At 47.6% G+C, this 57671-nt stretch carries 49 protein-coding genes, 1 pseudogene, 1 CRISPR repeat array and 1 riboswitch (1 of these 52 running past the window's edge); of the genes and pseudogenes, 34 read left to right on the top strand and 16 right to left on the bottom strand.

Going from position 1 to position 57671, the window contains the following annotated elements; genetic code table 11:
- Together EKO24_RS17235 and hemC are read right to left on the bottom strand one after the other, a co-directional pair.
- Positions 1 to 744, bottom strand: the 5' portion of a protein-coding gene (locus tag EKO24_RS17235) for a uroporphyrinogen-III synthase (protein ID WP_127027931.1). The gene continues 30 nt to the left of window position 1, outside the view; 744 of the gene's 774 nt are visible here — the first part of the coding sequence; the start codon lies at positions 742 to 744; the stop codon falls past the left edge of the window.
- 24 nt (positions 745 to 768) lie between these two features.
- Positions 769 to 1710 carry a hydroxymethylbilane synthase gene (hemC, locus tag EKO24_RS17230; protein WP_196240035.1) on the bottom strand — a complete coding sequence of 314 codons (942 nt, stop codon included), beginning with the start codon at positions 1708 to 1710 and terminating at the stop codon, positions 769 to 771.
- Between the two features lie 207 nt (positions 1711 to 1917).
- Here hemC and argH point away from each other — a divergent pair, with 207 nt between their 5' ends.
- From argH to pyk, 5 genes and pseudogenes are all read left to right on the top strand, one after another.
- The gene (argH, locus tag EKO24_RS17225) at positions 1918 to 3312 is read left to right on the top strand and encodes an argininosuccinate lyase (protein WP_127027930.1); all 1395 of its coding nucleotides are present in this window, start codon (positions 1918 to 1920) and stop codon (positions 3310 to 3312) included.
- A 20-nt stretch (positions 3313 to 3332) separates the two neighbouring features.
- Positions 3333 to 3974, top strand: a pseudogene (locus tag EKO24_RS23485) (class I adenylate cyclase); the annotation flags it as partial.
- 93 nt (positions 3975 to 4067) lie between these two features.
- Complete coding sequence (locus tag EKO24_RS17220; RefSeq protein WP_338324018.1) at positions 4068 to 6137, top strand: class I adenylate cyclase; 2070 nt, start codon at positions 4068 to 4070, stop codon at positions 6135 to 6137.
- 190 nt (positions 6138 to 6327) lie between these two features.
- A complete protein-coding gene (gene gap, locus EKO24_RS17215; RefSeq protein ID WP_127027928.1) occupies positions 6328 to 7341 on the top strand; it encodes a type I glyceraldehyde-3-phosphate dehydrogenase in 1014 nt (337 codons plus the stop codon).
- A gap of 17 nt (positions 7342 to 7358) precedes the next feature.
- A complete protein-coding gene (gene pyk / locus EKO24_RS17210) occupies positions 7359 to 8783 on the top strand; it encodes a pyruvate kinase (RefSeq protein WP_127027927.1) in 1425 nt (474 codons plus the stop codon).
- 358 nt (positions 8784 to 9141) lie between these two features.
- On the opposite strand, the gene fliW is transcribed toward pyk, so the two are convergent.
- The 3 genes from fliW to EKO24_RS17195 all read right to left on the bottom strand — a co-directional run bounded on the left by fliW (position 9142) and on the right by EKO24_RS17195 (position 11669).
- Positions 9142 to 9597, bottom strand: a complete 456-nt coding sequence (gene fliW / locus EKO24_RS17205; protein WP_127027926.1) for a flagellar assembly protein FliW — start codon at positions 9595 to 9597, stop codon at positions 9142 to 9144.
- Between the two features lie 84 nt (positions 9598 to 9681).
- A complete protein-coding gene (locus EKO24_RS17200; RefSeq protein ID WP_127027925.1) occupies positions 9682 to 10902 on the bottom strand; it encodes a flagellar assembly protein T N-terminal domain-containing protein in 1221 nt (406 codons plus the stop codon).
- 137 nt (positions 10903 to 11039) lie between these two features.
- The gene (locus EKO24_RS17195) at positions 11040 to 11669 is read right to left on the bottom strand and encodes an LPP20 family lipoprotein (RefSeq protein WP_241674606.1); all 630 of its coding nucleotides are present in this window, start codon (positions 11667 to 11669) and stop codon (positions 11040 to 11042) included.
- Positions 11670 to 11811: 142 nt separating this feature from the next.
- On the opposite strand from EKO24_RS17195, the gene rlmH reads away from it, so the two are divergent.
- From rlmH to pmbA, 8 genes are all read left to right on the top strand, one after another.
- Positions 11812 to 12279 carry a 23S rRNA (pseudouridine(1915)-N(3))-methyltransferase RlmH gene (rlmH, locus tag EKO24_RS17190; RefSeq protein ID WP_127027923.1) on the top strand — a complete coding sequence of 156 codons (468 nt, stop codon included), beginning with the start codon at positions 11812 to 11814 and terminating at the stop codon, positions 12277 to 12279.
- Entirely contained in the window at positions 12279 to 12854 is a 576-nt protein-coding gene (locus EKO24_RS17185; RefSeq protein WP_127027922.1) for a Maf family protein, read from the top strand. The genes rlmH and EKO24_RS17185 overlap by 1 nt, the downstream gene beginning before the upstream one ends.
- On the top strand, positions 12851 to 14305 hold the full coding sequence (gene rng / locus EKO24_RS17180; RefSeq protein ID WP_127027921.1) for a ribonuclease G: 1455 nt from the start codon (positions 12851 to 12853) through the stop codon (positions 14303 to 14305). Before EKO24_RS17185 ends, rng begins: the two co-directional genes overlap by 4 nt.
- Positions 14306 to 14646: 341 nt before the next feature.
- Positions 14647 to 18528, top strand: coding sequence for a YhdP family protein (locus EKO24_RS17175; RefSeq protein ID WP_127027920.1), 3882 nt, complete (start codon positions 14647 to 14649; stop codon positions 18526 to 18528).
- 55 nt (positions 18529 to 18583) lie between these two features.
- A complete protein-coding gene (locus EKO24_RS17170; RefSeq protein ID WP_127027919.1) occupies positions 18584 to 19393 on the top strand; it encodes a carbon-nitrogen hydrolase family protein in 810 nt (269 codons plus the stop codon).
- A gap of 1 nt (position 19394) precedes the next feature.
- On the top strand, positions 19395 to 19973 hold the full coding sequence (gene bamC, locus EKO24_RS17165; RefSeq protein WP_127027918.1) for an outer membrane protein assembly factor BamC: 579 nt from the start codon (positions 19395 to 19397) through the stop codon (positions 19971 to 19973).
- Positions 19974 to 20034: 61 nt separating this feature from the next.
- Entirely contained in the window at positions 20035 to 21486 is a 1452-nt protein-coding gene (gene tldD / locus EKO24_RS17160; RefSeq protein WP_127027917.1) for a metalloprotease TldD, read from the top strand.
- Positions 21487 to 21578: 92 nt separating this feature from the next.
- Complete coding sequence (gene pmbA / locus EKO24_RS17155; RefSeq protein ID WP_127027916.1) at positions 21579 to 22910, top strand: metalloprotease PmbA; 1332 nt, start codon at positions 21579 to 21581, stop codon at positions 22908 to 22910.
- 68 nt (positions 22911 to 22978) lie between these two features.
- Here the strand turns inward: pmbA and EKO24_RS17150 are convergent, their stop codons facing one another.
- Positions 22979 to 23992 (bottom strand): quinone-dependent dihydroorotate dehydrogenase, encoded by a 1014-nt coding sequence (locus EKO24_RS17150; RefSeq protein WP_127027915.1) that lies wholly within the window; start codon positions 23990 to 23992, stop codon positions 22979 to 22981.
- Positions 23993 to 24045: 53 nt separating this feature from the next.
- Positions 24046 to 25146 carry a glycine oxidase ThiO gene (gene thiO / locus EKO24_RS17145; RefSeq protein WP_127027914.1) on the bottom strand — a complete coding sequence of 367 codons (1101 nt, stop codon included), beginning with the start codon at positions 25144 to 25146 and terminating at the stop codon, positions 24046 to 24048.
- Positions 25147 to 25661: 515 nt separating this feature from the next.
- Between thiO and EKO24_RS17140 the strand changes: the two genes are divergently transcribed.
- The 10 genes from EKO24_RS17140 to rapZ all read left to right on the top strand — a co-directional run bounded on the left by EKO24_RS17140 (position 25662) and on the right by rapZ (position 34068).
- Positions 25662 to 26621 (top strand): porin family protein, encoded by a 960-nt coding sequence (locus tag EKO24_RS17140; RefSeq protein WP_127027913.1) that lies wholly within the window; start codon positions 25662 to 25664, stop codon positions 26619 to 26621.
- A gap of 155 nt (positions 26622 to 26776) precedes the next feature.
- Entirely contained in the window at positions 26777 to 27721 is a 945-nt protein-coding gene (gene pip / locus EKO24_RS17135; RefSeq protein ID WP_127027912.1) for a prolyl aminopeptidase, read from the top strand.
- A gap of 91 nt (positions 27722 to 27812) precedes the next feature.
- Positions 27813 to 28790, top strand: a complete 978-nt coding sequence (locus tag EKO24_RS17130) for a KpsF/GutQ family sugar-phosphate isomerase (protein ID WP_143733245.1) — start codon at positions 27813 to 27815, stop codon at positions 28788 to 28790.
- Positions 28790 to 29335 carry a 3-deoxy-manno-octulosonate-8-phosphatase KdsC gene (kdsC, locus tag EKO24_RS17125; protein ID WP_127027960.1) on the top strand — a complete coding sequence of 182 codons (546 nt, stop codon included), beginning with the start codon at positions 28790 to 28792 and terminating at the stop codon, positions 29333 to 29335. Before EKO24_RS17130 ends, kdsC begins: the two co-directional genes overlap by 1 nt.
- Before the next feature lie 67 nt (positions 29336 to 29402).
- Positions 29403 to 29918 (top strand): LPS export ABC transporter periplasmic protein LptC, encoded by a 516-nt coding sequence (gene lptC, locus EKO24_RS17120; RefSeq protein ID WP_338324016.1) that lies wholly within the window; start codon positions 29403 to 29405, stop codon positions 29916 to 29918.
- Complete coding sequence (lptA, locus tag EKO24_RS17115; RefSeq protein WP_127027909.1) at positions 29905 to 30480, top strand: lipopolysaccharide transport periplasmic protein LptA; 576 nt, start codon at positions 29905 to 29907, stop codon at positions 30478 to 30480. Before lptC ends, lptA begins: the two co-directional genes overlap by 14 nt.
- Positions 30481 to 30565: 85 nt before the next feature.
- Entirely contained in the window at positions 30566 to 31291 is a 726-nt protein-coding gene (lptB, locus tag EKO24_RS17110; protein WP_127027908.1) for an LPS export ABC transporter ATP-binding protein, read from the top strand.
- 79 nt (positions 31292 to 31370) lie between these two features.
- Positions 31371 to 32816 carry an RNA polymerase factor sigma-54 gene (locus EKO24_RS17105; protein ID WP_127027907.1) on the top strand — a complete coding sequence of 482 codons (1446 nt, stop codon included), beginning with the start codon at positions 31371 to 31373 and terminating at the stop codon, positions 32814 to 32816.
- A 46-nt stretch (positions 32817 to 32862) separates the two neighbouring features.
- Positions 32863 to 33153 carry a ribosome hibernation-promoting factor, HPF/YfiA family gene (hpf, locus tag EKO24_RS17100; protein ID WP_127027906.1) on the top strand — a complete coding sequence of 97 codons (291 nt, stop codon included), beginning with the start codon at positions 32863 to 32865 and terminating at the stop codon, positions 33151 to 33153.
- Positions 33154 to 33210: 57 nt separating this feature from the next.
- On the top strand, positions 33211 to 34068 hold the full coding sequence (rapZ, locus tag EKO24_RS17095; RefSeq protein ID WP_127027905.1) for an RNase adapter RapZ: 858 nt from the start codon (positions 33211 to 33213) through the stop codon (positions 34066 to 34068).
- A 137-nt stretch (positions 34069 to 34205) separates the two neighbouring features.
- Here rapZ and EKO24_RS17090 read toward each other — a convergent pair whose 3' ends face one another.
- Genes EKO24_RS17090 through minC form a run of 4 tightly spaced genes read right to left on the bottom strand, consistent with a single transcriptional unit; the run spans position 34206 to position 36283 of the window.
- The gene (locus EKO24_RS17090) at positions 34206 to 34403 is read right to left on the bottom strand and encodes a winged helix-turn-helix domain-containing protein (RefSeq protein WP_127027904.1); all 198 of its coding nucleotides are present in this window, start codon (positions 34401 to 34403) and stop codon (positions 34206 to 34208) included.
- Between the two features lie 29 nt (positions 34404 to 34432).
- Positions 34433 to 34699, bottom strand: a complete 267-nt coding sequence (minE, locus tag EKO24_RS17085; RefSeq protein ID WP_127027903.1) for a cell division topological specificity factor MinE — start codon at positions 34697 to 34699, stop codon at positions 34433 to 34435.
- Positions 34699 to 35508, bottom strand: a complete 810-nt coding sequence (gene minD, locus EKO24_RS17080) for a septum site-determining protein MinD (protein ID WP_127027902.1) — start codon at positions 35506 to 35508, stop codon at positions 34699 to 34701. The genes minE and minD overlap by 1 nt, the downstream gene beginning before the upstream one ends.
- 28 nt (positions 35509 to 35536) lie before the next feature.
- Positions 35537 to 36283: a septum site-determining protein MinC gene (gene minC, locus EKO24_RS17075; protein WP_127027901.1), complete on the bottom strand. Its 747-nt coding sequence runs from the start codon at positions 36281 to 36283 to the stop codon at positions 35537 to 35539.
- Positions 36284 to 36532: 249 nt separating this feature from the next.
- Positions 36533 to 36647: riboswitch (TPP riboswitch) on the top strand.
- 28 nt (positions 36648 to 36675) lie between these two features.
- On the opposite strand from minC, the gene thiC reads away from it, so the two are divergent.
- The 3 genes from thiC (at position 36676) to EKO24_RS23425 (ending at position 42046) form a co-directional block, all read left to right on the top strand.
- A complete protein-coding gene (gene thiC / locus EKO24_RS17070; protein ID WP_127027900.1) occupies positions 36676 to 38544 on the top strand; it encodes a phosphomethylpyrimidine synthase ThiC in 1869 nt (622 codons plus the stop codon).
- 184 nt (positions 38545 to 38728) lie between these two features.
- The gene (locus tag EKO24_RS17065) at positions 38729 to 39181 is read left to right on the top strand and encodes a universal stress protein (RefSeq protein ID WP_127027899.1); all 453 of its coding nucleotides are present in this window, start codon (positions 38729 to 38731) and stop codon (positions 39179 to 39181) included.
- Positions 39182 to 39307: 126 nt separating this feature from the next.
- Positions 39308 to 42046 (top strand): methyl-accepting chemotaxis protein, encoded by a 2739-nt coding sequence (locus EKO24_RS23425; RefSeq protein WP_277752513.1) that lies wholly within the window; start codon positions 39308 to 39310, stop codon positions 42044 to 42046.
- 148 nt (positions 42047 to 42194) lie between these two features.
- On the opposite strand, the gene mazG is transcribed toward EKO24_RS23425, so the two are convergent.
- From mazG to gcvH, 4 genes are all read right to left on the bottom strand, one after another.
- Positions 42195 to 42995, bottom strand: coding sequence for a nucleoside triphosphate pyrophosphohydrolase (mazG, locus tag EKO24_RS17055; RefSeq protein WP_127027898.1), 801 nt, complete (start codon positions 42993 to 42995; stop codon positions 42195 to 42197).
- 179 nt (positions 42996 to 43174) lie between these two features.
- Entirely contained in the window at positions 43175 to 44110 is a 936-nt protein-coding gene (locus EKO24_RS17050) for a carbohydrate kinase family protein (RefSeq protein WP_127027897.1), read from the bottom strand.
- A gap of 168 nt (positions 44111 to 44278) precedes the next feature.
- Positions 44279 to 44638 carry a diacylglycerol kinase gene (locus EKO24_RS17045; RefSeq protein ID WP_127027896.1) on the bottom strand — a complete coding sequence of 120 codons (360 nt, stop codon included), beginning with the start codon at positions 44636 to 44638 and terminating at the stop codon, positions 44279 to 44281.
- A gap of 137 nt (positions 44639 to 44775) precedes the next feature.
- Complete coding sequence (gene gcvH, locus EKO24_RS17040; protein WP_127027895.1) at positions 44776 to 45159, bottom strand: glycine cleavage system protein GcvH; 384 nt, start codon at positions 45157 to 45159, stop codon at positions 44776 to 44778.
- A 131-nt stretch (positions 45160 to 45290) separates the two neighbouring features.
- On the opposite strand from gcvH, the gene EKO24_RS17035 reads away from it, so the two are divergent.
- Positions 45291 to 46292, top strand: a complete 1002-nt coding sequence (locus EKO24_RS17035; RefSeq protein WP_127027894.1) for an efflux RND transporter periplasmic adaptor subunit — start codon at positions 45291 to 45293, stop codon at positions 46290 to 46292.
- Positions 46293 to 46338: 46 nt separating this feature from the next.
- Here EKO24_RS17035 and EKO24_RS17030 read toward each other — a convergent pair whose 3' ends face one another.
- Positions 46339 to 46620 carry a DUF5710 domain-containing protein gene (locus EKO24_RS17030; protein WP_127027893.1) on the bottom strand — a complete coding sequence of 94 codons (282 nt, stop codon included), beginning with the start codon at positions 46618 to 46620 and terminating at the stop codon, positions 46339 to 46341.
- A gap of 143 nt (positions 46621 to 46763) precedes the next feature.
- On the opposite strand from EKO24_RS17030, the gene cas3 reads away from it, so the two are divergent.
- From cas3 to cas2, 7 genes are all read left to right on the top strand, one after another.
- Entirely contained in the window at positions 46764 to 49244 is a 2481-nt protein-coding gene (gene cas3 / locus EKO24_RS17025; RefSeq protein WP_241674604.1) for a CRISPR-associated helicase Cas3', read from the top strand.
- Between the two features lie 626 nt (positions 49245 to 49870).
- The gene (cas5c, locus tag EKO24_RS17020) at positions 49871 to 50575 is read left to right on the top strand and encodes a type I-C CRISPR-associated protein Cas5c (protein ID WP_127027892.1); all 705 of its coding nucleotides are present in this window, start codon (positions 49871 to 49873) and stop codon (positions 50573 to 50575) included.
- The gene (gene cas8c / locus EKO24_RS17015) at positions 50572 to 52596 is read left to right on the top strand and encodes a type I-C CRISPR-associated protein Cas8c/Csd1 (RefSeq protein ID WP_127027891.1); all 2025 of its coding nucleotides are present in this window, start codon (positions 50572 to 50574) and stop codon (positions 52594 to 52596) included. Before cas5c ends, cas8c begins: the two co-directional genes overlap by 4 nt.
- The gene (cas7c, locus tag EKO24_RS17010; protein WP_127027890.1) at positions 52593 to 53441 is read left to right on the top strand and encodes a type I-C CRISPR-associated protein Cas7/Csd2; all 849 of its coding nucleotides are present in this window, start codon (positions 52593 to 52595) and stop codon (positions 53439 to 53441) included. Before cas8c ends, cas7c begins: the two co-directional genes overlap by 4 nt.
- Before the next feature lie 183 nt (positions 53442 to 53624).
- The gene (gene cas4 / locus EKO24_RS17005) at positions 53625 to 54251 is read left to right on the top strand and encodes a CRISPR-associated protein Cas4 (protein ID WP_127027889.1); all 627 of its coding nucleotides are present in this window, start codon (positions 53625 to 53627) and stop codon (positions 54249 to 54251) included.
- Between the two features lie 2 nt (positions 54252 to 54253).
- Entirely contained in the window at positions 54254 to 55288 is a 1035-nt protein-coding gene (gene cas1c, locus EKO24_RS17000; protein ID WP_127027888.1) for a type I-C CRISPR-associated endonuclease Cas1c, read from the top strand.
- Positions 55289 to 55301: 13 nt separating this feature from the next.
- Positions 55302 to 55592 carry a CRISPR-associated endonuclease Cas2 gene (gene cas2 / locus EKO24_RS16995; RefSeq protein WP_127027887.1) on the top strand — a complete coding sequence of 97 codons (291 nt, stop codon included), beginning with the start codon at positions 55302 to 55304 and terminating at the stop codon, positions 55590 to 55592.
- A 175-nt stretch (positions 55593 to 55767) separates the two neighbouring features.
- Positions 55768 to 57545: a CRISPR direct-repeat array (repeat unit 32 nt; unit sequence GTCGCGCCTCGCGTAGGCGCGTGGATTGAAAC).
- Between the last annotated feature and the right edge of the window lie 126 nt (positions 57546 to 57671).

Raw genomic sequence — 57671 nt, 5'->3', positions numbered from 1 at the left:
CTCAAGAATTGCTGTATCGATAGGACTATTCGTTACAATAATTCGATTAAATCCCATATCGGCCGCTATGCACCTGATTCTATTGCTAACTACTACCAGGGTTATTAATGACAATAGCTTATTATTTTTTTCATCCAGCATTAATTTTAAGTTTTGCAATGCTTCGGCACTGGTCACGGTAACGATGTCCAGGCTGTGTTGCGCAAGCAATTCGACCACTGGCGAGCTGTCAATACGGGGGATTACTCTTCTATATACTTCCAGATAATTAACTTCCGCGCCTCTACTGCGTAATGCTGTCGCTAGCTGTTCACGCCCGCCTTCACCGCGAACGATTAAAAAACGCTGCCCCTCAACTTGCTGTAGCTCGGGCATTGCCAACAGCGCTTCACTGTTGTAACCACTCTCAGGCACTAAGTCGACATTTAATCCTGCCATTCGCATCGCCTGCGCGGTTGACTGTCCCACTGCGGCAAAACGCACGGATTTCGTGCAGGCTATTTTGCCATCATTCGCCTTTAGAGCAAAATTTACTGCATTGGCGCTAATAAAAATAAGCCATTGGAAAAGGTCCGGATTCGCCAACATCTGCTTTATTTCTAAGGCATTATCCTTTGCAATAATTTCCAGTGTGGGAAACCTGACGGCTATTCCGCCTTGCTCTTCAATTAAACGGCTCAGGTTGTCCGCCTGATGTTCAGGCCGCGTCACTAAAATGCGTACACCGCTTAATAATTTATTCAAAGCTTCCGGCCCTACGTTTTTATTTTAATGAAACAGCGCTTGCAGAATTTTATCCGCGCCTTGGGCTAATAACTCTTCAGCAACCATTTTGCCGATAGACTCGGCCTCATCCGGACCGCCTGTCCGTTCAGCCCGATATATGACGTTGCCGTCGGGGCTGCCAACCAAGCCGCGCATGAACAGTTGTCCGTCTTGCAATTGCGCAAAACCGGCAATCGGTACTTGGCAACCGCCATTCAATCGCGTGTTCATCGCTCTTTCCGCTGTCACGCACAGTCCGGTTTCATCGTCATGTAGCAAGCCCAGCATTTCATTGATTTGCCGATCGTTGCTTCGGCATTCTATGCCGATGGCGCCTTGGCCGATGGCGGGCAGGCTGATGGAAGTGTCCAGGCATTGGGTGATGCGTTTGGCCATGCCCAGTCTTTTTAATCCGGCTGAAGCCAGAATGATAGCATCGTATTCGCCGGCATCCAGTTTGGATAGGCGCGTGTTGACATTGCCTCTTAACGACAATATCTCAGCATCGGGGTAAAGTTGTTTAATCTGACATTGTCTGCGTAGGCTGGAAGTGCCGATTCTGGCGTCGGCCGGCAAATCATGTAGCGTCGAATAACGGTTAGAGACAAAGGCATCGGTCGGATCTTCGCGCGTTAAAATGGCAGCCAGATGCAAACCATCAGGAAACTCGACCGGCACATCTTTCATAGAATGCACGGCAATATCGGCTAAGCCTTCCAGCATGCCTTGCTCCAGTTCTTTGACAAACAAGCCCTTGCCGCCGATTTTGGCTAAAGGCGCGTCAAGAATCTTGTCACCCTGAGTGGACATTTTAACCAGTTCGGTCCGGCATCCCGGAAATGTCCGTTCCAACCGTTCTGCCACATGTTCTGCCTGCCATAATGCTAAAGGACTTTTACGCGTTGCAATGCGAATAATTTTTTCAGTCAAAAGGGCACCATTCATTTTTTACGATAAATTGTTCTATTGTACCTCGTGTAAGTTAATCAGAGTCAATCGAACTTGAATTCTTTGTGAAAGTAATGTGAGCAAAAGGCAACAGCCGGAAGAGGAAATTTTGCTTAGTCGTTGCCGGGAGAAGTTAAGCAGCGTTAGCAGGCGCGTAAGCTTTAGCTGTATAATTAGACAATTTAAGTAATCCGCAAAGCTACTATGTCCAACGTTAATTCCGATAAACTTTCCAGCGCCCGTTTTGCCCAAGCAACCGATGCTTTTGTCGAGGTGTTTACCGCTTCCGTCGATTTTGACCAGCGCATGGCGCAACAGGATATTGAAGGCTCAATTGCCCATGCCAGAATGCTTTGTTCCTGCGGTATTTTGAGCGAGCAGGAACGCGACGCTATTATTGACGGTCTTGGCCAAATTGCCCAGGAAATCATTAACGGCGAGTTCGTCTGGTCGATCAAGCAGGAAGACGTTCATATGAATATTGAAGCACGTTTGACTGATCTGATCGGCATTGCCGGGAAAAAACTGCATACCGGCCGTTCCCGTAATGATCAGGTGGCGACTGATATTCGTCTTTACCTGCGTAGTGAAATCAAGCAGATTTTAAGCCAGCTTACGCGGCTGCAAACAGCGATCCTGGATTTGGCTGAGCGGCATGCCGACACGATCATGCCGGGCTTTACGCATTTACAAGTTGCCCAGCCGATTACTTTCGGACATCACCTGATGGCCTGGTTTGAGATGCTTAGCCGCGATCGGGAAAGATTGTTGGATTGCCATAAACGTATCAATGTCATGCCGTTGGGAGCTGCCGCGTTAGCCGGAACCAGTTACCCGATAGACCGTCAGATGACGGCTGAATTGCTTGGCTTTAGCCGCCCTTCAGCCAACTCGCTGGACTCTGTTAGCGACCGCGATTTTGCAATTGAATTCGCGGCGGCCGCCAGCTTGATCATGATGCATTTATCGCGTTTTTCCGAAGAGTTGATTTTGTGGTCCAGCGCCCAGTTTGACTTTATTGAAATGCCCGACGCTTTTTGCACCGGCTCTTCGATTATGCCGCAAAAGAAAAACCCCGACGTACCCGAGCTGGTACGCGGCAAATCAGGCCGGGTAACCGGTCACTTGGTTTCGTTGCTGATGCTGATGAAGAGCCAGCCGTTGGCTTATAACAAGGACAATCAGGAAGATAAGGAGCCGCTGTTCGATACCGCCGATACCTTGATCAACTGTTTGCGGGCTTATGCGGACATGGTTCCGCATATCGAGGCCAAAAAAGCCAATATGTATAACTCAGCCAAGCGTGGTTTTGCTACCGCGACCGATCTTGCCGATTATCTGGTGCGCAAAGGCATGGCTTTTCGCGATGCCCATGAAGTCGTCGGCATGGCAGTACGTTTGGGATTAGAAAGCCAGCGTGACTTGTCGGAATTGTCTTTGCCGGAACTGCAGCATTTTTCAAGTCTGATTGCCGACGATGTTTTTGATTATCTAACGCTGGAAGGTTCGGTCGCGGCCCGGAAACATATCGGCGGCACGGCTCCCGATACGGTTAGACTTGCGATTAGGACGGCGCGGCAAAGCATCTCTTCAGTATAATAAAATTAAGCTTTTTCACGATGATTAGACCACACCAAGAGCGGCCTATTTATCTAGGGTCGCCCGGCGAAGAAATTAGCATACAAGATCTCCAGACGATCAAGCACCGTTTTAAAAGCTTAAATCAACTTCGGCAACAACGCGTTCAAGACTTCCTACAGCCTCGGCAGCAAGCATTTTTAGACTTGCTGCCTTTGCTTTTTCATTGCAATTTTCCGATGTTGCCGGGCTTTATTTCCTCGTCTACACCGGCCGGAATACCTGAATACCATCCAGGCGTTCAGGCCATCAATGCGGCCAAACAGCTTGCAAAAAATTTCAGCTATACCCGCGTAGCTTCACATGTCTATCCGATTGAAGGGATATTTTTGATGGGAAGCGTCGGTAGTATTGCCTTTTCCAAAACCAGCGATATGGATATTTGGTTATGTCATCAATCCAATCTGTCGTCTGACGCTATTGAGGAACTGCAAAAAAAAGCGACTGCAATAGAGAATTGGGCCGCATCGCTAGCGCTCGAAGTGCATTTTTTCTTAATGGACAGCAGACAATTCGTACTCGGTCAAAATACTCCAATTTCTTCGGAAAGCAGCGGCCAAACGCAGCATTACCTATTGCTTGAAGAATTTTACCGGACAGCTATTTACATTGCCGGAAAAAGCCCCGCTTGGTGGGTGGTCCCTCCTCATGAAGAAGGTAATTACACGCGTTATATAAAGCACTTAATCGATAATCTGTTCATTCCCGAACATGAGTTGATCGATTTTGGCGGCTTCGATGCGGTACCGGCTGAAGAGTTCACGAGCGCAACGCTTTGGCATCTTTATAAAGCACTGCATTCGCCGCACAAGTCGCTATTAAAATTATTATTGATGGAGTGCTATGCCAGTGAATACCCTCAAACTGAATGGCTCTGTCAGGACATAAAAAAGGCCGTCTATCAGGGGGGGTATATGATGGTCGATCTCGATCCTTATTTGCTGATCTATCAAAAAGTCGAAAAATATCTGCAAAACGCCCATAGTCACGGAAGATTGGCTTTAGCGCGTCAATGCTTTTATTTGAAGGTAATGGGCGCGTCGGATAATACCATGGACTCTCAGACCAGGGGCGTCAGGGAGAAGTATATGCAATCGATTGCTAAAATCTGGAATTGGCCTATATCCGCTATTGATAACCTTAAATATCAACGGCTCTGGAATATAAAAAAAGCAACAGCAGAGCATGCCGTCATCGTGCAGCAGTTGACCCATTGTTATCGTATGATCATGGGGTTTGCCAAAGATCATGTGGCTCAAAATCAGGAAAATACGGATGACTTGAAATTAATCGGCAGAAAGCTTCACTCTTTTTTGGAAAAAAGGCCAGGTAAGATTGAGATCATTACCACGCGTTCGGAAGTTCATTCAAAAGAAAACATATTATCTATTGTGGAAAATCATCTTCCCGGCGGCGATGGTTGGGGGGTGTATCTGGGCAATGTGTTGATGGCCAATGCTACCGATTTTGAACCGATACAGAAGTGCCGGTTTTTAATTGAAATTCTTTGCTGGCTGGTCGTTAACAGGCTCTATTATAAACAGCTGCAGCTTCAGTTTAGTTCTCACTCGCTCAAAATGCCGAATGAAGAACTGCATTCGACCTTGGCCCAGATCAATCTTTTTTTAACCCAAAATTTTAACTATGACCCTCCGCTGGAAACTTACCGAATCCTCAAGGCTCAGCTGAACTCGCTGGTTATTATTAATATGGGCATGTCGGATGATGATGGTTTGTGCGTTATGAGCGAGCGCTCCGATGCGTTAAGTTACGGAATGAGTCGTCAGTGTTTTGTTCAATCGGTTGACAGGATCTCGTTATCCAGCTGGGGCGAAATTACAACCAGCCAAGGCGAAGGTATAGAAGGGTTATTTAACTGTTTCACGGATATTATCAATAATACTAAAAAGCCGCTGTCTTCGAGCTGTTTGAAGTTTGTTTGTCACACGCCGGCGCGAGCCAAAGAAATTATTCTTCGTGTTGAGGCTGTATTTGATGTCTTAATTAAGCTTTTTACCAAGCCGCATCATAATCGCTCGCCCCGATATATTTTACCTGGCGGAACTTCGTTTTATGTTTTTCAGATGAGCAATAAAACTCTAAGTTATAAAGAGTTAGCCACAAAGAAAATGCTGTTAAGCGAGCTAGCCTCTCCCCGGGAGTGGTTCAGTGCGGTTCATTTCGACCAGGTTGTGCTTGAAAACACGCCGATCCAGCTTATTTACTCGCTGAATAGGCCGCAAGTGATTCAGCTTTTTTATTATGAAAATAAGGGCGATACCGGTGTATATATTGTCGATGAGAAAGGCAGCTTATACACACAGCAACATAGCAAAACGAATTCGAATCATCTGTTAAAACAATACTCTATTTTTTTGGAGTCGTTGCTCAGGCGTAATCTTTTCGAAACATTTTTAGCTATTGAATATTATGAGGTCAAAAAGAATTCTACCGGCGTTTTTTCTTATAGCCCGGTGCAACTGAGAGCTGCGTCTTCATGCCAGCAATTGAGTTTACGCATCACGGGAGAAGATACTCATAACGGCATTATTTATTCAGTCTACTGCAATGAAAAAGAATTTTCGTCGCTGGATTACGGCAATCAAGTCTTTTACGCCGCTTACCAATACATACTTCAATTTAGGAACGGCAAGATAAATTATCCGATTCATATTACTGATATAGATTTACCGCTCTCGGCATTTCGCATTGATAGGCCGGAAAAATTGCAAGTCATTCATTATTTAAATTACAAACAAAAGATAGAGGATAAATTCAATATCTAAGTTTTATTTGTCGTTTTCTTTTAATGCTATGGAAAGTTTACTTGCTCGCATGGTAGATATTGATCGTAATAGCTGTTTTCTACGTCAATGGACTAATTAGGCTAATTTTTGATACAATTGAATAGATTATCAGAAATCTTAGGGTTATCCATTTCTGTAAGTTTTCATTTCATCATTCTGGAGAAAATCTATGCCAATTAAAGTTGCAATCAATGGTTATGGCCGCATTGGGCGTAATATCGTTCGTGCATTGTACGAAGCGGGCCGTACCAATGAAATTCAAATTGTTGCAATCAATGATTTAGGCGACGCGAATACAAATGCTCACCTGACTAAATATGATTCAGTGCATGGAAAATTTCCTTTCGATGTGACCGTTGACGGTGATCATATCGTTATCAACGGCGATAGAATTAAAGTTTTCTCTGAAAGAGATCCATCAAAGTTGCCATGGGGCGAACTGGGCATTGATGCAGTTCACGAATGTACTGGCTTATTCACCAGCAAAGCCAAGGCATCTGCGCATATTACTGCCGGAGCCAAAAAAGTCATCATTTCGGCCCCAGGCGGCAACGATGTCGATGCAACTATCGTTTACGGCGTAAACCACGATGTTCTGAAAGCCTCAGATACCGTCATTTCCAATGCTTCATGCACAACTAACTGCTTGGCTCCATTAGTTAAGCCTTTACACGATGCGATTGGCGTTGAAAATGGTTTAATGACAACCATTCACTCATACACTAATGACCAAGTCCTGACAGATGTTTATCACAGCGATTTGCGTCGTGCTCGTTCAGCTACACAGTCAATGATTCCTACCAAGACCGGTGCAGCTGCAGCGGTAGGTTTGGTATTGCCAGAATTGAACGGCAAATTGGACGGTTTCGCGATGCGCGTGCCGACTATCAATGTTTCTGTTGTTGATTTAACTTTCACAGCAAGCAGAAACACCACCAAAGAAGAAGTTGATCAAATTCTGAAAGCGGCATCCGAAGGTCCGTTAAAAGGCATTCTGGATATCAATACTTTGCCATTGGTTTCAATGGACTTTAACCATAATTCAGCATCGTCAATTTACGAAGCATCGTTAACCAAAGTCCTGAACGGCAACCTTGTAAAAGTTCTATCTTGGTATGATAACGAGTGGGGCTTCTCAAACCGCATGTTAGATACGACAATTGCTTTAGTCAACGCGAAATAACGGGTTTCCAACACAATATGTTAAGAAGAACCAAAATTTTAGCAACGCTGGGTCCTGCTACGGATAAGCCGGGCGTACTTGAGGGTATGTTTGCAGCAGGCCTTGACTTTGTTCGTATGAACTTTTCTCATGGTTCTGCGGAAGACCATATTAAAAGAGCCAAAGCTGTTCGTGAGCTCAGCTTAAAAACCGGTCGGCTGGTTGGTATTCTTGCCGACTTGCAAGGCCCTAAAATCCGTATTGCCCGCTTCAAAGACACTAAAGTGTTTTTGAAAGAAGGCCAGGATTTTGCCTTGGACATCAACCTTGATCCCACTGCCGGCGACAACACGCAAGTCGGCATCACCTACGAACCGCTGGCTTTGGAAGTCAAGCCGGGCAGCCGCTTGTTATTGGACGACGGCCGCATCGTATTGGATGTGGTCAATGTCGAAAATATGCGCGTTAACTGCACGGTTGTAGTCGGCGGCGACCTGTCCAACAACAAAGGCATCAATTTGCTCGGCGGCGGGCTTTCCGCTGCCGCTTTGACCGACAAGGATAAAGAAGACATCAAAACCATCGCAAAAATTAAATGCGATTATGTGGCTGTCTCTTTTCCTCGTACCGCGGAAGACCTAAACGAAGCACGCCGTTTGCTGGAAGCCGAAGGCTGCCATGCCGGAATCGTGTCCAAGGTTGAGCGCGCCGAAGCGTTGGACGTTATCGATGAAATCATCCTGGCGTCCGATGCGGTCATGGTAGCGCGCGGCGATCTCGGCGTTGAGATTGGCGACGCAAACCTGCCGGCCGTGCAGAAAATGCTGATTAAACGCACCCGCGAGCTTAACCGTGTCGCCATTACTGCGACACAGATGATGGAGTCGATGATCGAAAACTCGATCCCTACCCGCGCGGAAGTCTGTGACGTTGCCAACGCGGTCTATGACGGTACCGATGTCATCATGCTGTCGGCTGAAACCGCATCCGGTAAACATCCAATCAAAGCGATTGAAGCGATGGACCGTATCTGCGTCGAAGCCGAAAAGCAACCTAGAGTACGCACTTCAGGGCATCGTGTTGAGCTTCAGTTTGAACGCGTCGATGAAGCGATTGCTATGTCTGCTATGTATATGGCTAACCATACTAAAATTCATGGCATTGCGGCATTAACCGAGTCGGGCTCTACAACATTATGGATGTCCAGAATTAGTTCAGGCATTCCAATTTTTGCGCTTAGCCCACACCAAGAAACCCTCGGTAGAGTTACTTTATATCGCGGCGTTTTTCCCGTGCTTTTCATGCACGATCTTAGCGACCATGCAGCAGTAAACAAAGCTATTATCGCAGAGTTAAAGAGGCGCGGAGTTGCTACAAACGGTGATACATTCATTATTACTCAAGGCGATCTTGAAGGAATAGCGGGTGGTACTAACTCTCTAAAAGTTATTACTGTTGGATAGGGGTAGCGCCTTGTTTTGTATTGATCGTCTGGCAGTTCCAGTTCGATAATTATACGTGTAACAACATTCCCATCTTAATGGCCTGAAAGATATTAATTTTTCAGGTCATTCTTCTTGCATGCATGGTCAGCTTGATAGAGTTGGCCATGCTGTTTTTTCGGTTGTATGATTGCTCGAACGGGTAGTTTTTCCGGAAATCATCATTCAGCAATGCTTAGCCATTAAGGGGGGGTACTTGGTTCTGGGTTTATGCCTGCGCATCCTGGTAAGTAAGAACTGCCGCCAAAACGCGGCAGTAAATTACAGTTAAAGTTAAATAGGTTCCCTGGTTAAAAGAGATATTTGCCAGCTACTGGCTTTAGGCGCTTTCAGAAAGATTAATTTCATTGCTAACGTCGGTCAGCGTTATGCTTTGTTCTACTTGAACAAGCACTTTTTGCAGGCCTATTCTTTTGACGCTATTGATTACCAGTGGAGATTTGATGGAGCCTTTAATGGTAGGCTGCTCGGATTCGTCTTTATGTAGAATTATCAGGATAAGCGCGTCTGTCGCATCTTCAATTCCTAGGGTAGAGACTTCTTCGTCGCTTAAAACAAAGTTGTAATTGATATTGAAGGCAGACGGAAGTGCAACTGAAAATACCAAGGATTCATCGTCTAGAGATTGTAGCCAGAAAATAAGTGGGTTCTGGCCCTCCTGATGGAATAGCTTGAAACGGCCCTGGTCTTCAAAACCTGGGATTCCGTTAGGAAAGCTGATAATAGTGCTGGGATCGATGGATTGTTCGCCGAAAAAATTTGATTTAATTTCCATAATGAACTCTGGTAAAGGTGGATGTAAGTGCAAATATATAGCCTAAAGCTATATATATGGCAAGGCTAACTTGAAGCCGGATGTTTACCAGGATTTTACCCAGTCTCCAATCCTGACGCCCAGATCGCGCGCAGGAGCTTCCAAGCGTCCAATCGAGTAACGGGGCATTACAGTCATGATCGTTAACACGCCGGCAGGTTGCTTGTCTCTACCTATGAAGCTGAGACCGCCATCGATATTTAAGTCATCGCCGCCGGTACTATAAACGACTAGTTGATCTCCGACATTAAGTCTTTCCTGAGCGCCGGCATCAATAAATACCTTGTCATCCTTAATTTCAACAATGCGCGTTGTAAAAGGGTAACAACTTAATGTTTGGCGAATATCCGAGCTTGCCTGATTTATGATTTTGGCGATTTTTTCGCCGGTCGAGGTAGAGTTAAAGCGCTCGCTGCCTACCGTATAAGTTGCCGGTACCCATACATCGCCTATGACGCTGTCGGTATAACGCTGTTGGAAGAGTAATGCGCCGGTAAAGCCGTCATGCACATAAATATCAATGCCGATTCCGCGTCTGGCTACGACTTCCCGGGCCAAGCTCCTGGCAAAAGCCAAAGGGCCCGCGCCGCTCATATATTCAGTCGATTCGACCTCCAAATCCCTAATGACGCCGGACAGTACCAGTTGGGTACCGTTGGATGTTGCGATTTGCATGACTTTTGAAGGGCGGTAAGCAGCGCGGTCCTGTATTTCCGGAGCTAAGTCGGGCCTCGGATATAGATTGATATTAGTAGCATTACTGCCTATAAAGTCGCCGGATTCGATCAAATGATTATTAAGTTCGCGTGGAATGCCGCCAGTTAAATCCTGCGATTCGTAGGCGGTTACTTGTTCCTGTTTAATTAGCGGGAAAGCTGTTGCGATAATACGCTTGCGCTGGTGAGGCGTGCAGGAGTTATCCGCTACCAAGTCCACCATCGCGACAACATGATAGATGTTATCCGTAGTCCATTCCTTGAGTACCTTGGTATTGCTGACGGCAGCAGCCGTACGCATCGAAACGGCGTCTATCGAAATATTGTTTTGATTGGCGAAAGTTTGGCCGTGAATATTAATCGATGATTGCATGGAGGCTTGACGAATAGCGTCCTGCAATGCTTGTTTCCTGGCTAATAGCGGCATGCTTTTATTAATGGCGGCCTGGCCTTCAACAGTTACCGTATTAGGCCGAGGTTGAATAGTAGTGGTGCAAGACTGGGTTAATAAAAACGCCACCCATATATATTTGAATAATATTTTTGCCATTCATCAAAACCGGTTTGTCTTTGAATAAACTGGATACAGCTTGTAAGCTTCATTAGATGCTATTTGCGGTAATTTTTCAAAGCTAATTGTGGGTGCGAATTTATTCAACACCCACTATTCGGGCAATTTCGGCCGGGTTATTTTGGGCTAAAACCTTTGCTCTTAGGGTAGCTGTAGCAATCAGTGGAATGGCATTCCGAACCAATACTCGATACAGTAGATGAGTTGTGGCTAACAGTAGGCGCCGGATTTTCCAGGCCTTGTTGAAGGCACTGGTTAATCGATTCGCTAGGACCATTAATGCATTCATAAAATCTTGGCGTTAAATCAAGTTCCACGACGGTTTCAAAAGTATCATCTCCTGCGTAAATATCGCTGCCGATAGCCGAAGTTCTTTTTACCCTGGCTCCGCGTAAATAAGCATTAAGATAAACTTGGTAATTGTCATGAGTAACTTCCGCGTCTTCGACGGTAGTTTGCCCGCGTAATTGAAGGCCATTAAGCTGCTCGGCTAAGCTTCTGTAAGCGTCCATTTTGGATGCTCTCATCGCCATCAATTTAATCTGCGAGCGTGAATAGCGATCGCTCTTTTCGACAGTGCCATAGCCCACGGCACTTAAGGTCTTATACGGCGGAAACGCCATTGGCGGCGCTTTGGCTGCCGTAGTTGTGGTGCAAGCAGTCATTAGTAAGCTGATGGCTACTCCGGCTGCCGCAAGTAAGGATCTATGCATTGCAAGCTTGCTGAGTGAGGATTTAATGTTCACGGTAATTACTCCTGTATCGGTTTGCCAATATAGCGGCTGATTCGTCTATTACTTAAGTTTTTCGTAAGCTATTTTCATTGCGAAATATGACTATTATTTGACTCCATTGCATCGGAAGCCTGTTCTCTGTATGCTGCACCGCATGCAGATAAATCTAATTTCAGTAGGAAACCGTATGCCCGGCTGGGTGCAGCAGGGCTACGACGAGTATGCCAAACGTTTACCCCGCGAGTGCGAGTTGGTGCTTAAGGAAATTACGCCCGGCAAACGAACCAAGAACAGTGATGTTGCCCGGATTGTTAAAGAGGAAGGAGAACGGATGCTTGCGGCAATCCCTCAAAATACCCATATTGTCACTTTAGATATTCCCGGCAAACCCTGGACGACACCTGAATTGGCGCAAGCGATGCAGCGCTGGCAAGAAAGCGGACAGCATGTTTCATTGCTGATTGGAGGGCCCGAAGGCTTGGCCGAGTCGGTCAAACAACTGGCGCGGGAATCATGGAGTTTGTCCAAGCTGACATTTCCGCATCCGCTGGTGCGTATTGTTGTTGCCGAGCAACTCTATCGCGCTTGGAGTATTCTTCATAACCATCCCTATCATCGTTAATGACTGTGCAGATCATTCTTGCCTCAGCGTCTCCTCGCCGTATGGAATTGTTGGATCAGATTAAGGTTGCTTATAAAGCCAGTCCGGTCGACATCGATGAAACGCCGCTACCTAGTGAAGCGCCGCTGGATTATGTGCAGCGGTTGGCTGCCGAGAAATCGGCGGCATGCGTCGCCCGGTTGGGCGACAGCCTTCCGGTTTTGGCGGCCGATACCGCAGTCGTACTGGACAACTTGATCATGGGCAAGCCCAAAGACCGGGACGATGCGTTGGCGATGTTGAGGTTGCTATCCGGTAGAATGCACCGGGTTTATAGTGCGGTTTCGCTCAGGGGGCGGGAGCATGGTCAGGCTGTGAGCATTACCGAGGTGACTTTCAGGTTCTTAACGGAATGCGAAATAGAAGCTTATTGGCACAGCGGCGAACCGGCCGATAAAGCCGGTAGTTATGCTATTCAAGGTTTGGGGGGCGTATTTGTAGAGTCGATTAGCGGCAGCTTTTCCGGTGTGGTCGGCCTGCCGTTATTTGAAACAGCGGAACTTTTATCCAGGCAAGGCATAGGTCTTTTCAAATGAGTGAAGAAATTTTAATTAACGTTACTCCGCCTGAGACGCGTGTTGCGGTTATTGAAAATGGCGTCTTGCAGGAATTAATTATCGAGAGAACCCGGCAGCGGGGATTAGTCGGCAACATTTATAAAGGTGAGGTGTGCCGGGTCCTGCCCGGCATGCAGGCGGCTTTTGTCGATATTGGCCTGCCCAGGGCGGCTTTCTTGCATCTTTCCGATTTGTGCGCAAAGGACCTGGAAAAGAAAGGTTCTGAAAACATCGAGCATTATCTGCACGAAGGTCAACATATTATCGTGCAGGTGGTCAAAGACCCCATAGGCAGCAAAGGCGCGCGCTTAACCACGGAAATATCGATACCGTCGCGTTTCCAGGTTTATATGCCTTATGCGCATAATTCCGGCGTGTCTCAGCGCATTGAATGCGAGACGGAAAGAGCCCGGTTAAGAGCTTGCCTGGATGCATTCAGGGCCGAGTATCAATGCGGCGGATTTATCGCGAGAACAGCGGCAGAGTGCGTTGATGAGTCGGTATTAATTGCCGATATGACATTTTTGCTGAAATTGTGGGAGTCCATTGCAGCCAAGATCGCCAACGCCAAGCCCAAGCAATTTATCCATAAAGATTTACCGCTGAGTATTAGGACATTAAGAGATTTATACCGGGAAGGTATTGAGAGAGTGCGGGTGGACTCAAGAGAAACCTATCTGCGCCTGGTTGAATTTGCGGAAATTTTTGTGCCGGAAATTGTGCCGGTAATCGAGCATTACACCGGCGAATGTCCGGTATTCGATATTTACAGTGTTGAGGATGAAATCCAGAAAGCGCTGGACCGCAAAGTCAACCTGAAATCGGGCGGGCACTTGGTATTCGACCAGACCGAATCGATGACGACTGTCGATGTCAATACCGGCGGCTATGTCGGCGGACGCAACCTCGAAGAAACTATTTTCAAGACCAACCTCGAAGCGGCGCAGACGATTTCCCGGCAGCTTCGGCTCAGGAATTTGGGCGGCATCATCATCATCGATTTTATCGATATGCAGAGCGAAGATCATAAAAAACAAGTGTTGCAGGCATTTGAGCGGCATCTGGAAAAAGATCACGCAAAAACCAATATCACCGAGGTATCGGTACTGGGCTTGGTCGAAATGACGCGTAAAAGAACGCGGGAAAGTTTGGAGCATATACTCTGCGAGCCTTGCAGAGCCTGCGGCGGCCGCGGGGTGTTGAAGACGCCCGAATCGATGTGCCTGGAAATATTCCGGGAGATTATCCGCGAAGTCAGACAGTACAAGGTTCAAAAGATATTGGTTTTGGCCTCCAATGAAGTCGTGGAGATGCTGCTTGATGAAGAGGCCGATATGCTGGCTGAACTGGAAGTTTTTTTAAGCGTACGCATCAAGTTCAGGGCTGAAGCCGAATACAATCAGGAGCAGTATGATGTGGTGTTGCTTTAGTGCATAAAGCACGCGATAGCGTCTTGAGGCATCCGGATTCGTCAGCTTAATCTTGTCCACGAAATACGCAAAAAGCACGAAAAGGCTTTTTAACCGGCAAGACCTTCAACAGCATGGCTGTATCAAGTTAGATGTAACTGCTTTCTTTCCGGAATGAGTGGTTGTATGGCAACTTTATACCCAAAGGGCATAAGTTTTGTTTGAGCAGACCGGCAGCTCAACTCAGCTTTATAATGGCTGTGTTTTTTTTCGTGTCTTCCGTGGACAATAGTTTCTTATTTTTATAATTGCTGAGTATTTGTCTGTAGTGACAAATACGAAATACTGATTTAACTTTCTTAGTGATCCATCATATTACGCGTGCCACGCGTCATCTTATTTTCTGGACTTTAATCGCAGCAGCTATCGGCTTGACCGGCGTACGCCTGCTATTGTCGGAGATTGAGCGCTATAAATCCAATTTAGCGGTCAACATCGGCACAGTTGTCGGCAATCCGGTAACTATAGGCCGCTTGGGTGCAAAGATGCGCGGATTTAATCCGGAGCTGGTGTTGAAAGATATAGCTGTCGCTTCTACCGGCAGCGAAAAGCCCGCTATCCAGTTTAATGAGATCCGTTTGGGAATTAATTTATTGGATATGCTGGCTAGCAGAGACTTGCTGGCTTCGTCCTGGGTCACTTTGGTGGGTGCCAAACTATCCATTAGACGGCAACGGGACGGTAGTGTTGCTATTGTCGGCATAAAATCCGGCGACGGGCAACCGGATTGGCTTTTACAGGGCAGAAAATACGAGGTATTGCAAAGCGAAATTACTTGGCTGGACGAAAAAACAGGCAACGGCCGGCCACTGGTATTTAATCAGGTCGATTTGGCGCTCAGTAATTTGGGAGAGCATCATCGGCTCAACGTGTTGATGAAATTGCCCCAAAAAATCGGCGATACCTTAAGGGTTTCAATGGATTTTAGCGGCAATGTTTTTGAGCCCTCAACTATTCAGGGGCGTGCTTACATAGAGGGCCAATCCTTGTTGTTGCCCGAATTGGCCGTGCTCGCTCAAACTTCGGTTGGTGAGCGGATACATATCGATAACGGCACTGGAACTTTTAAAATTTGGGGCGATTGGCGGCAATCGGAACTGGTGTCGATGGATGTTGATGCACAGATTCAGCAACTGGCATTAGCCCGGAAAGACAAGCGAGAGCTTTTTGCCAAACAGTTGAAAACCCGCCTTCATTGGGCACTAATCGGTGCCGGTAAGCAATGGCAACTCGATGTAAACGACTTTTCGCTGGGAAACCAGGATAATCCCCAAAGCGCTGTTAAAAAGTGGACTGATGCGATATTCAGCGTTTCCGGGCAGCGCATGGACGACAATGCGTTACACAAATTAGCGTTGTATGTCGAACGCTTGGATTTGCAGCAAGCGTCTAAGCTGGCGCAGTTTTTTATGCCATTGCCGGACAAACAGGCTAACTTGCTGGCTCAAGCCCAGGTACAAGGAATGTTGGGGCGTTTCTCGCTGTTTGCCGATCTGGATATGAAATCGCTTGCGTTGAACGGTAGTTTTGCCAACATCGGCATTGCCCCCTTATTGTCCGTTCCCGGCATAGAGAATTTGACCGGGCAGATAAAAGGCAATGAAAAACAGGGGACTATTACGCTCCAAACTAAAGAGGGCCGGTTAACGGCGCCGGAACTGTTTCGTGAAGTGCTGCCGATTGATCGTCTTCAAGGCCTGTTAAATTGGCGGCAAGATGAAAATGTCTGGTCTATATCCGGCACAGCGATTGATCTGGATTCCTTGAGTTTTCAAAGCAAAACCAAGTTTCGGGTCGATATTCCTAAAACAGCCAAGCCCGTTTTTATGGACTTACAGAGTTCATTCGCCGGCGATGCAACTCAAGTTTCACATTTTTATCCTGTGGGTATTATGGATAAAGATGTCGTTAGTTGGCTGGACCATGCGTTTATCCGCGGCAACATCGCCAACGGCGGTTTGCTGGTTTACGGTAATTTGAGCGATTTTCCGTTTAATACCGCCCCCGGTGTTTTCGAAGCCGTATTCAGTGGCGAGCAATTCGAGTTGTCATATGCTCCCGAATGGCCCCATATAAGCGGCATGAACGCCGAAGTTATGTTTTCGCAGGAAGGCCTTAAGGTTAATGTGCTGCAAGGACAATCCGGTATCGCCAGGGAGGATGCAAGACTGCCGGCAGCTGCCGCGGCGAAGGTTGCGATTAAACAAGCGGAAGTGACTATTCCGGATTTAAATAACAGCAAACATGTGCTGATTAAGGGCGAGGCCGAAGGCGGAATTGACCAGGTCTTGGCCTTTATGCAGCAGACCCCGTTGAGTTCGCCGGTAGATTCACTGCTGGAAGCTATTGCTCCGCAAGGACATACTCAAGTAACGCTGGATCTTAAAATTCCTTTAATTGATGGTGCGCCAACCAAAGTCGATGGGATGGCTCGGCTGAAAGACGCCAAATTAACTGTAAAGTCTCTCGATCTGCCGGTCAGCAAAATTAGCGGCGATCTCAAATTCAATGAGCAGGGAATTTTTAGCGACACCATTCAGGCAGCGGCTTTGAATCACCCGATACAAATCAATATTGGAAGTTCGGTTGACGAAACCGTCGTCAATGTCGAGGGGAGCGTTGGCGTTGACGACTTACAGCGACAATTCGCTATGCCTTGGTGGAAAATCGCGGCCGGTGCTGCGGACTACCGGCTAAAGCTGGCGTTGCCCTATGATAATGTTGCTCCGGAACTGCTTGTCGAATCAACTTTGTTCGGCGTATCTTTGGATTTACCGCCGTCCTTGGCTAAAACTAAGGAACAAATCATGCCGTTGTCGTTGACGTTTAACTTAAACGATGAGCAGTTATTGCCGGTACTGTTGAATTACGACAATAAAGTCAAAGCGGCGATGCAACTGGATACGGTTAAAAAAAATCTGTATTCGGGGAGTTTCTTGGTCGGAACCGGGGAGGTCGCTCAGTCTCAGGCAGCAGGAGTAAAGCTGGAAATCAACCGTGATCGCTTAGCCTTGCAAGACTGGTTAGGCTTGGCAACGGTTCAAGGCGCCGGTGACAATGTTATTGCGTTGAAAATTCATAGCGATCATGCGTTGTGGAACAAGACTGATATAGGCGCTTTTGGCCTGGACTTGAAACGCAGCAGTAACTTCTGGGAGGGGGCTATCGCCAGTTCGTTTGCAAAGGGAAGCGTCAAAATTCCCTCCGACTTCCAGAGTACTGGCAGGATCAGCCTGAACATGGATTCACTGGATATTTCGGCGTTAAAGCAAATACAATCGAAAGATGCTGCCGACTCGCAAGTATTATCGGCCGAGACGACCCCTTTATTGACGATCACCAGTAATAAAACATTATGGCAGTCGATCGACTTAGGGCGGTTATCATTGGCAACCGAACGCATACCGGGCGGCATGCGTTTCAGAAATGTGGAATTGACCGGAGAAAAGCAAAAGCTGGTCGCGTCCGGCGACTGGCAAACCAGGGGCGGGCATTCGATAACTCACGCCCAAGGACATCTCGAAGTGCCCCTTGCCGGGCAAATGTTGTCAAACTTGGGGATTACCAAGGATTTGAGCGAGACTAGCGCTGCTGCCGATTTCAGTGTTGATTGGAATGCGGCTCCTTATCAATTCTCGCTGGCAAGCCTGAAAGGCCAGGTGGACATTAATTTGAAGAACGGGCGAATCTTAAGCATCGAACCCGGGTTCGGCAGGTTATTGGGCGTGCTGGCGCTGGCACAGTGGGTAAAACGTGCACAGCTTGATTTTAGCGATGTTTATGAAGAAGGCTTGACGTTTAACAGCATCAAAGGCCATTTTGATTTAGCGAACGGAGTGGCGTCGACTCACAATTTAGTCGTCGATGCAGTGCCGGCGAAAATCGTCATCAGCGGCGATACCGATCTTGTCAATCAGACTGTTGATCATATTATCAACGTCACGCCTAAAAGTGCCGATGCGGTGCCTATTGCTGGTACAATTATGGGTAAAGTAGCGGCCTTGGTTGGGCGGTCTTTGACGGGAAAAGACCAGGAAGGTTTTTTCTTTGGTTCCCAATACTTGGTAAAAGGCGCTTGGGGCGAAGCGGAAATTATTCCGATGCATAAAAACGATGGATTATTTCAAAAAACCTGGAACGGCATTACCGATTTTCCATGGTTAAACCCACAAGAAGAAAAATAAAAATAGAGCTGTGATATTGATTCATAAGCTTACTGTAAATTAAAGAGAGACAAAGATGAGTAGATGCGCAGCCATACAAATGGCGTCAAGTCCCAATATCAGCGCCAACTTGCTGGAAGCCGAAAAGCTGATAGCGGAGGCGGTCAAGGCGGGTGCGAAACTGGTGGCGTTGCCGGAAAATTTTGCGTTGATGGGAGATCACGAACTGGACAAGATTAAAGCCAAGGAAGTCGATGGCTCAGGGCCTATCCAGAGTTTTTTGTCGTCGGTTGCTAAAAAACATGGCGTATGGGTTGTTGGCGGAACCATCCCTATAGCCGGTAACGACAGCAATAAGGTCCGGGCGGCTTGTCTGGTTTATAACGATCAGGGCGAACGGGTGGCACGCTACGATAAAGTGCATTTGTTTGACGTCAACGTTCCCGGCAGTAACGATGTTTATCGCGAGTCCGATTCAATTGAACCGGGCAATGACTTGTTGGTTATCGATACGCCTTTCGGCAGGCTGGGGGTAGCGGTTTGTTACGATCTGCGCTTTCCCGAATTCTTCCGTAAAATGGACGCGGACATACTGGTTATTCCGTCTGCGTTTACCGCAGAAACCGGAGCCGCTCATTGGGAGTTATTATTGCGCGCGCGAGCCGTCGAAAATCTGTGTTATGTGATTGCGCCGAATCAAGGAGGGTTTCATCTTAATGGCCGTAAAACGTTCGGGCATAGCATGATTATCGATCCTTGGGGCGTGGTGCTGGATTGCTATAAAACGGGCGGCGGTTTTGTTTCCGCGGAGATAGATATCGAACGCCTGGAAAAAGTGCGGGGTGCATTTCCGGCACTGAATCATCGTCGTTTTTTTTGTGAGTAATATGCGCATAATCGTTAAAAGCTTATTGTTGACCGTTTTTCTGGCTGCTTGCGGATCGGAGCCAAGTCGCTACCGCGATACCGAAGCTCTTGAGCGTCCGCCTGCCGTAATCAGCGAAAGTCCTGCCAAAGAACAACGCATTGTCGATACCAGTTCGATTCCGAAAAGAAAAGACACGGCCGGATTAGGTCCGGACGTTTACTTGAATAGCCCGCTGCAATTGACGATTAAACAGCCGTTTGACGATGCCTGGAATACTTTAGGCCGGGCATTGAAGCAAAGCGATATTAAAGTAACCGATCATGAACGCGATAAGGGGCTTTATTATGTTACCCAGGATAAAACGGATAGAACCGGCTTTTTCGCCAAGGCGACCGCTTTTTTAAGCGATGATCCATCCATTTATCTTCTGACCGTAAAACAGGAGGGAGAAGAAACAACAGTAACAGCCTCAGTTCCTAACGCGGCCGAACAGAGCAGTGCAACGAGCGAAAGTGCTTCGGCTCCCTCGGTCGAAGGCGCGGAAGACCTGTTGAAGGTATTGTTTAATACGCTACATGACAAGCTGGAAGAAAAATGACGAAGCAGGGATGTTGTTGCATCCTTACTTTTTTACTTGAACTTTTATTGTAAATTTTTTGATGGAAATACTAAACCTTGCAAGACAAGCTATCTTGATGCCGGCTGGTATACAGGATAGCGATATTGAAAAGATTATGAGCCGGTTGCTGAGTTCGCCGGTCGATGCGGCGGATATTTATTTTCAATCCAGCCATTTTGAATCTTGGGTCATGGAAGGCGGCATCATTAAAGAAGGCACTCATAATATCGAACAAGGCGCCGGCGTGCGTGCAGTGTTCGGCGAAAAGACCGGTTTTGCTTACAGCGACCGGATTGAATTGCCGGTATTGCTGGAAGCGGCGAATAATGTCAAAGCCATCGTTCGCCAAGGGCAAGAAGTTGACCGTTCGCATTGCAAAGTGTCAATGCACGCAGGTGACTGGCCGAAGCATTATGCTCTGCACAACCCGTTAAAATCACTTGCGGATCAGCAGAAAATCGACTTATTGCACCGGGTTGAAAACGAAACCCGCAAACTGGACAGCCGTATTGAAGAAGTTATCGTCAGCTTGGTCGGCGTTCATGAGCATATCCTGGTAGCCAGGCAAGACGGCTCGCTGGTCGCCGATGTCCGGCCTTTGGTGCGGATGAATGTGACCGTCATCGTGGAACAGGACGGCCAGCGCGAACAAGGCAGCATGGGCGGCGGCGGACGTTGCGATTACAACTATTTTATCGACCGGGATACTGCGTTGGGATACGGCCGCGAAGCGGTAAGACAGGCATTGGTCAATCTTGAGGCCGTCGAAGCGCCTGCCGGCAACATGACGGTCGTGTTGGGATCGGGCTGGCCCGGTATCTTGTTGCATGAAGCTATCGGTCATGGTTTGGAAGGCGATTTCAATCGCAAAGGCACTTCGGCATTCAGCGGGCGCGTTGGCGAACGCGTGGCGTCCGACTTATGTACTGTCGTCGATGACGGTACTTTGCAGGGACGGCGCGGCTCGCTGACAATCGACGATGAAGGCACGCCGACTGAAAAAACAGTATTGATCGAAAACGGCATACTGAAAGGCTATATGCAGGATCAACTGAATGCACGCCTGATGGGCGTCAGCCCTACCGGTAACGGACGGCGTGAATCCTACGCACATCTACCGATGCCGCGTATGACCAATACCTATATGCTGCCGGGCAGGCATGATCCTGAAGAAATTATCAAATCGGTCAAAAAAGGCTTGTATGCGAAAAATTTCGGCGGCGGGCAGGTCGATATTACCTCGGGCAAGTTTGTGTTTTCTGCCAGCGAAGCCTATTTGATCGAAGACGGTAAAATTACCCGTCCGGTTAAGGGGGCAACATTGATTGGCAATGGGCCGGAAGTGCTGACGAAAGTATCGATGGTCGGTTCCGACCTGGAGCTGGATAGCGGCGTCGGCACCTGCGGCAAGGATGGGCAAAGCGTGCCGGTCGGTGTCGGTCAACCTACGCTAAAGATTGATGGCTTGACGGTTGGCGGGACCAGTGTTTAAAAGTTTGTAGGTTGGGAGAGCGTAACCTAACAATCAACTTTATGTAGGGTGCGTATCTCGTACCACTTTTCTACGCAGAATTAGAGAAAACAGTGCAAAATCACCAACAAATCAACCACTTAAAAAATATCGTCCAAGACATTTTGGACGAAGCCGTAAAACAGGGCGCCAGCGCCGCTGAAGCCGGCTTGAGCCAGGAAAACGGCTTATCCGTATCGGTACGTCTTGGCGATGTCGAAACGATAGAACATCATTGCGACCAAGGTTTAGGCGTAACCGTTTATTTCGGGCAGCGCAAAGGCTCGGCCAGTACTACCGATTTATCGGTAGCTTCAATCAAGGAAACGGTTGGCGCGGCATGCAGTATTGCTCGCTACACCAGCGAAGATCAATATGCCGGACTGCCGGACAAGGAATTGCTGGCGACCGAGTTTCCGGATCTTGACCTTAACCATCCGTGGGATATTGGTGTCGATGGGGCGATTGCGTTGGCTATCGAATGCGAAGATGCGGCCCGGTCTTATCATGAAGAAATCAGCAATTCCGAAGGCGCTTCAATCGATACGCATCAAGGTATTCGCGTGATGGGCAATACCCTTGGTTTTCTTCAAGGCTTTGCTTCAAGCCGCCATTCTTTAAGCTGCTCGGTATTGGCGCAACGAGGCGACAGCATGCAGCGGGATTACTGGTATACCGTGGCAAGAAATGCGCGCGATTTGGAATCCGCAGCCGATGTCGGTAAAAAAGCGGCCGAGCGGACGCTTAGGCGTTTGCAAGCTCGCAGTCTCAGTACGCGGCAGTGTCCGGTGCTGTATTGCGCGGAAGTCGCTTCCGGCCTGCTGGGATCGTTTATCGGCGCAATCAGCGGCGGTAATTTATACCGCAAATCGTCCTTTTTGCTGGATGCGTTAAATACCCAAGTCTTTCCGGAATTTGTGCGTATTCATGAGCGGCCTTATTTAAAAGGCGCTTTGGGCAGTAGTTCGTATGATAGCGAAGGCGTTGCAACCCAAACTCGGGACATTGTCAGCGACGGTATTTTGCGCGGTTATGTGTTGAGCACCTATTCTGCCCGCAAGCTGGGATTGCGCAGTACCGGCAATGCCGGCGGCGTGCATAATTTAACGATTGATCCGGGTAAGCTGGACTATCAGGGTATGTTAAAAGAGCTGGGTACGGGATTGTTGGTTACCGAGCTGATGGGGCAGGGCGTCAATATGGTGACCGGCGATTATTCGCGCGGCGCAGCCGGGTTCTGGGTCGAAAACGGCGAGATTCAATATCCGGTTGAGGAAATCACCATTGCCGGCAATCTAAAAGATATGCTTAGAAATATTATTGCCGTCGGTAACGACGTTGATTATCGCGGCAATATCCGCACCGGTTCGATACTGGTTGAAAGGATGTCGATTGCCGGGGAATGATTGGGATAGAAAATTAAGTTCATCACCTACGAAGGGCGCGGTTTTCTTCGCGGGTGATGAATCTCATGTCATAAGCTTTTAACAATATCTTCGATTAGCTGTGGCCCACGATAAATAAGGCCGCTGTATATCTGCACCAGATTCGCTCCCACAGCCAATTTTTCCTGGGCATCTGCCGCGCTTAAAATTCCGCCAGCCGCAATAATCGGAATCTTGCCGTTCAGCTCCGCAGCTAAGCCGCGAACGACCAATGTAGACTTTTCCTTAACCGGCGCACCGCTTAAACCGCCGGCTTCATGAGCAAGCGGATGATCTGCAATCATATCGCGGGCAATGGTCGTGTTGGTCGCAATGACGCCGTCAATTTCAAATTCCAGCAATAACTTGGCGATATGCGTTATTTCGTCGGCGCTCAGGTCGGGGGCTATTTTCAGAACCAACGGCGTATACTTGCCGTGTTCTTGTCGTAGTTTCAGTTGTTCTTCTTTTAATGTTGCAATCAGGCTCTTAATTTCGTCTCCCTGTTGCAGTTGCCGTAGATTTTTAGTATTCGGCGAAGAAATGTTAATGGTAATGTAACTGGCTGCGGTATAGGCTTTGCGCAGGCCGATTAAATAATCGTCCGCCGCATTCCCAATCGGTGTGTCGAAATTCTTGCCGATATTGATGCCTAAAATACCGGAGTAACGGCTTTGTTTTACTCGCTCCAGTAAGTGGTCTATGCCCAGATTGTTAAAGCCCATGCGATTGATAATGGCTTGATGCTCGGGAAGCCTGAACAAGCGCGGTTTCGGGTTGCCGGGCTGCGGGCGCGGTGTGACCGTGCCTATTTCTATAAAGCCGAAGCCTAATGCGGCCAGCGCATTAATATAGTCCCCGTTTTTATCCAAACCGGCAGCGAGACCGGCCGGATTTTTAAAATCAAGTCCCATCGCATTAACAGGTTTATGATCAATTTCCGGATAGATCGCTTTTGATAGGCCTGAGGCATTGGCGGTTCTCAGTAATTTAAGCGTTACTTCGTGAGCTGTCTCCGGGTCTAAAGAGAATAATAAGGGGCGTAACAATGGATAAAGATTCATTTGTATGTGGTGTGGTTGGATAAGGTGGCAGGAACGGAATGATTTGAATAATGTTAGTGTGGCCGGCTAAGTGTATATGGCTCCGGCGCTACTGCGGTAGGCCGTTTCAAAACAAGATCGATCATTAGCTGTGCCGAGGCAGGCCCCATCGCCAGGCCGTTTCTGAAATGACCTGCGTTAATATACAGGTTGTCGATTTCAGGATGCTGGTCAATATAGGGTATGCCATGCTCTGTCCCTGGCCGTAAGCCTGCCCAGTGTTTAATTAGCGGGCAATTGTTAAGCGACGGTAATAAATTTAATGCGAAAGCTCCAAGCTGGTCTCGGGCTTGTGTCGTAGTTGTTTTGTTGAAATCATCCTGTTCTACCGTGCTGCCTGCCAGTATTTTACCGTCTCGCCGCGGAATCAGGTATTGATCTCCATCCAATACCATATAACTCAGCGTCTCCGGCCGGGCATCAAATAACAGCATTTGTCCTTTGACGGGGGTTATTTCCGGGGTGTCGCCAATGGCGGCGGGAAAAATTTGTCGAAACAATTGGCCGGTCCACGCTCCCGTTGCAGCGATCAGTTGGTTGACGGCAAGCTGGCCGGATGTGGTATTAATTGAGGTTATGCGGTTTTTAACGATGTTAACGGACGTTAGTTCGCAATGTTCTTTTAATATTGCTCCCTTATTGAGCAGGTCCTGTTTTAATGATTTTACTAATCGTGGATTGCGCGCTTGAGCAATTTCCGGTAACCAAAGCGGTTGATCGGGGACAGTGTTTAGCATATTGAAAAAATCCGCTCCGGCTGGTCGATATACAATGTTATTGGTATCGCACCAGTGAACAGCATCGCCAATATCCGGGTTTTTGACAATCAATAAGCCGCATTGAGTCCATTCGGGATCTATCTGGGTTTCGCTAGCCAATTGCGCGGCTAAAGTAGGATATAGTTTTAGGCTTTGCATTACCAGGCGAGTGATCGCATCCGGTTGCCGCCATGGATAAATCGGTAACAAAATTCCGCCGCCCGCCCAGGATGACTCCTGGCCCAGTTCATTTTTCTCAATAACCGTAACGGTAGCGCCGGCTTTAATAAACTCGCGGGCAGTCAGTAAGCCGATAACGCCGCCGCCTATGATGGTAATATCTGCAATGTTGGTCATGTATCTCGATAAAGATTAATACAAAGAATAAATATGTTGCTGCTACCAAGTGTATTTAATCTTAACCGTAGCTGAGGTATTTTCTATTAACATGCTTGTTTACCTGCTCAAACTCAGAATAGTCTAAATCAACAAATAGGGCTCGGGTTTGGCGTATGAGTGTCGGTTAAGGATTTTGTTTGGACTAAATAAAATTGCCAAAATTATCTGGTGCGACGTAGATTTTGCCATATTGCTCAGAACAAATTCATTTTATTTGCCGCTTGGCAGTAAAAGAAATTCTTAGCTGTGGTTTGAATGTATAAGTTGAATATCTTGTTGTTTTTTGCCTACAGCAACACATTTAAGATTAAAATTATCTTTATACTTATTGAAATATAAGGATTAATTAAAATTAAAAAAATGTCGCTAAAACTTGTAGGGATTTGGTTTAGCTGCTAATATTATCCGCGGAAGATGAGCTTTGTTGTATTAAAGCAAATTTTTGTAAAATAACAACCTCATGAGGGGGATAAATGATCAATAAAACTAAATTAGCTCTGGGTATTACGGCAGCATTGGCTTTGACCGGTGCTCTGGTTTCTCCACAAGCTATGGCGCATTCAAAAAAAGCTAAGCACCACGTAGTTACAGAATCGTCAAGCTCATATTCGTCAAGCTCTACGGGCTATTCAAACAGCAAAGTGGACGCATTGGAAGCCCAGCTGCGATCTATGCAAGCTGAAATCAACAGCTTAAGAGCTCAGGCAAACCGCCCTAATGCAGACGCTGGCAAGGTTCAGGAATTAGATCAATGGATGAACTCGGTTAAATCAGAGCCTAAAGAAAGCAAAAAAAGCAAAGACAACATGGTATTCTTCCGCGGCGGTTATGGCCATGCTAATAATCAAAGAGGTGGTACATTAGATCCTACTGCGATCCCAGCTCTTGGTTTAGCGAACAATAACGGTACAACAGTTGGTCCGATAGACGATAAAGATTCATGGTATTTCGGTGCCGGTTTTGATTTCAGCGTGAACGATAACCTGTTTGGCCTGATGGATAAAACAGAAGTCTTGGCTGAATTGATGTTCGATTATAAGCAGTTGGGCGAAAGAAAAAATAATGGTTTGTCTCCTGCCGAAACAGCAACAATTGCTGCGGCAACGGGCATTGTTTTACCTGCTGCAAACACTCAGAAAGCAACTGTCAATCAGTTGACACTGGCTGCTTCACCAAAAATAAAATTCATGAAAGGCAGCGCATTTAGACCTTGGTTGATTCCTGTCGGTTTTGAACTGAATATAGTTAGCCCTCCATCTGATGCTATTACCGTATTGAATCCAGGTATGCAATTTGGTTTAGGTGCGGATTACAAAATCTGGAACAACATTTACGTAGGTGCTGATGCTCGTTATCACTTAACTACACAAAATACTGATGGCGTTAACACAGACGGTGTTACTGCCGGCGGTTACCTCGGTTTGGGTTTCTAAGCATTTAGTTTAGAAAAAATCCGCTAAAGGGAGGGTTTCAAACCCCTCCCTTTTTTTATGCTTAAAGAATTAAAAAGCGCAAGATAAAGGGGCAAGGTAAAATAGCATCCTTTCCGGTTTGTGCCGGAAAATAATCAAATCTGACGTTACAAGTAATGAAAACTCTTTATCCTGAAATTTTGCCGTACCATACGTTTTTTCTGGAAACCGGCGGCAAGCATGCTGTGTATGTGGAGCAAAGCGGCAATCCTGACGGTATTCCTGTTATTTTTCTGCATGGCGGCCCCTGTTCCGGTACTAAGCCCGATCACCGGCGTTTTTTTAATCCCCAACTTTATCGGATTATTCTGTTCGACCAGCGCGGTTGCGGTTTATCGTTACCTTTTGGTGAGCTGGAAAATAACACTACCCAAGATTTAATCGATGATATGGAGCGTATCCGTAATCAGTTGGCTATTAATCAGTGGTTGGTATTTGGCGGTTCATGGGGTGGAGCTCTGGCTTTATTGTATGCTCAGCAGCATAAAGATAAGGTAATGGGTTTGATTCTTCGTGCAGTATTTTTGGCAAGGCAGCAGGATTTAGACTGGTTTGCCAAAGAGGGTGCCAGCAGGATCTATCCAGCACAATGGCAACGATTGATTGAAAGCATCCCGGAGCAAAGCCGTGACAGTCTGGTGTCAGGGTTATGGCAAGTGTTATGGGGTAAGGACGAGGTGGCGCAAAGGCGAGCCGCTAAAGAATGGATGGCCTGGGGCGGCCAAGTATCGTTAGGCAATGGTTATCAGTCGAATTTGAAAAGCGGGCCTATAACGGAAAAAATGATTAAACAGGTACGCATGGAATTGCATTATGCCAAGCATCATTATTTCATTCAGGAAAATCAAATATTGGATAACTGTGGCTGTTTGGCCGAAATTCCGACGGTGATTATTCATGGGCGCTATGATCTTGTTTGCCCTATGGAATCCGGTTTCAGTCTATACAAGACATTACCCAAGGCCGAATATATTATATTGCCCAATGCCGGGCATGTCGCTCAGGGCGAAGAAATGGTCGATGCATTAGTGGCTGCAACCGATAGGTTTGCGGAGCAGTAGTAGAAATTTACATTCAGCTGCTCCATAAGGCTGTAAATGCTTTATCATTAGCGTTGTTGCTATGGGTTGGCAAATACATTTTTACAGATAAATGAAATTACATGATCAAAAGCTCCGTGAGTTGGGCTTAGCTGTTATACAGGTAGAAACACAGGCAATTGCCGCATTGGCTGATCAAATTAATGATGATTTTGTAGTTGCCTGCAAGTTAATGTTCAACTGTAAAGGTCGTGTTGTGGTTACCGGTATGGGTAAATCAGGCCATATTGCCGGTAAGATTGCTGCGACTTTAGCCAGTACCGGAACACCGGCGTTTTTTGTACATTCAGGGGAAGCCAGTCATGGTGATTTGGGGATGATCACCCAGCAGGATGTCGTACTGGCTTTATCAAATTCCGGAGAGACTGAGGAAGTTTTAACAATTTTACCGATTATCAAACGGTTGGGCGTGCCATTAATAGCCATGACCGGTAACCCCGCTTCAACGCTGGCTAAATTTGCCTCCACTCATATCAACGTGGCTGTTGAGCAAGAAGCTTGTCCGCTAGGTTTGGCTCCCACGTCCAGTACCACCGCTGCATTAGTGATGGGTGATGCGCTGGCTGTCTCTTTGCTTGAGGCGCGAGGGTTTACCCGCGATGATTTTGCCTTATCTCATCCAGGCGGCAGTTTGGGTAAGCGGCTTTTATTAATGGCCGGCGATATTATGCATGCCGATGAAAAAGTGCCTTCAGTGCCTGAATCCGCGCTGATTAGTCACGCGTTGCTCGAAATGACCGAGAAAAAGTTGGGTATGACGGCTATTGTCGATGCCGACAGCCGTGTGGTCGGTATTTTTACCGACGGCGACCTACGGCGAATGTTGAGCAAAAATCTTGATGTACACCAAATATCTATTGCGGAAGTTATGACTCCTAATTGTACCGTGATTCCGGCTGATATTCTGGCTGCTGAGGCCATGCAAATTATGCAACGAAAAAAGATTAACGCGTTAATTGTTGTTGACGAGCAGCAAAAAGCGATAGGTGCTCTGAATATGCATGATCTGATCCGTGCGGGGATCGTATGATGACCGATACAAACCGTTGTTTGAGCGTTTTAGAAAAAGCCAAGAAACTCAAACTGTTGATACTGGATGTCGATGGGGTATTGACGGATGGCAAGTTGTTTTTCGATAGCGAGGGCAACGAATACAAGTCATTTCATGCGAGAGATGGCCACGGTATCAAATTGTTACGCCAGACTGGTGTTGAGGTTGCGGTAATTTCCGGGCGAAAATCAACTTCAGTTGCATTGCGCATGAAAAGTCTGGGTATTGAACATGTGTACCAGGGGCATGAAAACAAGGTTGCGGCATTTAATGAGATCATAGGGAAGATAGGTGTAACACACGAACAGGTGGCTCATGTCGGCGATGACTTGTTGGATTTGCCGATAATGATTAGAGTGGGCCTGGCGATTGCGGTTAACGATGCCAACTTTGCCGTTAAACAACGCGCTGATTGGTGTACGACATTGTCAGGAGGACAGGGTGCAGTCAGGGAAGTTTGTGATTTTATTATGCAGGCGCAAGGACATTTTGATGATGTCTTAAATACTTACCTGACTTGCTAGAGCGCGAAGATAAATGATCAGGCTAAATGGAAATTACGGGTATTTGTACCTGGCCATTATTGCACTAATGAGTTGGTGGCTGATGAGGTTGACCGATTCGGAAGGTCTTGGCCGAATAGTGGTGCCGGCTCATAGTCCCGATTATTTCAGCAAGGGCTATACGAAATGGGAAATGAGCGAACTCGGCAGGCCGAAAAGTAAATTGGTTGCTGATGAAATGACTCATTATAGTGACGATGGAACTACACATTTAGTCAAGCCGATCATGGCTTTTTATAATGAGAAAACGCCGCCGTGGGTAATTCAGTCGGAGACTGGCGTTTTATCGGCTGACGGGAAGGATTTGTTGTTGAACGGTCAGGTCTATGTCGATAGGGCCGCAGCTAAAGGCGTCAGAGAGCTTAAAATCCATACCTCCAATTTAAAAGTAAAACCGGAAACCAGTTACGCAGAAACGAATGCATGGGCAGAATTGATCAGCTTACCAAATTGGACTACAGGAGTCGGTATGAAACTGGTCTTTGCGCAACCGATTCACCTGGAACTGCTCTCTAATGTAAAGGGTAACTATGAAACAAAATAAAAACCTTGGCTGCCGCATATTACGTAGAAGTAGCTGTTGTTTACTATTATTGGCGCTTTTTAGCACGAGCGTTTGCGCCTTGGAAAGCGACGGCGATCAGCCGATAATCATCGATTCGAATACAGCAACTTATGACGATGTAAAAGCCATCAGCACGTATACTGGTAATGTCATATCAATTCAAGGCAGTATTCGGGTAAACTCGGATAAGTTAGTGGTTTATTTTATAGACGGCGAAGCTGATAAAATGGTGTTTACAGGTAATCTCGCAAAATTTAAACAAACGCCTCATGAGGGTGATCCGGATATAACCGGGGAAGCGCTAACAGGTGAGTATTATCCTAAAAAGAATTTGTTGGTTTTGATCGGTAAAGCGACCGTCTGGCAGGGTAGTGGTGCTTATGCTAGCGATTTTATTGAATACGATCTTAAAACCTCGCTGGTTAAAGCGGGAGAGAAAGAATCCGATAACAAACGAGTTCATGTGGTATTGCAGCCAAAAGGTAAAGAGCAGGCTCAGGGACAGGAAAAAAAAACGACCGTAAAGGATAATAATAAATGATAAGCTGCCAAGTTGATGATGCGAAGCCGAAGGGCGCAAAATATCCAGCTATATTCTTTTTTTGTTTGTCTTTTAGCCGTTAAACATGACCAGATTAGCCGCAAAACATCTGATTAAAAGCTACAATAAACGCAATGTAGTTAACGGGGTTTCATTACATGTCGATACCGGTGAGGTCGTTGGGCTGTTGGGGCCTAACGGTGCCGGGAAAACGACTAGTTTCTATATGATGGTAGGCTTGATTAAGGCCGATGAAGGTGAAATCACGCTGGATTCCCAAGTCATTACTCATCATCCGATGCATTTGAGGGCGCAATTAGGGATAGGTTATTTGCCGCAGGAGCCATCGGTTTTCCGAAAATTAAGTGTAGCAGATAATTTACGTGCAGTTTTACAGATTCGTTCCGATTTAACCGAAGGGCAGGCGGAATTGGTCATTGAGGAGCTGTTACAGGAGTTTCATATCCTTCATTTGCGTGACCAGACTGCTTTGGGATTGTCGGGCGGCGAGAGGCGGCGAGTTGAAATTGCCAGGGCATTAGCCACCAATCCGCAATTTATATTACTGGATGAGCCTTTTGCCGGTGTTGATCCGATATCGGTAGATGATATAAAAAAGATCATAGAGCATTTGAAAGATCGCGGCATTGGTGTGCTGATTACCGAACACAATGTCAGGGAAACGCTAGGCATTTGTAATCGTGCCTATATACTTAACGACGGCAGAGTGATAGCTGAAGGCGGTGCGGAAGCTATTGTTGCCAATGAGGAAGTACGCAAAGTTTATTTAGGCAATAACTTTAGCCTTTAATTTAAGGGCAATTTTTCATAGTTGTTCTAACCAAGAACAGAATAACCGTTGGGATACTCCTACTAAATCGTGTGACCGAATGAAACAATCCTTACATCTTCGACTGGGTCAACAACTGGCTATGACGCCGCAATTGCAGCAGGCGATCAAGTTGTTGCAGATGTCGACATTAGAGTTGCAGCAAGAAATTCAGCAGGCTCTTGAGTCTAATATGATGCTGGAAGTTAATGAGGAAGAAAGCGCTGTCCAGGAAAGCGAAATAACGCCGGAGAAGAAAATCGATAATTCGGATTTGCTGACCAGCCAAGGCTCGCAAACCGATATCCCCGATGAATTGCCTGTTGATTCTTCCTGGGATGATATTTATGAATATGCGATGGAGTCGGGTTCCAATTCCGCCGAAGCTGTTGAATTCGAAACACAGCGCAGTAAATCATCAACCTTAATGGATCATTTATTGTGGCAAGTGGAACTGACCACATTCTCCGAGCGGGATCACGCCATTGCAATGGCCATTATCGATTCGATCAATGAAGACGGTTACCTGATCAGTAGTCTTGAAGAAATCTTTCAAGGATTGCAAAACCAGTTAGACGATCTGGATTTCGATGAAGTGAACGCAGTATTGCATAGGGTGCAAAATTTTGACCCGGCCGGCGTTGCGGCTATCGATTTAAAGGATTGTTTGAGGTTGCAAATATTGCAGTTGCCGGAGACGACTCCTTATAAAGCAGAAGCACTGATTCTTGTTACCCGGTATTTGGATTTGCTGGCTACGCACGAGCAATCGAAACTGATGCGCAAATTGGGGGTGACGGAGCGGCAACTGAGTGAGGTTGTGGCCTTAATCCGGACTTTGGACCCCAAGCCGGGCGCGCGCATACAGGACTCGGATTCCGAATACGTTATTCCCGACGTTTACGTGGTTAAGCAAAACGATAAATGGCAGGTTAACCTAAATCCTGATATAGCGCCAAAGTTGCGTATTAATCCTTTTTATTCAAGCATGATAAAAAGAGCGGATAACAGCAAGGATAATACCTGTATGAAGGACCATTTGCAGGAAGCAAGATGGTTTATTAAGAGTCTCCAGAGCCGAAACGATACCTTATTGCGTGTCGCGCGGTGTATTGTGGAAAAACAAACCGGGTTTCTTGAGCATGGTTCTATCGCAATGAAATCCATGGTGTTAAGAGATATTGCTGAAGAATTGGAATTACATGAGTCGACTATATCCAGGGTGACGACACAGAAATTTATGCATACCCCCAATGGTATTGTCGAATTTAAGTATTTTTTTTCCAGTCATGTATCAACAGAAGGAGGGGGCGAGTGTTCATCTACGGCCATAAGGGCATTTATTAAAGAACTAATCAGCAATGAAAATCTGGCAAAACCGTTAAGTGATAGTAAAATAGCCGAGCTATTAAAAGAAAAGGGCATTAATGTTGCTAGAAGGACAATTGCCAAGTATCGCGAAGCGATGCTTATTTCATCATCAAGTCAGCGCAAGCGTATTTTATAGCGCGGACTGACAAACAAAAAACAATCATAATTAAGGAGTTTATCTCATGCAAGTCATCGTAACAGGCCATCATCTTGAAATAACCGACGCTTTAAAAGCGCACACTGACTCAAAATTTGAAAAATTGGCGCGTCATTTTGATAATGTTACCGATGTACACGTCATTTTAAGCGTGGAAAAGTTAATTCAAAAGGCTGAAGCAACACTGCAGTTAAGCGGTGCTAAATTATTCGCAGAAGATCATCAAGAAGATATGTACGCCGCTATCGACAATATGGTTGATAAGCTGGACCGTCAAATTATCAAGCACAAAGAAAAAACCAGTCAGCACAGATAATAGGGTATGACAAGGTAAAAGGCGCTTTTTTGAACCTTTTACCTTGAACCTAATCTCATGAAATTATTAATCGTTAGTGGTCTTTCCGGTTCAGGTAAAAGTATCGCTTTGGATACGTTGGAAGATTGCGGTTACTATTGTATTGATAATTTGCCAGTGACGTTGCTGGAAGATTTTATCAACCATGTTATGTTGGTAGATAAACTTACCTATGCAAAAACGGCAATTGGCATTGATGCTAGGAATCAAAGCGAAAGCTTGGCCGATTTTTCCGAAAGTTTGGAGCTAATACGCAGTAAGCAGATTGATTGCGAAATTATTTTCATGCAGGCGGAAGAATCTACCTTATTGAAGCGTTACAGTGAAACCCGGCGGAGGCATCCGCTAACGGATTCAAACGTACCGTTAAGAGAAGCGTTAAAAATTGAGAAGGAAATGTTGACGCCGGTCGCAAGACACGCCAGCGTAGTGATTGATACCAGTCGAACACATTACCACGAATTGCGGGAATTGATCAGGGATCAGGTCGGCGAAAGAGATGGCAGGCATATTTCTTTGCAATTTCAATCTTTTGGCTTTAAACATGGCGTCCCGTTAGATGCCGATTTTGTATTCGATGCCCGCGGTCTGCCAAATCCTTATTGGATTCCGGAGTTGCGCGGCTTGACGGGAAAAGACCGGCCCGTAATCGACTTTCTTGATAATCAGGAGTTGGTTGCCGAGCTTTTTAAGGATATTAAGGATTTCCTTGATCGTTGGATTCCCCGGTTTGAGGCCGAAGGACGCAGCTATTTGACAGTTGCTATAGGATGCACAGGCGGTCAACACCGTTCGGTCTATTTGGTGGATGCATTTGCCAGACAGTTTAAAGGTCCTTCTTTTAATGTGATTGTCCGTCACCGGGAATTACAATAAGCCCCTGTTGCGGCCTATCAGATTTATTAAGACTAGCTGTAAAGCCGTGTGGTGCCGTCCTTACAGCTGGCCGATTTAATTTATACCCAAAGGGCATAAGGGTTTGAGCAGACAAGCCGCTCCCGCTCAACTCGGTTTTATTTTAAAGATAGCGTTTCAGTTCGGCCTATCATTTCAATGAATAGTTTGTCTTCCTTGCATAGCCACCCAATGGCCCGTTGAACATCATTTTTACTGACGCCCGTTTCAGTGGTAACTTTATTCACACTGGACGGTCCGTTTTGATTTAGATAATTCCAGACTGTTCCTGCTGCATCGCCGATTGTATTAGACATAGTAATCACCTTTAGTTTAGATGGTTGTGTTAAGGAGCTTTGGTTTGATGGTCAGGAAGCACGATATTTAATTCCAGTGTTTCCTGAGTGTCGTTTTGTTCAAAATTAACAGATATTGCATCTTGTCCTACGTTAACGTATTTCCGAATAACCTCCAGCAATTCTTTTTGTAATTGGGGAAGATAGGACGGTTGATTCCTGGAACTGCGTTCGTGAGCAACCAGAATTTGCAGCCTTTCCTTGGCAAGCGATGCCGAGCTGGCTTTAGATGTTCTAAAATAATCCAGTAAACTCATTATCTGCTCCTGAACAACTTCCCAAACAGGCCTTTTTTCTCATCAATAAAGCGATGGGGTCTATCTTCACCTAAATAACGGGCAATGATATCGGCGTAGGCTTGGCCTGCGTCGCTTTTTTCATCAAGAATAACCGGGATGCCGGAGTTTGATGCATTAAGCACCGATTTTGATTCGGGGATAACGCCCAGTAAATGCAATGATAAGATTTCTTGTACGTCATTTACACTCAACATTTCGCCTAATTTGACTCTATCGGGCGAGTAACGTGACAGCAGCAGATACTCTTTGATAGGTTCTTCGTTTTGTTCGGCGCGGCGCGACTTGCTGGATAAAATGCCTAGCATGCGGTCAGAGTCACGTACGGAGGAGACTTCCGGGTTGGTTACAATGAAAGCGTCATCGGCAAAATACATCGCTAAGTGGGCGCCTTTTTCGATGCCGGCAGGAGAATCGCAGACGATGTATTTAAAATCTTTTTTCAGTTCGTCCAAAATTCTGCCTACACCTTCCTGGCTTAGTGCATCTTTGTCGCGAGTTTGCGAAGCAGGCAGGATGTAAAGCTGGTCGCAATTTTTGTCGCGTATTAATGCTTGGTTAAGGCCGGCTTCGCCGTTGATAACGTTAACAAAATCGTAAACAACGCGGCGCTCGCAGCCCATGATCAAATCCAGGTTGCGCAAACCCACATCAAAATCGATGACTGCTGTTTTGTGACCCCTTTTTGCAAGCCCCATGGCGATAGCGGCGCTTGTAGTTGTTTTGCCAACGCCACCTTTGCCTGATGTTACGACTATGATTCGTGCCACAAATTTTTCCTCCACAGAGCAATATGAATTAAATATCTTTAATAATTAAAGTATGGTCTTGTAAATAGATCTGGACAGGCTGATTGGGAGCAGCGCCGTTCAAGTCCTCGCTGATTTTATAGTTTCCGGCGATTGAAATAAGCTCGGCTTGTAAATCCGAACAAAAAATACGAGCTTCCGTGTCGCCTTGCACGCCTGCCAAGGCGCGGCCTCTTAACGAGCCGTAAACATGGATATTGCCCTCGGCCAAGATTTCAGCGCCGGCGCTGACTTGGGCTAAAATGATTAAATCGCCCGAAGCATAAATACGCTGGCCTGAGCGGACCGGATGAGTGATTAATGTACTATTGACAGTGACGAATTGCGGCTCTGGTGCAATCTCGGGCTCAGGCGTTTGTGGTTTCTGTTTTTCTGGCGATGTTGCCGGGTTATGGTTTATATGGCCTGAATGAGAGGGAATTCCAAGCTTCAGCGCCTGTTGATTCTGTTGCGCGCTGCCGCCGCGTATTCCTATCGGTAACAAGTCCAGTTTACGTATGATATTGACTAGCTTGTTGATATTAGTGTCGAGATTAAGGTTATTCAGTTCCTGTAAGTCAAACACCAATGGCGAATTCTTGAAGAACTCCGGAGCTTGATGGATTTTTTCTTGTAACTGCTGTTCAATAGCAATGAGGTCATTGTTGGCTAAGACCAAAACAGGTACGGAAAAAGTGCTGCTTTTAAATTCCAATACCGGTGAGTGATGAGTGTTCTGTTGAGAGTCCGTTGACATCCGCTGAATCTGGTTGGTCAGAAATTGTACTGATTCTAACATTGCTGGTGAAAAAAATCATTTTTACAATTGGTAAACAATTTCCTCCTTAGGCTGGTATTTCCTCTAGGTGGTAGATGGCAACTGTAAAGAAGCTTGTAGCGATGATGTCGGTTATCAAAACCACTTGTTTTATATGGTGTTTGTCATTTTAGTGATGCTGCCGAAGCTTGCAATCTTTAGCATTATCCTTTAACTTAGAAGCATATCCGTAAAGGCTAGGGGTGCTTTCCGATTTTCGAATTACATGGATCGGGAGGCTGAGAAAAACCCTTTGAACCTGATCCCGGTTAATGCCGGCGTAGGAAAGCCCAGACTTGCCTGCGCCTTATTGTTTTGTTGGAGATAAAAACATGAGCGCTGTCCTTAAAGAAGTTACGTCGGCTGAATCCAGCGGCGTAAAGATTGATTCCTACCCTGCATCGGAAAAAGTATATGTTCAAGGCAGTCGTCCCGACATACAAGTTCCGATGCGTAAAATTACCTTATCCGATACGCCGGTGCATTTCGGTGCGGAAAAAAATCCGCCTCTTTATGTCTATGATACTTCCGGCGTTTACACCGATCCTAACGTCGAAGTCGATTTGAGAAAAGGCTTGGGCGCCATCCGTTCAGCCTGGATAGAGGAAAGAAACGACACCGAGGCGTTATCAGGGCCGACTTCGGAATACGGCCTCCAGCGTCTTAACGATCCCGCTACCGCAGAGCTGCGCTTTGAACATATCCGCAAACCGCGCCGCGCCAAAGCCGGCATGAACGTGACGCAAATGCACTATGCCAGAAAAGGCATTATCACGCCGGAGATGGAATTTATCGCGATCCGCGAAAACCAGAAAATGGAAGAGATGCGCGACTTATGGAAAGACCAGCATCCGGGCGATTCTTTCGGCGCGTCGATTCCCGACGTGATTACGCCTGAGTTTGTTCGTTCCGAAGTGGCCAGGGGCCGTGCGATCATTCCGTGCAACATCAACCATCCGGAATTAGAGCCGATGATTATCGGCCGCAATTTCCTGGTCAAAATCAACGGTAATCTGGGCAATTCGGCGGTGACTTCGTCTATCGAGGAAGAAGTCGAGAAAATGCTTTGGGGCATCCGCTGGGGCGGCGACACGATCATGGATTTGTCCACCGGCAAGAACATCCACGAAACCCGCGAATGGATTTTGCGCAATTCGCCGGTACCTATCGGCACCGTGCCGATTTACCAGGCGCTGGAGAAAGTCAACGGTAAGGCCGAAGAACTGAACTGGGAGATTTTCCGCGATACGCTGATCGAGCAGGCCGAGCAAGGCGTCGACTACTTTACGATCCATGCCGGCGTGCGCCTGCATCACGTGCCGCTGACCGCAAAACGCATGACAGGCATCGTGTCCCGCGGCGGCTCGATCATGGCGAAATGGTGTCTGGCACATCACACCGAAAGCTTCCTGTACACGCATTTCGAGGAAATCTGCGAAATCATGAAAGCTTACGACGTGGCGTTCTCATTAGGCGACGGCTTGCGTCCGGGCTCGATTTACGACGCCAACGACGCCGCGCAATTCGGCGAACTGGAAACGCTGGGCGAATTGACCAAAATCGCCTGGAAGCACGACGTGCAAACCATGATCGAAGGCCCGGGCCACGTGCCGTTGCATATGATCAAGGTCAACATGGACAAGCAATTGGAAGAATGCGGCGAAGCGCCTTTCTATACATTAGGCCCGCTGACGACCGATATTGCGCCAGGCTACGACCATATCACCTCGGCGATCGGCGCGGCCAACATCGGCTGGTACGGTTGTGCTATGCTGTGCTACGTGACCCAAAAAGAGCATTTAGGTTTGCCGAACAAGCAAGATGTTCGTGAAGGCATCGTGACGTATAAAATCGCCGCCCATGCGGCCGATTTGGCAAAAGGCCATCCCGGCGCACAAGCGCGCGATAACGCAATGTCCAAAGCGCGCTTTGAATTCCGTTGGGAAGACCAGTTCAATATCGGTCTCGATCCTGAGAAAGCGCGCGAATTCCACGACGAGACGCTGCCGAAAGAATCGGCCAAAGTCGCGCATTTCTGCTCGATGTGCGGTCCGCATTTCTGCTCGATGAAAATCAGCCAGGACGTGCGCGATTATGCGGCCGAAAAAGGCCTTAAAGAAGAGGACGCTTTAGTCAAAGGCATGGATGAAAAATCCAAGCAGTTCCTTGAAGAAGGTGCCGATATTTATCATAAAGTTTAACAATATGAAGCCCTTCCCGTAATCGGGAAGGGCGTCTATATTAGATTTATTCCCTCCTCATATAATTCCCGCACTCCATCATACAGCTTCAGCTTCCCTAATTTAAAAGGAGTTTTTCTTTGGTATAAGTAGTAACTCCTATACACTTATCCAAAATCAATTCTACACAAATAAGGCAAATCCAATGGGCGCTTACCAACATATTCTATTGGCCGTGGATTATTCCGGGCATAGCGATATATGCGCCCGGCGCGCAAAAGATTTGGCCAAAAAATACCAAGCTAAATTCAGCCTTATTCATGTGCTGGATAATATACCCATGCCGGATACCGGTTACGGAACAGTAATTTCGCTAACCGAGGACTCGGGCTATGCTCTGCTCGAAGCGGAGAAAGACCGGTTGAAGCAAATCGGCGATCGGCTTGGCATAGCCCAGAGCAATCGTTGGTTGATTTGGGGGACTCCCAAACAGGAGATTGTTCAGCTTGCCGAGCGGGAGCAGGTCGATTTAATCGTCGTCGGTTCTCATGGGCGCCATGGTTTGTCTCTATTGCTGGGGTCTACAGCAAATAGTGTTCTGCATTATGCCGGATGCGATGTGATGGCGATTCGGTTGCCGGATGATTCAGTTTTTTAGTTGCTATACTTTTTTGTATGGGTAAATTACTCATGAAAGGCGAATTTATCCAGAAGGTATATATGCTCAGCATTTGTAAGTTCTTCAAAGTACTTTAGAAATATCACTCAAGGAGTGCAGCCACCCATGTCAAACAACATTGCTTTTACGTCGAGTCTAAGGTCAAAGTTAATCCTGATGGCGGCGATTCCGGCTCTTGCTCTACTTTATTTTGCCGGAACCGGCGTTCTTGAAAAGCTGTCGCTTTCAAAAGAAATGGTTAAGCTGGAATCGCTGGTTGATGTTTCGGTCAAGATTGGCGCATTGACCCATGAAATGCAGAAAGAACGCGGCATGAGTGCTTCTTTCATCAGTAGTAGCGGTGCTAAGTTCACTTCCGAGCTACCGGCCCAACGCACGAAAACAGATAAAGCCGTTGAAACGCTTCAAACTACGCTCAAAAGCTTTGACGCCGGCAGTTATAACAATGGACTGAAAAGCCTGCTGGATACCGCTGTGGGTAATCTGGGAGAGCTTGGCGTCAAGCGTGGCATGGTCAGCTCTCTCGGCATCGACGCTACGCAATCGAGCGCTTATTACACTAAAACCATAGGCTCTCTTCTTGATATTCCCGCCCAAGTTTCCACGCTCAGCAGTCACAGTGAAATCTCGCGTTTGGCTTCTTCATATGCAAGCTTGTTAAAAGCCAAGGAGCGTGTCGGCATAGAGCGAGCCTTGCTGTCTACGGTATTTGTCGCAGACCGTTTTACCCCTGATACCCAGAGCCGGTTTTTGAGAAACATCTCCGCTCAGGATGTCTATACCGATCTCTTTTTCGCCTACGCGTTGGATAGCCAAAAAGAATTTTATAAGGCGAAAGTATCAGGGCCGGCCGTCGATGAAGTGGCCAGAATAAAAAAAGTTGCGATGGACAAAGGCAATGAAACGGGGCTTGGTATTGATCCGGTTTACTGGTTTAAAACAGTGACCGAGAAAATTGACTTGATCAAGGAAGTCGAAAATAAACTTGCTGGCGATCTTCTCGGTGCAGCGGATAAGCTCGAGATTGACGCCCAACGCGTGGCAGTATTCTTTTCCATACTGACAGGCCTGTCGCTGTTGGTGACTGTCGCATTGACCTTCTTCATCAGCAGGGGCATTTTGCGTTCGCTTAATACGCTTCAGCAGGTGGCGGGCGCCATTGCAGAGGGTGATTTAAGTTCCAGTATCGATCTTTCGCAAAAAGATGAGCTGGGTAATTTGTTCCGCTCCATGAATGTCATGCAACAACAATTACTGGCTCGCATTACTAAAGAGCACTATGACCGTGACAAATTCATGCGCGCCAAAATTGCCCTCGATAGAATCAGCTCTAACGTAATGATAGCCGATAACGAGCGCAACATTGTTTATATGAATCCGGCTGTACTCGCTATGGTGCAACACGCCGAATCCGACATCCGCAAGGCTTTGCCTAAATTCGATGCCGGTAAATTGTTGGGAACGAATATGGATGCTTTTCACAAGAATCCTGCCCACCAGAAGCAATTGTTGGCCAATTTGACTTCGACTTTTCGTAGCGAGATTCGTGTTGGGAGCTGTATTTTTCATTTGACAGCCAATGCGATCATTAACGAAGAAGGCCATCGAATCGGTACCGTGATGGAATGGAAAGATCGAACTGCCGAGGTGGCTATCGAACAGGAAATTGCCAGAGTGGTCAGCGGAGCGGTATTAGGCGATTTTAACCAGCGTATTGGCAAAGAGGATAAAGAGGGCTTTTTTCTGGAATTGGCGGATGGCGTTAATGAACTGATGGAGATTAGCTCCACCGGCTTGAATGAAGTGGTGCGCGTACTGGGCGCATTGTCCCAAGGAGATTTGACCGAAACCATCTCTAATAGTTATTCCGGCACTTTTGGTCAGCTTAAACATGATTCCAATTCCACGGTAGAAAAATTGAAAGAGATCGTCGGCCGGATCCATGAGGCTTCGGAAACGATAAATACTGCCGCAAAAGAGATTGCAGCAGGCAACAATGACTTATCGCATCGTACCGAAGAGCAGGCAGCCTCTCTGGAAGAAACGGCCGCCAGTATGGAAGAGTTGACTTCTACCGTGCAAGCCAATAGCCAAAATGCTAAACATGCCAATCGACTTGCGGTTGGCGCAACGGATATTGCCGGCAAAGGGGTCAAGGTAGTTGGCCAGGTTGTATCGACGATGGAAGAGATTAACGAATCTTCGCGTAAGGTTGTCGATATTATTTCCGTGATCGACAGTATTGCTTTTCAAACCAATATTCTTGCGCTGAATGCCGCCGTAGAGGCGGCGCGTGCAGGCGAACAAGGCCGAGGCTTTGCGGTGGTGGCCGTGGAAGTGCGTAATCTTGCCCAGCGCGCGGCGGCTGCCGCCGCCGAAATCAAGGGCCTGATCGGCGATTCGGTAGAAAAGGTTGAGGAAGGTTCCAAGCTGGTTGCCCAAGCCGGAAAGACCATGGAAGAAATTGTTAGCGCGATTCGTAGCGTAACTGTGATCATGTCCGAGATCAGCTCGGCGTCGGTGGAACAAACTTCCGGTATCGAGCAGGTTAATCAGGCCATCGCGCAAATGGACGACGTCACTCAACAAAACGCCGCGTTGGTAGAGCAAGCCGCGGCCGCAGCAGAATCGCTGGAAGAACAAACACAAAACCTAGCATTCACCGTGTCTTACTTTAACTTTGGACAGAGTGGCGCCAGCAATATGTCTTCGAAGGAAGCGGCAGTTAAAGGTAGCGGCTCTTTAAATTTACCGCCCCCACATCAACAGAAGACAGTACCGGTTAAAAGCTTTGCGGTAGTAAAATCAAAGCCGGTTGCCAATGACGAGTGGGAAGAGTTTTAACGATGTAGCAAGAGAGGCAAAGGGTAACCGCCGGCCGGTTTCCCTTTATGTTTTGTACTCAAAGGGCATAAGTTTTATTTGAGCAGGCAAGCTGCTCAACTCAGCTTTATACCCAAAGGGCATAAGTTTCGTTGAGCAGACCAGCTGCTCAACTCAGCTTTAACGCCTGTTTAGCCTGATCCCATAAAGCATCGAGTTCGGCCAAGTCGCAGTCTTTCAGGTTCAGGCCCGACGCTTTAACCTGTTGTTCGATATGCTGAAAACGCCTGGAGAATTTTTTAGTGCTTTCTTTCAATGCGACTTCGGCATTGACGTTTAAATGGCGAGCCAGATTAACGGCAACCAGCAATAAATCGCCGATTTCTTCTTGAATATGGGCTTGGTCCCCCGATTGCCAGGCTTCTTTGACCTCATTCAGTTCTTCCAACACTTTGTCGAAAACCGGCAACGCATCCGGCCAATCAAAACCGTGATTGGCGGCGCGGTCTTGTATTTTTTCGCACTCGATCAATGCCGGAAGATTGCGGGCTACTCCGGATAACACGCTTTTAGGCTCATCCGCCTTGCTCTTCGCCTGCCGTTCGATGGCTTTTTCCCGTTCCCAGGCCTGTTGGCGTTCTTCATCGGTATTGAAAACAGCACCGGCAAAAACATGCGGATGGCGGCGGATCAGTTTGTTGCAAATGCCTTCCGAAACTTGCTCAAAGTTGAACAGTCCCCGCTCGTTGGCGATTTGGGAATGAAAGACCACTTGTAGCAGTAAATCGCCCAGCTCCGAGCGCAAATCATCCAGGTCGTTGCGTTCAATCGCATCGGCGACCTCGTAGGCTTCCTCGATCAAGTAAGGAACTAGACTGGTGAAGTCCTGTTTAAGATCCCAGGCGCAGCCTTCTTGCGGGTGGCGCAGGCGCGACATGATGTCTAATAGCTCTTGGGTGTGTTTTAACATGACTAGCTTGTTGGTGAGTGTGAGTGGATGAATAAAGTGACGCGGATGCCAAAAGTAGACGCCGGCTGCAAGCACAGCTTCTCTGTAATCAAGGCGACGCTGATTAAACGGAATTTATAGGGACTTATTCGTTTATCAGTTAAATCCGTGGCATCCGTGTTCCATTATATTAGAAACAACTAAAACGAAGACCCGAAATTCTCGCGGTAACGTTCTTTAAAGGTATCGAGATCGAATGAATGATTTTGCGTGCCGTTGTTTTCGATTTTTATCGCGCCCATTAACGAAGCAACCCTGCCGGTAATTTCCCAGCCCAACTCGTTCATCAATCCGTATAAGAGCCCGGCGCGATAGGCATCTCCGCAACCGGTCGGGTCGAGTATGGCTTTGGGTTTGGCGACCGGGATAGTGATGCATTCCCCGTTGGCATATATCTGCGAACCTTTAGCTCCCAGCGTAATAATTAACGCATCAACGCGCTCGGCGATTTGTTCCAGCGATAAGCCGGTGCGCTCCTGCATCAGCTCGGATTCATAGTCATTCAATGTTATCCAGGTTGCCTGATCGATAAACTTGACCAGTTCTTCGCCATTGAACATCGGCATGCCTTGGCCCGGATCGAAAATAAAAGGAATGTCCAGCTCCGCGAACTGTTCCGCATGCAATTGCATACCTTCCTTGCCGTCGGGCGATACGATGCCGATGCTGATTCTTTTATCGGCGGTTGGTACTGAATTCAAATGCGAGAAATTCATTGCGCCGGGATGGAAAGCGGTAATCTGGTTGGCTTCTTCATCGGTCGTGATGTAGGCTTGACCGGTATAGCTGTTGTCCAGAATCCTGATAAACTCACTGGATAGTTGGTTTTGCGCCAGCCATTGGGAATAGGGCTCAAAATCATGGCCGACTGTCGCCATAATCAACGGCTCTTCGTCGAGCAATTTAAGGTTGTAGGCAATATTGCCCGCGCAGCCGCCGTATTCGCGCCGCATGACCGGTACCAGGAACGATACGTTCAGGATATGAATTTTTTCCGGCAAAATGTGATGCTTAAATTTATCATGGAAAACCATGATCGTATCGTAAGCCATAGATCCGCATATTAATGCACTCATTGTGTTCCTCTTAATTACCAGGGATGGTGTATATGCCGCAAGCCTGTCGGGCACAGGCGCGGTTAAAGCTGAGTTGAGCAGCTGGTCTGCTCAACGAAACTTATGCCCTTTGGGTATAAAGCTGAGTTGAGCCGCTTGCCTGCTCAAATGAAACTTATGCCCTTGGGGTTAAAGTAAAATTAATGCCCAGGTGACCGCTGCCCAAGCCAATGACATCATAACCGCAGCGGAGCCAATATCCTTGGCTCGGCCCGATAATTCATGATGTTCAAGACCGACTCTATCAACGACCGCCTCGACGGCCGAATTTAATAATTCGACCAGCATAACTAAAACAATACTGCCGATTAACAGCAGCTTTTCGATTGTGGTCTGTCCCAGCCAGATCGCCAGTGGAGTTGCTACTATAAACAGGATAACTTCCTGCCGGAATGCTTCTTCATGCGTCCAGGTTGCTTTAAAACCGGCAACAGAGAAAAAACACGCGTTAATCAAGCGTTTTAAGCCTTTTGCATTTTGGTTTGCCATTACTTTTACGACTATGGGTTGTTTAAAAAAGTAAATATTACACAGCTGTGTGTCAGCTTTTTTACAAGGACGATAAAGCTGAGTTGAGCTGCGTGTCTGCTCAAATCCTACTTATGCCCTCTGGGTATAAAGCCGGATTATTGCTCGATCATTTGTTGATAAGCGGCGGCATCCATCAGTGAGTCCAGTTCAGCCAAATTATCTACTTTTATGCAAAACAGCCAGGTTCCGTAGGCGTCATCATTGACCTGCTCGGGCGTATCGATCACCGACTCGTTGATTGCAACCACTTCGCCGCTCACCGGGCTGAACAAGTCGGATGCGGTTTTAACCGATTCGACGACAGCGCATTGCTCTTGCGCAGCCACTTTGCGGCCCGGTTCAGGCAGCTCGATATAAACCAAATCGCCTAATTCTTCCTGCGCAAAATCGGTTATACCGACACGGACGATATTATCGCCTTCAGCCTTGGCCCATTCGTGGGTTTTTGCGTACTTTAAGTTATCCGGTAAGTCGCTCATGATGATCCTTATAGAGTTAGTTAGTTTATTTTTTAAGGATAGCGTGCAAATTTTTAAAAACAACAAAAAAATGCATTTCCGAATAGAAATCTTATACCATGAATAAATCCTTACATTTTGTTATTGTTCCCATGAAAGTTCTTTTAATCGCCTGTTTATTTATTCTCAATATTAACGCCGCTTTCGCGGATGACGACGATAAACCGGCCGCCAAACTCCCGAATAATACCGTAGCGTTGGGAACAGTTTTATTGTCCGCTAAAGCCCAGACGCTGTCGGGCTTGCAAACGATAACGCTGACGCCGGTCAGCCATCATCCGGAATTTACCGCCTACGGCAAGGCAGTCAACATACAGCCGTTGGTCGACTTACGGCATCGCTACTTAGTGACCTTATCCGAACGGGGCGGTGCGGCGGCAAGGTTTCAACAGGCCGAGCAAAATATTAAGCGCCAGCAGGATTTGTACCGGGAAGGCGCAACGTCAAAACACAATTTGCAAATCCAGCAAGCGCAATGGCAAACCGATAAAGCCCAAGTCGATGCCAGCAGCGTGCAAGGCAAGGCCATTCTTGACGAGGCCCGGCTGAGCTGGGGTAAAAAACTGGCCGACTGGGCATTAACGACAGGCTCCGACCCGCTAAGCGGCTTCCTATCCGGCCAGAAGAGACTATTGCATATCACCTTGCCGGTTAACAAACAGTTGGCAAGCGATATTCACAGCATTGACGTCGAAGCCGCCGGCAACCGCAGCACAGCCGGCAAAGCCGAACTAATCTCAATCGCCCCGCAAACCGACACCACCGTACAAGGCGAAAGCTACTTTTTCGAAACCGACGGCAGCCGCATCAGGACCGGCATGCGCGTCGTGGCCTGGATACCGGAGCAAGACGAAGGCCGGGACGGCGTTATTGTCCCGAAGTCCGCCGTAGTCTGGTACATGGATCAAGCCTTTGTATATATAAAAAACGCGGACGAACAATTCAGCCGCCGCGTTATCGATCAATATTCGGTAACGGCCGGCGGTTATTTTGTCGGCAACGGGCTTAGTGCCGGCGAGCAGTTGGTCGTGACTGGCGGACAGATGCTGTTGTCAGAGGAACTTAGAGGACAAATCCCGGACGAGGATGATTAAGCCGTAACCGGCGGCTTGGTCTATCCGGTATCGTGCAGAAACCGCATTAATCCCAAGGCGGCGCATCGCCGTTATAGGCAATAAAGTTTTCGATTGTCGCATGAGTTTTTGCGCCGGTGGCGGTTGTCGACGAAGAACTGGAAGATGATGCTTTCGGGCTTGGCGATTCCATCGTACCGGATTCGGTTTGCCATCTGGTAAAAAGCGCAACGTCCTTACCGGCCGGGACAAACCATTTCTTTTTAACAGCGTCCCATCTTGCTCCCAGCGCTTTGGCTTCATCCTTTTGGGCAAAAGGGACATTCAGGTATGTTTTTGAGTTTGGCATTTTATAAAAAGGATGTGGGTGAACTTGATGAGTGAAATTATAGAGCAGGATTAATGTAGTTTTTCTGATCCTGTTTTATTTTTAACCGGTGGGTAATAATAAACGTTAGAATTAAAGCTTCAGTAAAATGTGCAAAGCATCTGATGGAAACAGAACCGATGATAGAAAACCAGCCCGCCGAAGCTTATATCGCCCATGTCCGGGCATCGGACCAAGAAATTCAACCATTAGAAGACCACTTGCTTGAAGTGGCGGAAATCAGCAAAAAATTAGCGGCTAAAATTAATGCGTCTGAAGCAGGCGAGTTGATAGGGCTTTTACATGACTTCGGCAAATACAGCACGGCTTTTCAGGACTATATACAAACCGGCACCGGGTTGATGGATGCGGATGCGGATGTCGAGGTTGTTGCGTCAAAAGGCAAAATAGACCACTCGACAGCGGGCGCCCAATGGATTTGGGAAGCGTTGAGCCAAGTGGGGGCAAATGGCGAAGGAAAGCTATGCGCCCAAATTCTAGCGCTTTGCATTGTTTCGCATCATAGCGGTTTGATTGATTGCTTAAAACCCGACTGCATAAATCCAGCGGAAATTAATGGCTTTAAAAAGCGAATAGAAAAACCGGATGACGACTCGCATTTAGCAGAATGTAAGCAAAAAGCCGCCGCTAAAATTTTAGATAAGGCAAGGCAACTAGCCGACACAGCAATAATTCCCGCCATGTACAAGCAGCTTTGGCGTTTAGATCAACCGAAGCAACACGAACAAGTCATTTCAAACACCATCAAACAATTTTATTTCGGCTTTTGGACGCGGTTTTTATTTAGTTGCCTGATTGATGCCGATCGCATTAACAGCTCGGACTTCGAAAATCCTCATCAAGCCGCGCAACGGAATAAACCCGTGTCGTGGGATATTGCCGTTAACCGGTTGGAGCTTTTTCTAAGCGAGCAGCAGTCGGAAAACGATAACCTTGAGATTAACGCGATACGGCGCGACATATCCGAGAGTTGCAAAAGCAAAAGCCAAGGGCCGCAAGGCATTTACAAGCTGACCGTGCCGACAGGCGGCGGCAAAACTTACGCCAGCTTGCGCTACGCCTTGCATCATGCCAAAAAACACGGTTTGGAACGCATCATCTACATCATTCCCTACACATCGATTATCGAACAAAATGCTTTAGCCGTTCGCAAGGCTATCGAACGGGTCGGTGAAGAGTATTCTTGGGTGCTCGAGCATCACTCCAATTTAGAGCCCGAAGACCAAACCTGGCACAGTAAACTGGCGTCGGAAAATTGGGATGCTCCGATTGTCATGACTACGATGGTGCAGTTTTTAGAAACGCTTTTTAGCGGCGGAACGCGCGGAGTACGGCGTTTGCATCAATTAGCGAATAGCGTGTTGATTTTCGATGAAATCCAAACCCTGCCGGTTAACTGCACGCATTTATTTTGTAACGCACTTAATTTTTTATGCGCTTATGCCAAGACCACTGCGGTGTTATGTACTGCAACCCAACCTTTGCTGGATAAGTTGAAAGCTCCCGAAAAAGGCCAGTTGTTGATTCCCAAAGAAAACGAATTGATTGATGATGTCGACGAGTTATTTACGCGATTAAAACGCGTGAACATCAGCGATAAAACCAAACTCGGCGGCTGGTCGGAAGATGAAATAGCGGATTTGGCTTTGTCGGAGCTGGATGAAAAAGGCAGTTGTTTGGTTATCGTCAACACCAAAAACTGGGCGCAAGCGCTTTACCTTAAATGCAAGGGAAAAGTCGATAAGGACAGCTTGTTTCATTTAAGCACCAACCAATGTTCCGCGCATCGTAATGAGTTGTTTGATCGAATCAAGTGGCGCTTGAAAGAAAAGCTTCCGGTTTTGTGTTTCAGCACCCAGTTGGTTGAAGCTGGGGTCGATATCAGTCTTGCCAGCGTCATCCGCTTTTTGGCCGGTTTAGATTCGATAGCCCAAGCTGCCGGAAGGTGTAATAGAAATGGGCTGTTACCAACAGCAACGGTGCATGTCGTTAATCCTGCTGAGGAAAATCTTGACCGGCTTATCGATATAAAAGAGGGTCGCAAACAAGCCGAGCGCATATTCAGGGATTTAAACGGAAAAGACGTATTAGACCCGGAAATTATGACTCGGTATTTCGACTTCTATTTTCATCAGCGCACCGACCAAATGGCTTATCCGTTAACCGAAAAACAAGTAGGAAGGACGGGCGATACCCTGCTGAATTTGCTCAGTGAAAATAATCTGAACAACGGCAAAAATGCAGACATGCTGTTAAAGCAATCGTTTATGACTGCCGGTAATGTCTTTAAAGCTATCGATGCACCGACGCATTCGGTCATCGTGCCGTATGGGCAGGGCGAAAATTTGGTTACCGAGCTTTGTGGTATAGCCAAGCCGTTTGATTCCGCTCGTTACCATGATTGCTTAAGACGGGCGCAAAAATTCAGTGTCAGCGTTTTTCCTCATGTTTGGGAAAAACTGTGCAATCAAGAAGCAGTGCATCCAATTGATGACGGCGTGTATTACCTGGATAAATGTTATTACAGTTCGGAGTTCGGCTTGTCTACCGAACCGGTCGGTAAAGTCGAAGCAACTATTTTATAGCTAAAGAAAGAGGGGCATAAAAATAGAGTATAATGTATTTTGAAATTTTATTAGCTTTTCAGCGACAGAACTTGACTTGATGCAATGCTAGAGCTTACTATGCAACTCTAGGTTTTTAATTTACGGAGAAAGATATGTTCAAGTTCGCGATTGAAGTGAAAACCGAAGACGATCATTACACAATGAGCTTATTCGGGAAGGTTCCACGAGAGCTTGTACTGACGAAATTCAGAGCTATTGCATGGATTGCGGCTGCGGCAGGGAGTGTCACATTGTTATGGAAGTAACGAGGCGTATTAATTAAAAACTTAGTCGTCCTTTCTAAACCTTAACACCTATCAGTTTAACGAGAATATCCAATACGTCATTCCGGCAGGGATTGCCGGAATCCAGGAGCCACGGATGGCAAGGCTCGGAGCACATCCCTGTGTTCTGGGTGCCGGCAGTCCATGCCGGTATGACGTGCTATCTAATCAAAGTGATAGGTGATAAGTTTTTAAACAAGAAAGGACGTGGATTGAAACTGTCGCTGAAAAGCTAAAGATGGCGCTTTCCCTCGTTCCGCGTAATATGCGGAATGAGGGAAAAACAGAGTCGATATTCTATAACCCAAAGGAGAGTATTCCTTGAAGAACAGTATCAGTTTTCGATTAAAAGGCCGGTATGCCTTATTTACCGACCCCATCACTAAAATAGGCGGTGAAAAATGCTCGTACCAACTGCCTACCTACGAAGCGATAAAAGGCGTGCTCAAGTCCATTTATTGGAAGCCGACGTTAATTTGGTATGTCGATAAAGTCAGGGTGATGAGACCGTTGCGCACCCAAACCAAAGGGACAAAACCGCTAACCTGGGGCGGAGGTAACACTCTGGCGATCTATACTTTTTTGCATGACGTCGAATATCAAGTACAAGCGCATTTTGAATGGAACCTACATCGTCCTGAATTGGCAAATGACCGTATCGACGGCAAGCATTACAACATATTGCAACGCACCTTAGAAAAAGGCGGCAGGCAGGACATTTTTCTTGGCACCCGCGACTGCCAGGGCTATGTCGAACCTTGTGAATTTGGCGAAGGGCCGGGTGCTTATGACGACATCAATGAATTGGCTTTTGGCTTGATGTTCCATAGCTTTGCTTATCCCGATGAAACGGGCGTTGAAGAACTGCACAGCCAATTTTGGCAAGCGACGTTAAAACAGGGTATTTTGGAGTTTCCTCGCCCGGAGCAATGTTCAATACGCCGTTTTGTTCGCCCAATGAGCATGAAAGCGTTTGGACTTGGCGAAAACTTATTGCCGGCCGAACAAGAAGAGGTCTTGTTATGAGCTGGATGGAAAAGCTTTACCAAACCTACGAGGCCGGCATGTTATTGGATTTGCCGCAATCGGAACTGCCGATGCCGACCAGCCACACCTTGCAAAACGCCCACATTAGGATCGTCATCGACGGCGAAGGCAATTTCAGGACGGCGGAGGTCCTGGAGAAAACACAGATTATTCTGCCCGCAACCGAAGACTCAGCCAGCCGCAGCAGCGGCGAAGCGCCACACCCGCTTGCCGACAAATTACAATATGTTGCTAAAGACTATGCCGATTTCGGCGGCAAGAAAAAAGCCTATTTCGACAGCTATAAAAAGCAATTACAGGCATGGTGCGAATCGGAACATGCACACGACAAAGTCAAAGCGGTTTATCGATATATCGAAAAAGGCACGGTGATTGCGGATTTGCTGGCTCATCGCATTGTTCACGTCGGTCCGGACAATGTTTTACTGACGCAATGGAACAGCGAAGACGGAGAAACGCCGAAGTTGTTTAAAGTATTGCCTAAAGAAAAAGGTGCTTTGGATCAAGGTTCGGCGCTGGTTTGTTGGACAGTGGAAGCAGGTACCGATCCCAATGCCGACACCTGGAAAGACGCTTCCATTCAAGCCAGTTGGATAGCTTTTGACTCAGCAGGCAGCAGCGATACCGGTTTATGTTACATCACAGGACGGCAACAAACGCTATCGACCAAGCATCCCGCCAAAATCCGCCATTCCGGAGATAAAGCCAAACTGATTTCCGCCAACGACACCAGCGGCTACACCTACCGGGGCAGGTTTTTTGACGACCAGCAAGCCAGCGGCATAGGGTTTGAGGTTTCGCAAAAAGCCCACAACGCCCTAAGTTGGCTGATTACAAGAAAACAGAGCTTTAAAAACGGCGATCAAGTCTATGTGGCTTGGGCGGTATCGGGCAAAGCCATACCGGACCCATTGAATGACACTCGTTCAATGTTTGCTAGTGAAGAACCGAATCTGGATAAAGTCGAGCCAAGCACAACACAATCCGAAACCTCTTTGGATTATTCGACTGATTTAGGCAACGCTTACGCGGAAAAGCTTAGAAAATACATGGCAGGGTATTCCGTCAAATTAAGCTTTGAGGAACAAATCATCATCATGGGCATTGATTCGGCGACGCCGGGGCGCATGGGCATTATTTATTACCGGGAGTTACTGCGCGACGATTATTTCAATCGTCTGACAGCTTGGCACGAAGCATTTGCCTGGTATCAACGCCACACTAAAGAAATACCCAACAATACAGGCAGGAAACCTAAAACCACGGTGATATGGCCTATCAGTTCCCCTGTGCCTAAAGATATAGCCATTGCCGCTTACGGAGACAATGTAACCGACACGCTAAAGAAAAAGGTCATCGAACGCCTGATGCCTTGCATTATCGACGGTCAACAGTTCCCGCTGGATTTGCTGATGAGCTGCGTGCGCAAGGCCACGAATAGAGTGGCTTATGCCAGCGATAAACAATGGTTGTGGGAAAAAAATCTGGGCATAGCCTGCGCACTGTATAGAGGCTATTACTATCGGAATTCAACTGAACAAAGAGAATATAAAATGGCACTAGATGAAAACTACCATGCGCGCGATTACCTGTACGGGCGGCTGTTGGCCATAGCCGAACGGATTGAAGAAGTCGCGTTAAAAATGACCGATGAAAAGCGATCAACCACTGCCGCGCGTTTAATGCAGCGCTTCGCCGACCGTCCTTTTGAAACTTGGCGAACCATTTACAAAGCATTAGATCCCTATATGCAACGTTTACGTGTTTCAAGAGCTCCTTTTTTAACCAATCAACTAAAAGAATTAGGTGTTGTCAGTGATGCGTTCAAGATTGAAGAATTCAACAGTAATGCGCCTTTATCAGGCGAGTTTTTATTAGGTTATCACTGCCAACGCCAGAAGATAGCAAAGGAATCCGCAGAAAACAGAGAGCGCAAAGCAAAGAAAGATAAGGAATCCCAAAAAACAGACGAAACCCAATTATCAGGAGACTCAGAATGAGTGCATTAAGCCATAAAATAGATTTTGCAATTATCTTCAGCGTTAAACATGCCAACCCTAACGGTGACCCGCTGAACGGCAACCGCCCACGCACAGATTATGACGGCTATGGCGAAATCACCGACGTATGTTTAAAGCGCAAAATCCGAGATCGTCTGCAAACGGAAGGACATGCCATTTTTGTCCAATCCGATGAGAAGAAAACCGATGATGCCGTTAGTCTTAAAGCCCGCGCCGAATCGGAAACAGTGGGGCTTGGTAAAGATGCGTTTAAGCCAAGCAAGGAAAACACCAAAGACAAAATAGCTAAAAAGGCTTGTGAGAAATGGTTGGATGTCCGCGCTTTCGGTCAAGTGTTTGCGTTCGGCAAAGAGGCAGATGCGGCCGGGGTTTCTATTGCGATCAGGGGCCCGGTGACTATTCAATCGGCGTTTAGTCGCGAACCGGTCAGTATTACCAGCACCCAAATAACCAAAAGCGTCAGCGGCGAAGGCGACGGCAGTAAAAAAGGTTCCGACACAATGGGGATGAAGCATCGGATCGATAACGCGGTTTATGTTGCTTACGGCGCAATGACGCCGCAGTTGGCCGAAAAAACCGGCTTTAGCGATGCTGATGCCGAAAGCATCAAAGCCATTTTACCTAAACTGTTCGAAGGCGATGCTTCTTCCGCTAGGCCGGAAGGATCAATGGCAGTGAAGAAAGTCATTTGGTGGCAGCATAATTCGAAAGCAGGACAACATTCATCTGCAAAGGTACATGGCTCATTAACTGTCAATGCCGACGGTAGCTATCAAATAGAGCCGCTTGACGGCTTGGAGCAGGAAGAGATTGATGGTTTTTAATGTTATAGATTGCTTGGAGTGCAAGCTTCGCCTGCCAGCAAGCGAAGCTTGCACTCCGGCTTAAACGCTAGTCTGGACGGAACCAGCGGAACCACCTGTCTATCCGGAATACTGCTGGTCAGACCTTCCAGGTTTTTAAAACCTGGAAGGTCTGCTTATCCCCGATACTTGGACATAACAATTATGCAAAGCCAAGAACCCATCTACCTGTCCCGCCTGCAACACTACCTGTTCTGCCCGCGCCAATTCGCGTTAATCGAATTGGAAGACGTCTGGGCGGAAAACCAGTTCACCGCCGAAGGCCAAGTGTTGCATCAACGAGTAAACCAAGCCGACCAGGAAAAACGTGGTTCCGTCCGCACGGTGCGGGCGTTGCGATTATCCAACGAAGAACTGGGTATCGAAGGCATAGCCGATGTCGTCGAATACCATAAACAGCCCGACGGTTCGGAGATGCCTTTCCCTGTCGAATACAAGCGCGGCAAGCCGAAAAAACACAGCGCCGATGAAGTGCAGCTCTGCGCCCAGGCGTTGTGTCTGGAGGAAATGCACAACGTCGCGGTGCCGGAAGGTGCGCTGTTTTACGGCGAAGTTCGCCGCCGGCATCCGGTAATATTCGATGCCGAGTTGCGAGAGTTGACCCGGCAAACCATCGCCGCTTGCCGCGCTATCGTGCAAAGCAAAATCACTCCGAAAGCACAGTACCAGGCCAAAAAATGCCGGGCCTGCTCGCTGATCGACCAATGCCATCCGAAAGAGTTCGGCAAATCCGCCGCCGCTTGGCTGGCTCAACAACTGACACAGGATTAAACATGCGCCCGTTACGCAACGTTATTTATATCCAAACGCAAAATTCCTGGTTGCATAAAGACAACGACAACCTGGTCCTGAAAGTGGACCAGGAAACCAAGGCGCGCGTGCCGATACACAAGCTGCAAGGGCTGGTTTGTTTCGGCCAGGTGACGATTTCGCCGTACCTGATGGCGCATTGCTCAGAAAACGGCATCACCATTACTTTTTTGAATATGTTCGGCAAATTCCTGGCGCGCGTCGAAGGTCCGGTTAGCGGCAACGTGTTGCTGCGCCGGACGCAACATTTGACCGGGCACGACAAGGACAAAAGCGTCGTCATCGCCCGGACCATGCTGGAAGGCAAGCTGTATAACCAGCGTTATGTGGTCAGGCGCTATTTGCGCGACCACGGCGATAGCATCGGCGATGATGATGTGCTCGGCCAAATGCAAACCGCCGAAAAACGCCTGACCCGCTGCCTGGCGCAACTGGCCGACTGCGACAGCATCGATACCTTGATGGGACGCGAGGGCGAAGCGGCGCAGGTTTATTTTGGCGTGTTCAGGCATTTGATCCGGCAGGCCGGTTTCGAGTTCGACGCCCGCCGGCGCCGGCCGCCGACCGATCCGGTCAACGCGTTGCTGTCGTTTTGTTACACGCTGATGGTTCACGATTGCCGATCCGCGCTGGAAACTACCGGGCTCGATCCGGCCAGCGGTTTTTTGCATCAACTGCGTAGCGGCCGGCCGTCGTTGGCGCTGGATTTGGCAGAGGAATTGCGGCCGATGGTGGACCGCTTCGTGTTGTCGCTAATCAACAAACGCCAACTGGCCGGCAAGGATTTCGAAACCTGGCCCAACGGTTCGGTCACGCTGAAAGATGATGCGCGTAAAACGTTGTTGGCGGCATGGCAGGACCGCAAGCAGGATACGTTACTGCATCCGTGGTTCGAGGAAACTGTGCCGGTCGGTTTGCTGCCCTGGCTACAGGCGCAGGTGCTGGCGCGTTTCTTGCGCGGCGATTGCGATAGTTACGTGCCGTTCTTGTGGAAATAGTGGAGTAATCGAGATGATGATTTTAGTGACTTACGATGTGAGTTTTGAAAACGAATCCGGTCCGAAGCGCCTGCGCCGGATGTCCAAATTATGCCTGGTGTACGGGCAGCGGGTGCAGTATTCGGTGTTTGAAATTGAGGTCGATATGGCGCAATGGACGAAATTGAAGAACGATTTGATTTCAGTGATGGACGAATCGCTGGACAGCTTGAGGTTTTATTATCTGGGCAATAATTGGGAGCGCCGCGTTGAACATATCGGCGCCAAAGCGCCGTTGGATTTGAACGGCTTGTTGCTGCTGTAATGCGAACCTGAAGCGCACATAAAAAGTCGATGTTTTGCGTTTTTGGTAATACTTTGATTAATAGTAGTTTTTTTGAACAGTGGGAAATGAGTTAAAATGGGTTTGGCGGATGTTTTGACCGGTTCGCAAATAGTTGGCTTTTGGGCTAGTGGATTCAACCGGTTGAATATACGCCGTCGCGCCTCGCGTAGGCGCGTGGATTGAAACCCGTTGGTGTTACTTGCCAAGCAAGCTACGTCGCGCCTCGCGTAGGCGCGTGGATTGAAACATAATCCCCCTCGCACTGTACCACCTCCACAAGTCGCGCCTCGCGTAGGCGCGTGGATTGAAACGCCTCGAAGTACCAGCTAACGAAGTACCAGCTGGTCGCGCCTCGCGTAGGCGCGTGGATTGAAACTGCCCAGCCACACTCATTGATAAAGTGTGAGCGGTCGCGCCTCGCGTAGGCGCGTGGATTGAAACGGGATAACTGTAATAAACAAGGGGTACATAAATTGTCGCGCCTCGCGTAGGCGCGTGGATTGAAACATAATCACTCCTCGCACTGTACAGTATAGCTATTGTCGCGCCTCGCGTAGGCGCGTGGATTGAAACTCTTTAAAGAGGTCGACGAACAGACCGCATTAGTCGCGCCTCGCGTAGGCGCGTGGATTGAAACTTAGCATCACTATACCAAGAACCAGAAACGCAGGTCGCGCCTCGCGTAGGCGCGTGGATTGAAACCAGTGTTGCAGAAGTGGAAACAAAAGCATGGTGTCGCGCCTCGCGTAGGCGCGTGGATTGAAACGGTCATATTGTCGCGATGTCCCATGCTAAAAAGGTCGCGCCTCGCGTAGGCGCGTGGATTGAAACCTTGGCATGATCGGCACTCAGTTGTGCAACATCCGTCGCGCCTCGCGTAGGCGCGTGGATTGAAACGTCTGTCCGGCAAATGCCTTTTATCCCCGGCGAGTCGCGCCTCGCGTAGGCGCGTGGATTGAAACAAAGACGGCGATGATTTGGCAGGCGAGCCAGTCGGTCGCGCCTCGCGTAGGCGCGTGGATTGAAACCGGTCAGCGCAAGGGTCAGGGTTAATAATGGAAGTCGCGCCTCGCGTAGGCGCGTGGATTGAAACGGGAATAACAATATCAGGCTCAACTACATCGAAGTCGCGCCTCGCGTAGGCGCGTGGATTGAAACCCGTTATCGCCTGTCCAGGAGCAAGATAACCAGACGTCGCGCCTCGCGTAGGCGCGTGGATTGAAACAATCGGAATGTATTCGCCAACTGCCGATAGCAGTCGCGCCTCGCGTAGGCGCGTGGATTGAAACAGCTATCGTTGGCGCACCAACGGGTTTTGTTTGTCGCGCCTCGCGTAGGCGCGTGGATTGAAACCCGATAATATCCCGCATAACACCATCGTAGGGGTCGCGCCTCGCGTAGGCGCGTGGATTGAAACTCGACGACGGAATTTGTACAACGCGCCATGCAGTCGCGCCTCGCGTAGGCGCGTGGATTGAAACAAATCCAGGAACGCTTAATGGCTGGGCCGCTAGTCGCGCCTCGCGTAGGCGCGTGGATTGAAACGCTGAACTCTTTGCTTTGCGCGGTCCAGGCATTGTCGCGCCTCGCGTAGGCGCGTGGATTGAAACTTAAATTGTGTATTATGCTGACAACCGTCAGCAGTCGCGCCTCGCGTAGGCGCGTGGATTGAAACGCGAAAAAAAAGTTGGCTGATGACTGGGGTAAGCGTCGCGCCTCGCGTAGGCGCGTGGATTGAAACTACCCGATTGAAATACCGGACCCAGGAGACGGTCGCGCCTCGCGTAGGCGCGTGGATTGAAACACTAAAACGATCTGAAGTCGAACACATTGTTGGTCGCGCCTCGCGTAGGCGCGTGGATTGAAACTAAGCAGCGTGGATAAGTAATTCATCATGCTTGTCGCGCCTCGCGTAGGCGCGTGGATTGAAACGACGACATCATGATTGTAGGCACCTATAAGGATGGTTGATGTGGCTACACTAAACCGGACACATTTTTTAAAATACTCTCAAAAAGATGTGAGTCCAAATGAGCCAAGAAAAACCCAACACCTATA

The sequence above is a fragment of the Candidatus Methylobacter oryzae genome (assembly GCF_003994235.2).
GTDB classification, from domain to species: Bacteria; Pseudomonadota; Gammaproteobacteria; order Methylococcales; family Methylomonadaceae; genus Methylobacter_A; species Methylobacter_A oryzae.
Note: the sequence above shows the minus strand (reverse complement) of the source record. Positions and strands in the feature narration are given on the sequence as shown.

Bases quoted from the DNA above. Each gene is read 5' to 3' on its own strand.
- hemC (WP_196240035.1), bottom strand. From the start codon at position 1,710: ATGAATGGTGCCCTTTTGACTGAAAAAATTATTCGCATTGCAACGCGT.
- argH (WP_127027930.1), top strand. From the start codon at position 1,918: ATGTCCAACGTTAATTCCGATAAACTTTCCAGCGCCCGTTTTGCCCAA.
- gap (WP_127027928.1), top strand. From the start codon at position 6,328: ATGCCAATTAAAGTTGCAATCAATGGTTATGGCCGCATTGGGCGTAAT.
- pyk (WP_127027927.1), top strand. From the start codon at position 7,359: ATGTTAAGAAGAACCAAAATTTTAGCAACGCTGGGTCCTGCTACGGAT.
- fliW (WP_127027926.1), bottom strand. From the start codon at position 9,597: ATGGAAATTAAATCAAATTTTTTCGGCGAACAATCCATCGATCCCAGC.
- EKO24_RS17200 (WP_127027925.1), bottom strand. From the start codon at position 10,902: ATGGCAAAAATATTATTCAAATATATATGGGTGGCGTTTTTATTAACC.
- rlmH (WP_127027923.1), top strand. From the start codon at position 11,812: ATGCAGATAAATCTAATTTCAGTAGGAAACCGTATGCCCGGCTGGGTG.
- EKO24_RS17185 (WP_127027922.1), top strand. From the start codon at position 12,279: ATGACTGTGCAGATCATTCTTGCCTCAGCGTCTCCTCGCCGTATGGAA.
- rng (WP_127027921.1), top strand. From the start codon at position 12,851: ATGAGTGAAGAAATTTTAATTAACGTTACTCCGCCTGAGACGCGTGTT.
- EKO24_RS17170 (WP_127027919.1), top strand. From the start codon at position 18,584: ATGAGTAGATGCGCAGCCATACAAATGGCGTCAAGTCCCAATATCAGC.
- bamC (WP_127027918.1), top strand. From the start codon at position 19,395: ATGCGCATAATCGTTAAAAGCTTATTGTTGACCGTTTTTCTGGCTGCT.
- tldD (WP_127027917.1), top strand. From the start codon at position 20,035: ATGGAAATACTAAACCTTGCAAGACAAGCTATCTTGATGCCGGCTGGT.
- EKO24_RS17150 (WP_127027915.1), bottom strand. From the start codon at position 23,992: ATGAATCTTTATCCATTGTTACGCCCCTTATTATTCTCTTTAGACCCG.
- thiO (WP_127027914.1), bottom strand. From the start codon at position 25,146: ATGACCAACATTGCAGATATTACCATCATAGGCGGCGGCGTTATCGGC.
- EKO24_RS17140 (WP_127027913.1), top strand. From the start codon at position 25,662: ATGATCAATAAAACTAAATTAGCTCTGGGTATTACGGCAGCATTGGCT.
- pip (WP_127027912.1), top strand. From the start codon at position 26,777: ATGAAAACTCTTTATCCTGAAATTTTGCCGTACCATACGTTTTTTCTG.
- EKO24_RS17130 (WP_143733245.1), top strand. From the start codon at position 27,813: ATGAAATTACATGATCAAAAGCTCCGTGAGTTGGGCTTAGCTGTTATA.
- kdsC (WP_127027960.1), top strand. From the start codon at position 28,790: ATGACCGATACAAACCGTTGTTTGAGCGTTTTAGAAAAAGCCAAGAAA.
- lptC (WP_338324016.1), top strand. From the start codon at position 29,403: ATGAGTTGGTGGCTGATGAGGTTGACCGATTCGGAAGGTCTTGGCCGA.
- lptA (WP_127027909.1), top strand. From the start codon at position 29,905: ATGAAACAAAATAAAAACCTTGGCTGCCGCATATTACGTAGAAGTAGC.
- lptB (WP_127027908.1), top strand. From the start codon at position 30,566: ATGACCAGATTAGCCGCAAAACATCTGATTAAAAGCTACAATAAACGC.
- EKO24_RS17105 (WP_127027907.1), top strand. From the start codon at position 31,371: ATGAAACAATCCTTACATCTTCGACTGGGTCAACAACTGGCTATGACG.
- hpf (WP_127027906.1), top strand. From the start codon at position 32,863: ATGCAAGTCATCGTAACAGGCCATCATCTTGAAATAACCGACGCTTTA.
- rapZ (WP_127027905.1), top strand. From the start codon at position 33,211: ATGAAATTATTAATCGTTAGTGGTCTTTCCGGTTCAGGTAAAAGTATC.
- EKO24_RS17090 (WP_127027904.1), bottom strand. From the start codon at position 34,403: ATGTCTAATACAATCGGCGATGCAGCAGGAACAGTCTGGAATTATCTA.
- minE (WP_127027903.1), bottom strand. From the start codon at position 34,699: ATGAGTTTACTGGATTATTTTAGAACATCTAAAGCCAGCTCGGCATCG.
- minC (WP_127027901.1), bottom strand. From the start codon at position 36,283: ATGTCAACGGACTCTCAACAGAACACTCATCACTCACCGGTATTGGAA.
- thiC (WP_127027900.1), top strand. From the start codon at position 36,676: ATGAGCGCTGTCCTTAAAGAAGTTACGTCGGCTGAATCCAGCGGCGTA.
- EKO24_RS17065 (WP_127027899.1), top strand. From the start codon at position 38,729: ATGGGCGCTTACCAACATATTCTATTGGCCGTGGATTATTCCGGGCAT.
- EKO24_RS23425 (WP_277752513.1), top strand. From the start codon at position 39,308: ATGTCAAACAACATTGCTTTTACGTCGAGTCTAAGGTCAAAGTTAATC.
- mazG (WP_127027898.1), bottom strand. From the start codon at position 42,995: ATGTTAAAACACACCCAAGAGCTATTAGACATCATGTCGCGCCTGCGC.
- EKO24_RS17050 (WP_127027897.1), bottom strand. From the start codon at position 44,110: ATGAGTGCATTAATATGCGGATCTATGGCTTACGATACGATCATGGTT.
- EKO24_RS17045 (WP_127027896.1), bottom strand. From the start codon at position 44,638: ATGGCAAACCAAAATGCAAAAGGCTTAAAACGCTTGATTAACGCGTGT.
- gcvH (WP_127027895.1), bottom strand. From the start codon at position 45,159: ATGAGCGACTTACCGGATAACTTAAAGTACGCAAAAACCCACGAATGG.
- EKO24_RS17035 (WP_127027894.1), top strand. From the start codon at position 45,291: ATGAAAGTTCTTTTAATCGCCTGTTTATTTATTCTCAATATTAACGCC.
- EKO24_RS17030 (WP_127027893.1), bottom strand. From the start codon at position 46,620: ATGCCAAACTCAAAAACATACCTGAATGTCCCTTTTGCCCAAAAGGAT.
- cas3 (WP_241674604.1), top strand. From the start codon at position 46,764: ATGGAAACAGAACCGATGATAGAAAACCAGCCCGCCGAAGCTTATATC.
- cas8c (WP_127027891.1), top strand. From the start codon at position 50,572: ATGAGCTGGATGGAAAAGCTTTACCAAACCTACGAGGCCGGCATGTTA.
- cas7c (WP_127027890.1), top strand. From the start codon at position 52,593: ATGAGTGCATTAAGCCATAAAATAGATTTTGCAATTATCTTCAGCGTT.
- cas4 (WP_127027889.1), top strand. From the start codon at position 53,625: ATGCAAAGCCAAGAACCCATCTACCTGTCCCGCCTGCAACACTACCTG.
- cas1c (WP_127027888.1), top strand. From the start codon at position 54,254: ATGCGCCCGTTACGCAACGTTATTTATATCCAAACGCAAAATTCCTGG.
- cas2 (WP_127027887.1), top strand. From the start codon at position 55,302: ATGATGATTTTAGTGACTTACGATGTGAGTTTTGAAAACGAATCCGGT.